Genomic DNA, 56,196 nt, shown 5'->3' with positions numbered 1-56,196 from the left:
AGGGCGTTTTCCAACTGGCTGGCATCGACCAGCGTTGGCCATAGCTCGGGCGCGGCGCGGGTTTCCAGGACGATGCTGGGGCCGACCGTACGCTGGATCAGTTCGGTCATGCCGGTCATCAGCGTGTTGACATCGGTTGGCCGCGGATCAAGGGTCTGGCGTCTGGAGAACGCCAGCAGGCGGTGGGTCAGTGCGGCTGCACGTTTGACCGCGCCCTGGGCAGTGACCATGTACTTGTCAACCTCACTCAGCCGGCCCTGGCTTATGCGTGCGCCCATCAGCTCCAGCGCGCCGGAAATGCCGGCCAGCAGATTGTTGAAGTCATGTGCCAGGCCCCCGGTCAGTTGGCCGACGGCCTCCATTTTCTGCGACTGGCGTAGTTTCTCTTCGGCCTGCATCAACTCTGCGGTGCGCGATGACACGCGCTGCTCCAGCGTATCGTTGAGCGCGCGCAACGCAGCGATGGCGCGGTCGCGCTCCGCTTCGACATTGCGCCGTTCCTCGACATCGATCAGCACGCCGGGAAAGCGCAGCGGCGTTCCATTATCGGCACATTCCACACGGCCGTTGGCCTCGATCCACTGGTATTTGCCGTCACCGCGGCGCACACGGTACTGGTGGGAGTAGGCACCACCACGGCCGATGGCTTCGTTGATCGCGCTGGTCAGTCCGTCCTTGTCGTCGGGGTGCACTGTGGTGATCACTTGCTCGAGGCTCAGCCCTTCGCGGCCCAGCGCCGGGTCGAGGTCAAACACCCGGGCGAACGCTTCGTCCACCGCGAAACGATCGGTAGGCAAGTCCCAGTGCCAGGTGCCGATGATCGCGCCGGCGGCGAGCGCCAGTTGCACACGCTCGACGTTTTCCCGCGCAAGCGCTTCACTGGCACGCAAGCGCTCCTCGGCGTCGCGCCGCTGAGTGACGTCGTTGAACAGGATCGCGATCTGCCGGTCAGCCGGATCGCCGACACGCACCGCGCGCACGTCGAACCAGCGTTCGAAGGTGTTGGCGTAGTTCTCGAAGTTCGCCGGTTCGCCGGTCTTGGCCACATGACCGTAGGTCTCGAACCAGAAGCTTTCCAGATTGGGCGCGAACTCTGTCACCCATTTGCCGCGCAGGTTGACCCCGCACTGGCGTTCGAATGCCGGGTTGGCTTCGACGAAGTAGTAGTCGACGGGTTTATCGTCGGCGTCGAATTTGACTTTGACGATGGCGAACGCCGATTCGATGGTTTCCAGAATGGTGATGAAGCGTGCCTCGCTGCGGGCGAGCGCATCCCGACTGGCTTGCAGTTGCGCCGCCATGTCGCGATCGAGGTCAACGACCTGCGTGTCGACCAGGGTGCTCTGAAGCGCCGCGCGCAATCGCCTTACCTCTGACTCAAGCGCTTCGCGACTAAGGTGTTCAAGGGTATCCATGTGACCTGCTTTGTTGAATTTTCAGGGTCTGGCTTCATAGCGCGCGTAGGCACAACGCGAGCAGTGGACGTTGCGCTCGCAGGCGACTCGAGCGCCGATCATCCGTTGACCGGGCGCGCTGTGCTTAAGTTTCACCACCCGCGCAAGCGAGCGTTCATTTCAAATCGACTCGCCATTATCCAGGCGGGCCAACAGGTTCTGCCCGCGTTGCCACAACGCATCCTGCTTGGCTTGCGGCATACGGTCCAGGTTCTTGTACATCATCGCCATGTGCTGATTGCCGCGCAGCAGATCACCGTGGCGCATCAGGAAATGCCAGTACAACGAATTGAACGGACAGGCATTGTCCGCCGTGCTTTCGCTGACCTTGTAGGCGCAACCTCGGCAGTAGTCGGACATCCGATTGATGTATTGGCCACTGGCGCAATAAGGTTTGGAACCGAGATAACCGCCATCGGCGTGCATGACCATGCCCAGCGTGTTGGGCAGCTCGACCCAGTCGAAGGCGTCCATGTAGATGGCCAGATACCACTCACAGATCTGGCTCGGCGCGATGCCGGCGAGCAGGGCAAAATTGCCGGTGACCATCAGCCGCTGAATGTGATGCGCGTAGGCATGCTGCAGACTCTGGCCGATGGCCTGGCGCATGCAGTTCATCTGCGTAGCACCGGTCCAGTAGAACTCGGGCAATGGCCGGCTGTTGCCGAATGCATTGCCCAGTGCGTAGTCCGGCATTTTCAGCCAGTACACGCCGCGCACATATTCTCGCCAGCCGATCAGTTGGCGAATGAAGCCTTCGGCCGCATTCAGCGCAATCCTTCCTGACCAATAGGCCGATTCGACATCGCTGCACAGCTGTCGCAAATCCAACAGGCCAATGTTGAGTGCGGCGCTGATCCGCGCATGAAACAGGAACGGTTCATCACTGGCCATGGCGTCCTGATAGTCGCCGAATCCTGCCAGACCATAATCCAGAAAGTATGCCCACAGCGCCTGCGCGTCGGCATGGGTGACCGGGTAGTTGAAGTCGTCGAGTGTGCCGTAGTGCTGGCTGAAGCGCGCCTTCACCAACGCAAGCACTTCACGGGTGATGGCGTCGTTGCTGAAGCGGACCGGGTAGGGGGCCTTCACGCCTTTGGGCAGGGCCTTGCGATTTTCCGCATCGAAATTCCACGCGCCGCCCACCGGCGTGCCGTCGCCGTTGAGCAGCAAGCGACTCTTGCGGCGCATCTCGCGATAAAAGAACTCCATGCGCAACTGCTTTTTGCCGGCAGCCCAAGCGGCAAACTCGGCACGACTGCACAGAAAACGCGTGTCGGCGTGCCAATAAACGGGAAGACCACAGTCCTTGATCGACTGCTCCAGTCGCCAGTCCCCGCACTCGGTGATGTGCAGTTCCTCGACCTGCAGCCGCTGTTGCCAACGGTGTAATTCCCCCGGCACTGAACCGCTATTGTGCGGATCATCCAGGGTTACATATTCGACACGAACGCCCTGATCTCGCAGTGCCTGTGCGAAATGACGCATGGCGCTGAAGATCAGGGCAATTTTTTGCGGGTGGTGCGGCACATGGCTGGCTTCTTCCATGACCTCGACCAGCAGCACGGTGTCGCGCTCGCTATCAAGTGCCTGCAATGAAGCCAGGTCGAAGGACAACTGATCGCCCAGCACCAGGCACAACCGACGATTCTGGTTCATTCAGTGCGATCCGGCAGCATTCGTTTCATAACGGTGTGGTCAGCGAAAACGGAATGCGCAGTTCTTCGACGGGCCCGCTATCACGCCCGCACATTTCGTCGTGCACGCATTGCTGCACCAGCACGCAGGGGAATGCCGGCACAGTCTGCAGCAAGTCACGCAGATGGGTGATTGAACGCAAGTGCATCGGTTTCGCCGCGTCGTCGAGCAAGGTGAACTGGCCGTGATCCAGACGGATGCGGGCCAGGTAAAAACCACCTTCAAGCGACAGCAGTTCCAGCTCACGTATTTCGCTGTTGGCCGCACGCTCGGTCAGGGTTTGCAGATTCATGCTTCACTCCTTGCCTATCAATTCAGCACTGTTCATTGGTTTTCCCCCGCGCCCTGGCGACGGAAGAACAAGGTCACCTGGCCGACTTCAACACCGAGCTTGGACATGCTGGTGCGGTTGATCAGCGTGTCCTCGTCCATCTGGTACATCCAGTCGTCCATGCTCATTTCATAGGTCGAGCCATCGACCGGCAGATTCAGGTGATAACGCCAGTGCAACGCATTGCCGGCGACCTGGCCTGTGGCGACACCCACCACGTCACCCGCACGACCGCTCCAGCGTCCCTGGCCCTCCGGCGTCAGGGTCCAGACGCGACGTTGGCGCGTGCCGTCGCTGTACAGGAAGTGCTCATCGAGAATCAGGTTGTCGCCTTTACGATGGCTGACGATGTTGACCTCGAACCGCTTGACCACTTCTCCGGAGCGCTTCTGAAACATCCCCCAGGCTTTCACGGGTTTGCTGAAAAAGCGCTGCAGATCCAGCGCCGGTTGCTGATCCGCATAGCGGGCGACATCCACGCTGCCGCAGCTTGCAACGCCGAGTAACAGAGCCAGTAAGAGCACAAGTCGGGCCATTGCCGTTCTCCCTGAGTGCACAGGTATGGAGGGTGAAGTTGGGAATATCGTGCTTGTACAGTGGGTTTGCCGTGTACAGGTTTATCGCACCTGTCGAAGGTCGGAAATCAACTTCGCCGCCCGATCAATTGCAGGAACTCCTGACGCGTCGTGGAGCTGTCACGGAAGGCGCCGAGCATCACCGAGGACGTCATGATCGAGTTCTGCTTTTCCACGCCGCGCATCATCATGCACATGTGTCTTGCTTCAATGACCACGGCCACCCCGGCGGCATCGGTGATCTGCTGGATCGCCTCGGCGATTTGCCGGGTGAGGTTTTCCTGGATCTGCAGGCGACGGGCGAACATGTCCACCACGCGCGCTACCTTCGACAGACCCAGCACTCTGCCGGTGGGGATGTACGCCACGTGCGCCTTGCCGATGAAGGGCAGCATGTGGTGCTCACACAGGGAATAGAGCTCGATGTCACTGACGATGACCATCTCATCGTTCTGCGACTCGAACAGCGCACCGTTGGTGACGTCTTCAAGGCTCATCGTGTAGCCATTGCACAGATACTGCATCGCTTTGGCCGCACGTTTGGGCGTATCCAGCAGGCCTTCACGCTCGGGGTCTTCGCCGACGCCGATGAGGATTTCACGGTAATGGCTGGCAAGTAGAGGATTCATTCAGGGTTCTCGCGGCGGTGCTGTGCGTGAGGGCCAATCCATAGCGGAAGAGTTGTACGCAATGAAGTGCTTTGTATAGGTTTTATTCAAGATAGGCTGAAAAAATCCACCTGACAATGAATCGGAGATCTTTTTTGTGCAGATGCGAGAACCTCACATCGCAGCGCGTGAGGGTGGCGGGTGTAGCGGGGAGGAGAGGATGCGCTCCCGGGAAAATGGGAGCGCGGTGCGAATTGGCTGAATTATTCGCTGTAGGTCGGGTAATCCACATAGCCTTCGGCATTGCCGCCGTAGACCGTGGCGTGATTCAACGGATTGAGCGGCCAGTCATTGGCGATGCGCGCCTGCAGGTCCGGGTTGGCCATGAACGGACGACCGAAAGCCACCAGATCGGCCAGTCCCGACTCAAGCAATTGTGCGCCGGACTCAGCGTTGTAGCGCCCGGCATAGATGATCGCGCCACTGAAGGTGTCGCGCACTGCACGGCGGAAGGTCTGCGGCATCACGGGCGCGTCGTCCCAGTCAGCTTCAGCGATTGACAGGTAGGCAATGCCCACATCCTCAAGCACCTTGATCGCTTCGATATAAGTGGTGTGCGGGTCTTCTTCCACCATGCCCAGATAGGTTCGCGCTTCATCGGTGGTGGTGAACAATGGCGCGAACCGCACGCCGACTTTCTCCTTGCCGATGCACTCGGCGACACCCGATACCACTTCGCGCAGAAAACGCAGGCGGTTGTGCAGCGAGCCACCGTACTGATCGGTGCGCACATTGCTGTGGGCAGAAATGAACTGGTTCACCAGATAGCCGTTGGCACAGTGCAGTTCGATCCCGTCGAAGCCGGCGTCCATCGCATTGCGCGCCGCCTGAATATAAAGCTGAACCAGTTCCTGGACTTCATCGGTGCTCAGCGCTCGCGGCGCGGAGGGTGTAACCAGCTCGCCAGCACCCGGCGCGGTTTCGATGAACACACTGACACGCTCGGTGGCGATGGCAGACGCTGAAACGGGTGCCGCGCCATCGGGCTGCAACGCGGTGTGGGACACACGTCCGACGTGCCAAAGCTGCGCGAATATCACGCCGTCCTTTGCATGCACCGCTTCGGTGACTTTGCGCCATCCGACAATTTGTTCAGGGGTATGAATGCCAGGGGTCCAGGCGTAGCCCTGACCGCGAGGCTCGATCTGCGTACCTTCGGTGACCAGCAGACCGGCGCCGGCACGTTGCTGGTAATACTCGGCCATCAACGCGTTGGCGACATTGCCCGGTTGTGTGCTGCGCTGGCGGGTGAGGGGAGGCAGGACGATGCGGTTTTTCAAGGTATGCAGGCCCAGGGTGACGGGGGTGAAGTAAGGGCTGTTTTTCATGTAATTCCTGTTTTGATCTTATTAGACCAGTCGACTAGTAATGCGGTAAAAAAAACACCGTGCGGGATGCGCACGGTGTCGGGGGCGCTGGAGGGCTCAGGCCAACAGTTTCAGCAGTTTTTCAGCGACGGCTGCCGAGCTGGCAGGGTTTTGACCCGTCACCAGTTGACCATCGGTCACCACGTGAACCTGCCAGTCAGCCACTTTGGAGTAACGCCCACCGAGACGCTGAAATTCGTCCTCGATCAGGAACGGCACGACATCCGTCAGGCCCACAGCGGCTTCTTCAGCATTGGTGAAACCGGTGACGTTCCGGCCTTGAATCAACGGTTTGCCATCGGCAGCAACAACGTGACGCAGAACGCCCGGTGCATGGCAGACAAAACCGTGAGGTTTGTTGCTGCGGTCGAAGGCTTCGATCAAGGCGATCGAGTGTTGGTCTTCGGCCAGATCCCACAGCGGGCCATGGCCACCGGGATAAAACACGGCATCGAAATCGCCAGCATTGACATCCGCCAGGCGCCCGGTATTGGCCAGCGCCTGTTGGGCAGCAGGGTCTTTGCGGAAGCGGTCGGTTTCAGCGGTCTGTGCATCGGGTTCATCGCTTTTCGGATCGAGCGGTGGCTGGCCGCCGGCCGGCGATACCAGGGTGATCTGCGCACCGGCATCCTTGAAGGCGTAATAGGGAGCTGCGAACTCTTCGAGCCAGAAGCCGGTTTTCTTGCCGGTGGTGCCAAGCTGATCGTGGGAAGTCAGAACCATCAAGATTTTCATAGAGCGCCCTGTGTTGGTCTGGTGTCCTCGACGGGTTCGTCTGCGACACCTCGGAAGGAGTGACGGGCACAGAATAGATTTATATTAGACCGGTCGTCTAGTAAATTTTTGCGACCGTGTCCTCGAGTGGTCACTGTGGCAAACTGCTGCTCATCAGAAATATACGACTGGTCTAATGTTTGGTATTTTGCGCCCCATGAAACCGACCTACGACGATACTCGCCAACACTTGCTCGACACTGGCCACCGCATGATGGCCGAAAAGGGCTTCACCAGCGTTGGCCTGAGCGAGATCCTGCAGACCGCCGGTGTGCCCAAGGGCTCGTTCTATCACTATTTCAAATCCAAAGAGCTCTACGGGCAGGCGCTGCTCGAGGATTACTTTGTCGGCTACCTCGCAGACATGGAACGACGCCTGACTCTGCCTGGGCTAAGCGCTTACGAGCGGCTGATGGATTACTGGCAGGGCTGGCAGAATCGTTGCACCCTGGAAGGCCATGGCGATGAGTGCCTGGTGGTGAAGTTGAGTGCGGAAGTCGCCGACCTGTCCGAGTCAATGCGACTCACGCTGCGTGACGGCGCCGAGCGCATCGTTGCGCGTATCACGACGTGCCTGGAAGAAGGGCAGCTGGATAAAAGTCTGCCGGATACCGACGCTCGCCAACTGGCAGAAACCCTTTATCAACTCTGGTTGGGCGCCAGTTTGTTGAACAAGCTGCAGCGAACGGGACAATCGTTGCAGACGTCGATGTTGATGACGAAGCGGCTTCTGGACAACAAAGGCTTATAGCGATTTAGCCACGCGCACGCCTGCATCGTTACGAGCAGGCCGAGTGGTCGGCTTCGCCATGATCTCTGTCCTCAGTTGCAATACGCTGACGACCGTCTGAACCGTTGTGAATGGAATTCAAGTACCGATAAAGCGTCTGCCGGCTGATATCAAAGTCACGCGCCAATTTGGATTTACTTTCTCCGGCGCGGGCTCGGTGAATTAAGCTGACAACCTGATTGTCAGACAGTTTTTTCTTGCGACCTCTGTAGGATCCGCGAATCTTTGCGGTGGCAATTCCTGCTGCCTGCTTTTCCCTCGTCGCATTGCGCTCAAACTCTGCGAGCCGCTCCATTACCGTAATGATGGGTTCCACAACTTCAAGGCAGTCGTGCCGGAAAATCAGGTTTTCTTGAAGAAACTCCAGCGTTACCTGCTTTTCAATCAACCGGCGAATGATGGTGCACAGTTGCTCGGTACTGGTAGTGAGCGATGCCATGCTGTCCACTACCACAGTGTCCCCGCATTGTATGTAGCGAATCAGCCTTTCAAGGCCTGCGCGATTCACGCCATTGTCTGCTGCGTTATCGCAAAACGCTGCGTCAAATACATCTTGGCTCGTTAGTTTCTCTAACGTGTCCTTGGAATTTGCTAGAGAAAGCCGGAAATATCTGATGCGGTGCAGTCTCATGGTGCCTCCTTGGCAATACTTGTACGCAGTCCTTCTGAACTTGTACAAGCTGTAACTAAATTATTAATTCCTTACACAAATAACTGTAACGCTGAACCCGCCCAAAATACACAGTTGCAAAGACCTGAACTTACCTTATTATTTTGAAGCCTGGAATGATTCTAGCAATTTTTTTGAAAACAGTCGGCTTCGCATCTCTTGAATGAAGTGCGCGAACTCGCGCACCTAACTTGAATGCCTGGTTTTTAGCGTTCAAACCACTGATTTGTCCGGCTTGACGAGGCTGGCAATACCCCGACGCAAGCAGAGGATGAATTGATGAATGTCTTGAAGAAAGCCATCGAAATTGATCGCCTGAATACCGATCAGGAAAAAATTGATGAAGTAACCCGGCGAATTACCGAACACGGAAATTACCTGCGCAAGCGCTATCCGCTCCTGCAGTATCAGAATGCTCTGGGGGCGAGTGTCATGGCGTTTTCCCTGGTGGGGATGGCCGTTACGGGAGGCCTTTACCTGAAGGGTTTCATCCCAGGATGGACGTGTATTTTAATCAACGCGCTGCTGACTTCGTTCATTCATGAAATCGAACATGATTTGATCCATCGGCTTTATTTCAGAAAACAACCGCTGGCTCATAATGCCATGATGTTTTTGTGCTGGCTGGCCCGGCCGGGAATGCCCAGCCCCTGGTTAAGACGCGATCTGCATTTTCATCATCATAAGGAGTCCGGAACTGCTTCGGATGTCGAGGCGTGGATCACGACCAGCGGCAACCCTTGGGGAATACTGCGGTTATTGAAACTGATCGATGGATTTCTGTTTGGTTTTCTAAATGCGATTTTAGCGCCGGGATGGCGGCAAAAGGTAAGATTGTTAGGCAAGATTGTTCGACTCAATACACCGTTCGGTCTGTTGTATTGGGGATGCTGGCATGTATTCCTCGGCTACCATTTGTATATCGGACTTGGGTCAATCATGGGGGCGGAAGTTTACAGTTCTGCCGCGACGCTGGAATTAATGAATATCGTCAATAGTGCAGTGGTCATCCTTATTGCGCCAAATATGATACGGCAGTTCTGCCTGTTCTTTATTAGTTCAAATATGCACTATTATGGTGACGTTGCTCCGCGCAATGCGTTACAGCAAACACAGGTAATGAACCCTTGGTGGTTGTGGCCGTTTCAGATGTTCTGCTTCAACTTCGGCAGCACTCACAGCATTCACCATTTCGTTGTGCGAGACCCGTTCTATCTGCGTCAGATGACGGCACCTTATGCGCATAAGGTCATGGCAGAGGCGGGGGTCAGATTCAATGACTTTGGCACTTACAAACGGGCGAATCGTTTTTCCATGGAGCACTCTCAAACCCGGTCGCGTGGTTGAGTTCCTTCACAAACATCATTTGTTTGAAGCATTTCAAGACGAGGATTCCTGATATGAGAGCGCAAGGGATGTGTGCGAAGCCGTTCGAAGCGGTCAAACAGGCTTTCGAGGACATGTTTGATGATCCGCAGGAGCGTGGTGCCGGACTCTGCGTGCAGGTGGGCGGAGAAATGGTTGTCGACCTCTGGGCCGGCATGGCGGATCTGGAGGGCACGAAGCCTTGGGCCCGCGATACGCTCGCCAATACCTTTTGCGTCATAAAACCCTATGTCGCCGTGGCGGTTCTGATGTTGGTCGAGGAGGGCAAGCTGGAGCTGGATGCGCCCGTGGCCCGTTACTGGCCTGAGTTCGCCCAAAGCGGGAAAGCAAAGGTCACCTTGCGTCAGGTAATGAACCACACCGCAGGCCTGCCGGCGCTGCGAGCACCCGACCATAACGCCAGGATGTATGACTGGGAGCATATGGTGCAGGTCCTGGCGGCCGAGCCGCTTTGGTGGGAACCGGGAACAGACCTGGGATACGGCACCACCACCTTCGGCTGGATTCTCGGTGAGTTGATTCGTCGGGTGGATGGACGAGATCCATGCGTCTTTATCCATGAGGAGATTCTGGATCCCCATGACCTCGACGTTCACCTTGGCGTGGATGAAAAACACTTTCACCGTATCGCGCGATTCGACAGTGCCACAGGGCGAGTCGGGGACCCTTACTCGCAAGCGTTGCGAACAGTGCTGAAAAGCGAGCCATCGCACATCGCGACATTCGCCTTCACCAACCCCGGAATGGTACCTAGACGAACCAGTGACCCGCGCTGGTGGGCCTATCGGCAACCGGCTGTATGCGCACATGGGACGGCTCACGGCCTGGCCGGTTTTTATAGTGCATTACTGGCGGGAAACTTTATCGGTCGCGAACTGCTCAGTGAGTTCACTCGAGAGCACAGTCATGGCATGGATCGGGTATGGATGCGCCCAATGCGTTACGGATTGGGCTGCATGCTGGAGCAGCAACGCGACCCCGCAGCTTCCCACGCAATGGGCCCGGGCACCTTTGGTCATATCGGCCTTGGCGGCCCGATCAGTTTCGCCGATCCCGAAACGCAAGTGAGCTTCGGTTTTGTCACCACGACGTCGGGCAGTCATTCGATGATTGATCCGCGCCCTGGCCGGTTGTCATCCCTCGTCTATGCGGCGCTCTGAGCGAGAAAGCAGACGCCCCACAATGATCGCTGATCAGCAACTGGCCCCTCTCAAGGAATAAAGCGATAACCCACCCCTGTTTCCGTCACCAGATGCCGTGGCTGGGACGGATCCACCTCGACTTTTTTGCGCAAACCGCCCATGAATACACGCAAGTAAGGGGTGTCGGTGGTATGCGAGGGGCCCCATACCGCCTTCAGTAATTGCAGGTGGGTCAGAACCCGATCAGGGTGCGAGCACAGATGCACCAGCAAGCGGTATTCCAGCGGGGTCAGATGCAATGGCGCGCCGTTGCGTTCGACGACACGTCGTTCAACATCGATGCGCACTTCGCCGAAGCTGAACACCGAGTTGTTTTCGGCATCCTTGGCTTGTCTGCGCAGCAACGCCCGGACGCGGGCCAGAAGCTCTCCGGTGCCAAACGGCTTGACCAGATAATCGTCGGCACCGGTGTCCAGGGCCAGGATCTTGTCGGACTCCGCTCCGCGCGCCGACAGCACGATGATGGGCACCGGTGACCAGTTGCGCACATCGCGAATCAGATCGATACCGTCACCGTCGGGCAAGCCAAGGTCGAGCACGATCAGATCGGGACGGCGCGTTCCCGCGTCGACGAGACCTCGGTGAAAGGTGTCGGCCTCATGCACTTCCAGACCTTCGGCTTGCAGGGCCATACGCACGAATCGGCGTATTTCCTTCTCGTCTTCAATGATCAGAACACGGGGCAATGATTCGCTCATGGCTGCTCCTCGTCACTGCGTTGCGCAAGGGTTTCGATATCCGGCGGCGTTTCAAGGGGCAGGCGCAAGGTAAAACAGGCTCCGCCTTCAGGCCGCGTCACGCCTTCGATCGTCCCGCCATGGGCGTGCGCAACGGCCCTGCAGATGGCCAGGCCCAAACCGACACCGGGGATCGCACTTTCTTTTTTGCCGCGCATGAATTTGTTGAAAATGTCCTCTTCGTGGCCGTAGGGCAAGCCCGGCCCCTTGTCGGCCACCCAAAGCTCGAAGTGATCTGACGTGGCCCTGGCCCCCAGATCGATTGGGGTGTTGCTCGGAGTGTATTTGATGGCGTTCTCGATCAGGTTGATCAGGATGCGCTCGATCAGCACCGCATCGATGAATACGGGGGGCAGATCGTCGTCCAGTGCGACGTGCACCGACCGTTCGCCAAGCGTCGGCGCAATGGCTCGCAGCGCGCTACCGACCACGTCTTCAATCAGCTGCCACTGGCGATTCAACTGGACCTTGCCAGACTCGAGGCGGGCCATGTCCAGCAGGTTGTTGACCAGCGTATTCATGCGCAGCGCCGATTCGCCCACGGCGCTGGCGATCTCGGCCGCTTCGGCGGGCAGGGGCGGATGAGTCAGCTTGAGCGCTTCGGCCAACCCGACCATCACCGAAAGCGGGGTTCGCAGATCGTGAGAGATGGCTGACAGCAACGAATTGCGCAGCCGTTCGGACTCCATTTGCACCGTGGTGTCCTGGGCGACGTGAATGTAGTGAATGCGCTCCAGCGAAATCGCCAGCAGGGAGGCGCAGGTGTCGAGCAGTCGTCGCTGCTCCGGTACCACCAGTCGCGTGGTATCGCGCGGTTGCACCGCCAGCACCCCGCGTACGCGCATGGGCGCCGAGAGTGGCAGGTACAGGGTCGGGCTGGAGGGCAGGGTGTCGGTGCCGTACCCGGCAGGTTCGGATTTGTCGAATGACCACTGGGCGATCGCAACGTCCACCAGTGGCGCCTCCCCGGTGATCAGCGGTGCCGCCAGCTTGTCGTGGTCATCGGCGACCAGCAGTGCCGAGCGGGCGCCGAATTCGGCGGAGAGAAATCGCGCGCCGATCTCGGCAACTTGTTCGGTCATCAGTGCTGCCGACAACAAGCGCGACATGTCATACAGCGCACGCATCCGGTCTTCGCGTCGCTGCGCAACCCGCGCCTGATACGTCAGGCCCGCAGTCATCTGGCCGATGACCAGGGCTACGACGAGCATGACGCTGAAGGTCACCAGATATTGAGCGTCAGCGAAGGCGAACGAAAAGCGCGGCGCGACAAAGAAAAAGTCGAACGAAGCCACCGAAACAAACGCCGCCAGAATCGCCGGGCCGCGCCCCAGGCGAACCGCCACCGCGACCACCGCGAGCAGGAAGACCATGACGATATTGGCTTGCTCGAACACATGCAGCATGGGCAACGCAATCACAGTCGTCGCCGCGCAGATCAGCACGCTCCAGGCATAGTCGCGCCAGACGACAGGGCCGCTGCCGGTCTGGGTGCGAGTCTCGGTTGGCGCGTGTCGGTTGGCCGGAAGCGAGATTTGAATCACATCAAAGTCAGCGCCCAGCTCACCGATGCGCTCGGCCAGCGCTTTGCGCCAGAGTCGCCGCTGAGGATGTTCGTCGCGGCCCACCACGACTTTCGAGAGGTTGTACTGCCGGGCATATTTGACCAGTGTTTCGGCGATGTCCTGACCGGCCAGCGTGGCGATCTGCGCGCCCATCTCCTGTGCCAGCTTCAGCGTTGCCAGCATCCGCCGCCGCTTGGTCTCGGGCAGGCGCTGCAAGACAGGCGTTTCGACGGTCACGGCGTGCCACGGCACACTCAGCTGAGCCGCCAGACGGGCCGTTGAACGAATGATTTTCTCGGCCTGTTCATGCGGGCTCACGCAGGCGAGCAATGAGTCGCGCGTGCCCCAGACCGGTTTCACCGAACTGCTTTGGCGGTACTGCAGCATGTCGCTGTCGACGCGGTCAGCCGTGCGACGCAAAGCCAGTTCACGCAGGGCAATCAGGTTGCCTTTGCGAAAAAAGTTCTGCACCGCGCGCTCGGCCTGTTGCGGCAGGTACACCTTGCCTTCTTTCAAGCGCTGCAACAGATCATCGGGCGGCAAGTCGACGATGACCACTTCGTCGGCGTTGTCGAAGACATGGTCGGGCACGGTCTCCCAGACACGAATGCCAGTGATGCCGCCAACAATGTCGTTGAGGCTTTCCAGGTGCTGGACGTTCATGGTTGACCAGACATCGATCCCGGCGCTCAGCAACTCCTCAACGTCCTGCCAGCGTTTTGGATGACGGGAACCGACCACGTTGGAGTGAGCCAGTTCGTCAATCAGGATCAACCGGGGATGACGCTCAAGTGCAGCATCCAGGTCGAACTCGGTGACGGTACGCTGCTTATCGACAACCTGTTTGAGCGGCAGCCGATCAAGCCCTTCGGTCAGTGCCTCAGTGTCGGCGCGACCGTGGGTTTCGATCACGCCAATCAGCACTTTGCTGTCCTGCAGTTTGACCGCATGCGCAGCAGCGAGCATGGCGTAAGTCTTGCCCACCCCGGCGCTGGCACCGAAGAAGATCTTCAAGCGGCCACGTTCGGCTTGCGCGGCTTCTTCGCGAATCCGCGCCAGCAGCAGGTCGGGGTCAGGGCGTTGGTCGGCCATCAGGCTCACCGTGTGTCAGCGTTCAATGAGCGGCGTCGAGTGCCAGGTTCAGAGCGAGGACATTGACCCGTGGTTCGCCGAGAAATCCGAGGAGCGGGGTTTCCGACTGTTCAGCGATCAACTGATCAACCCGTGCAATGGGCAGGTTGCGCGCCCGTGCAATCCGGTTCGCCTGATACTTTGCGGCGGCAATGCTGATGTGCGGATCCAGCCCACTGGCGGAACTGTAGACCAGGTCGGCGGGGATCGTCGCGGTATTGCCCGGATCGGCGGCGTGCAGGGCGTCGATCCGGCCTTTCACCGCGTCCATCAATGCCGGATTCAGTGGCCCCAGATTGGAGCCGCCCGAGGCCTGTGCGTTATACGGCATGGGGCTGGTGGCAGACGGTCTGCTCCAGAAGTATTTCGGGTCACTGAAGCCTTGACCGATCAACAGCGAACCCACGGGTTTACCGTCTCTTTCGATCAGGCTGCCAGAGGCTTGCGCTGGAAAAACCAGTTGCGCGATGCCCGTGGTCAGCAGCGGATAAGCCAGGCCGGTGATCAGTGACAGCGCAATCAACAAGGTCAACGCTGGACGCAGTAGAGATGTCATGACAGTAATCCTCGCTTAAACCAGGCCGACGGCGGCCAGCGCCATGTCGATGAACTTGATGCCGATGAAGGGCACGATCACGCCACCCAGCCCATAGATCAGCAGGTTGCGGCGCAACAACAGGGCCGCACCGACCGGGCGGTACTTCACGCCTTTGAGGGCCAGCGGAATCAGGAAAATGATGATCAGCGCGTTGAAGATCACCGCCGACAGCACCGCCGAATTCGGGCTGGTCAGCCCCATGATGTTCAGCGCGGCGAGCTGCGGGTAGGTGGTGACAAACGCGGCGGGGACGATAGCGAAATACTTGGCGATGTCGTTGGCAATCGAGAAGGTCGTCAGCGAACCCCGTGTCATCAGCATCTGCTTGCCGGTTTCCACCACCTCAATCAATTTGGTCGGGTTACTGTCCAGATCGACCATGTTCCCGGCTTCCTTCGCCGCTTGTGTTCCGGAGTTCATCGCCACGGCAACGTCGGCCTGCGCCAGTGCCGGCGCGTCGTTGGTGCCGTCGCCGGTCATGGCCACCAACCGGCCTTCAGCCTGATAGCGGCGGATCAGTTCGAGTTTCTGCTCGGGCGTGGCTTCGGCAAGAAAGTCATCGACCCCGGCTTCGGCGGCAATGGCTGCTGCGGTAACGCGGTTGTCGCCGGTGACCATCACAGTCTTGATGCCCATGCGCCGCAGTTCGACAAAGCGCTCCTTGATGCCGCCCTTGACGATGTCCTTGAGTTCGATCACGCCCATCACTTTCGCGCCGTCGGCCACCACCAAGGGTGTGCTGCCGCGACGGGACACTTCTTCAACGATCGATTGCACCGCTTCGGGAAAGTGTCCCCCCAGGCTCTGCACATGGCGCAGGACTGCTTCGCCAGCGCCTTTGCGCAGTTGCCGCTCGCCGAGGTCGACGCCGCTCATGCAGGTCTGTGCAGAAAAGTGTACGAAGTGCGCGTCGAGGGCGGCGATGTCCCGTTCACGCAGGTTGAAGCGCTGTTTGGCCAGCACCACGATGCTGCGTCCTTCCGGGGTTTCATCGGCCAGCGAAGCCAACTGGGCCACATCGACCAGATCCGCTTCCTTGACGCCCGGCGCCGGCAGGAACGCCGAGGCATGGCGGTTGCCCAGGGTGATGGTGCCAGTTTTATCGAGCATCAATACATCGACATCACCGGCGGCTTCCACGGCGCGCCCGGAGGTGGCAATCACGTTGGCCTCCATCATGCGGCTCATGCCCGCCACGCCCACGGCCGACAGTAGTCCGGCAATGGTGGTGGGAATCAGGCAGACCAGCAGCGAGATCAGCACCGTTATCGACACTGGCACGCCGGACTTCGCCACCGCAACGCTGTACAGCGAGAAGGGCAGCAGCGTTACCGTCACGCCGAGGAACACGATGGTCAGCGCCACCAGCAGGATCGACAGGGCGATTTCATTGGGGGTCTTTTGTCGCTTGGCGTTTTCGACCATGGCGATCATGCGATCAACAAAGGTTTCGCCGGGGTCGGCGGTCACGCGTACGACGATCCAGTCCGAGAGCACCCGGGTGCCGCCGGTGACAGCGGAGAAGTCGCCGCCACATTCGCGGATCACCGGGGCCGACTCACCCGTAATGGCTGACTCATCCACCGAGGCTGCGCCTTCGATCACCTCACCGTCGGCGGGGATCATCGAGTCGGCCAGATCGCCGGCCTCCACCAGCACCATATCGCCTTTGCGCAGATCGCTTGATTGCGCCAATTGCCATTCGGAACCGTAGCGCGGTTCGCGCAGTTTCTTCGCCCAGGTTTCCTTTTTCAGGTTACGCAGGGACGCCGCTTGCGCCTTGCTGCGGCCTTCGGCCAGGGCTTCAGCGAAGTTGGCGAACAATACGGTGAACCACAGCCACAGGGCGATGGCGAGGATGAAACCGCTGCCGGCCTCACCGTGGCCGCGCAGAGCCTGAACCCACAGGGCAGTGGTGATAATCGCGCCGATGTAGACGACGAACATCACCGGGTTGCGCCACTGGATTTTCGGACTGAGTTTACGCAGGGACTCGACCATGGCCGGGGCCAGCAGTGTCGGGTCGAACAAGGAGAACGATTTGCGAGTCATGGCCGTGGTCTCACTTGATCATCATGAAGTGTTCGACGACTGGCCCCAACGCCAGGGCCGGCACGTAGTTCAACAAACCGACCAGCAGCACCGTGCCGATCAGCAGCACCACGAACAGCAGTCCATGCGTGGGCATGGTGCCGCCGGTCACGGCCAGACGTTTCTTCGCCGCCAGGCTGCCGGCCACCGCCAGTACCGGCACGATCACCCCAAAGCGCCCGAACCAGACAGCGATCGCCAGCATCACGTTGTAGAACGGGGTGTTGGCCGACAGGCCGGCGAAGGCGCTGCCGTTGTTGTTGGCCGCCGAAGTGAAGGCGTAGAGGATTTCCGAGAAGCCATGGGCGCCGGGGTTGGCAACGCCGAGTTGCCCGGCCTCGGCCATGACCGCGATCGCGGTGCCGAACAACACCAGCAACGGCGTTGCGAGGATCGCGATGGCGACCATCTTCATTTCGTAGGCTTCGATCTTTTTGCCCAGGTACTCGGGCGTCCGGCCAATCATCAGCCCGGCGATGAACACCGCGAGAATGGCGAACACCAGCATGCCGTAGAGGCCCGATCCGGTACCGCCAAACACCACCTCACCCAGTTGCATCAGGATCAGCGGCACTGCGCCGCCCAGTGGCGTCAACGAGTCGTGCATGGTGACCACGGCGCCACAGGATGCTGCGGTGGTGATCGCAGTGAACAGGCTCGAGGCGCTGATGCCGAAGCGCAGTTCCTTGCCTTCCATGTTGCCCGCCGCCGTGTCGATTCCCAGGCCCGAGAATTGTGGGTTGCCCAGTTGCTCGTAATGCGTGACCGCTACCACCGCGATCACGAAGATGATCGTCATCGTCGCGAGCAACGCCCAGCCTTGCCGGATGTCACCGACGATGTGGCCGAAGACAAAGCACAGCGCCGTCGGGATCAGGAAGATGGCGAGCATCTGAAATAAGTTGCTCAGGGCTGTCGGGTTCTCGAAAGGGTGGGCCGAGTTGGCGTTGAAGAACCCGCCGCCGTTGGTGCCGAGCATCTTGATGGCTTCCTGCGAAGCGACAGGGCCCATTGCAATGGTCTGCTTGTCGGTGCTGGCCGCTGTGGTCAGAGGATTGCCTTTGGCGTCGAGGCTTGGCTGCCCGGCATCATTGAGCACCGGCGCCTGGTATTGCATGACCTCCATCGTCGTGACTTGTTTGTAAGGTTGAAGATTCTGGATCGCGCCCTGGTTGACGAAGAACAGCGCGAAAATCAGCGACAGCGGCAGCAACACCCACAAGGTGACACGGGTCAAGTCGACCCAGGCGTTGCCGATGCTGGCGGCGCTGTGACGGGCGAATCCGCGAATCAGCGCGACCGCCACCACGATGCCGGTGGCCGCCGACAAGAAGTTTTGCACGGTCAAGCCGAGCATTTGCGTCAGGTAACTCAGCGTCGCCTCGCCGCTATAGCCTTGCCAGTCGGTGTTGGTGACGAAACTGGCGGCGGTGTTGAACGAAGAGTCGGGCGTCACCGCGCCAAATCCCTGGGGATTGAACGGCAGCACACCCTGCAGTCGTTGCAGCGCATAAACCGCGAGCATGCCCAGCGCGTTGAAGACGATCAGCGCGAGGGCGTATTGCAGCCAGCTCATTTGTGCTTCAGCACTGACGCCGGCCAGTCGATACAGCGGCGACTCGATGCGTGAGCCGAGGCGAAACCGGCCCTCCATCACTGCGGTCAACCAGCGCCCGAGTGGCCAGGCCAGAACCGCCAGCACCAGCAGAAAGACTCCGAGCAGAGTCCAGGCTTGAGTGGTCATAGGAAGTCCTCCGGGAGCAGAAGCGCGGCAACCAGATACACCAGCAAACCGGCGGCGATGATGCCGCCAAACACATAGAACCCTGTCATGACCGCCTCCTGTTGAGCGCCGCACAACCGCGTGCCAGCCCAATCAAGCTGATGAAAAACACTGCACCGAGTATCAAATAGACGAAGTCCATGGTGTTTCCTCCCGTGTTGAGGAAAGCCTAAGCGCGCGCCTGGAAAGTTGTTAAAAGGATTGGAGGCAGGGGTATAAAGATCTTATAAAAAGCGTTATTCGCCTTGCTCGTTCTCGATTGTTTGCGCTGGCGGCGAGGTGCCACAATTTGTCCTGTCGATTCATCATGTTCAGGCGGACTCAATGGATGATCTTGAGCTAAGAAGTGACCAGGGCTCGGAAATAGCCGAACAGGTTCGAACCGATCGCTTGCAGCAGTTATTTCGGCAATCCGGCGCTGCCGTTTTCGGCAGTTATATGGCGGCAATCCTTCTTTGCTGGCTGTGTTGGGATCGGTTTGATCACGGTGTGGTTATCGGTTGGATAGCGGTATTAACGCTGTCGACGTTGCTGCGTATCTCCATGTTCATTGGCTATTTTCATAGCCACGTCAGTGAACGCACGCCACAGCGCTGGGAACGCAGATACTGGTGCACGCTTATGTTGTCTGCAGGGATATGGGGCGCGGGCGCACTCGCGGTCATACCGGTCGACGACCTGTTGGCTCAGGCGATGGTCATGCTCTTCACTGTCGGCATGTCTGTCAGTGCGGTGTCGTGTTACTCGGCTTACAGGAACATGACGATGGTCTCCATCGGACTGGTTTTGTTGCCGTGCTCAATATGGCTGCTGTTTCAACCGTCAACGTTGCAGGTCGGCATGGCGCTCGCGGTTTTTGTGTTCGCATCGTTTGTAGCCAGCGCCACGCGCAAGATGTCCGATGCGCTGGAAACTGCATTTCGCTTGACCCGAGAGTTGGAGCGGGAAAACCGGCTTTCTGTCAGAGCCGCCAGAACAGATGAGCTGACCGGCCTGAAGAATCGCCGTGCGTTTTTCGATGATGCTGATCAGCTTTACCGTGAATGCAAAAGCAAGGGTTCCGCGCTGTGCGCAGTCATGCTCGATATGGATCACTTCAAGCACATCAATGACTCTTACGGTCACCAGGTTGGGGATCAAGTGCTGCGGCAGGTGGGGGCGGTGATCACTGCATCTATCCGTGAAACCGATGTTCATGGCCGACTAGGAGGCGAGGAGTTCGCTATTTTGCTTCCTGACACCACACTGGACGTCGCCATGAGCATTGCCCAGGAACTGATCCAGGCCATCTCCAGACTCAAGGCTGAGCCAGCTGATCGCATAACCGCCAGCCTTGGCGTAGCGTCATCGGACTTTAACGAAGAAAGTCTTTCTAGCTTGATGAACAATGCAGACAGAGCGCTGTACAAAGCCAAGTCGTATGGACGAAATCAAGTTGCTGTCGCGGATTGATGGGCTGTTGCGACCTTGAGAGGACGCCAATACGTTTCTTTCCAGCACCCACAGCATAAAAAGTGGAACTCCTACTGACAAACACCAGTCAATTTTTTTGTCCAGACAGGGCGCCTATTCCTAACCGGGAGAAAATCATGAGTGGCACATCAGACAAAATCAAAGGTTTGGCCAACGAAGCGATCGGTAATGTGAAGCAAGGTGTTGGCAAGGTCACAGGCAGCGAAAAACTGCAGGTCGAAGGGAAGATCCAGGAAAAGAAAGGCGAGGCCCAACAGGTGGTTGGCAAAGTAAAAGATGCCGTAGACAAAAAGTAACTCCAGGCGGCAATTCCTTTCCCTACGATGGCTGCCATCGCAGTCGGCTTATTCAGAGCTTCCCACTTACACGAAGGTTTATGAATCATGAAGAGTGAACAGGTAGAAGGCGTAGCAGAAAAGTTGGCCGGCAAGGCGCAGAGCGCGGTCGGGAAACTGATTGGTGATTCGAAGATGGAAGCTGAAGGTGCCGGACATCAAGCGGCTGGACAGCTGACTAAATCCTACGGCGATGCGCTGGATAACGTTTCGACTTTCGTCAAAGAAAAACCGATAGCTGCAATCGCGATAGGTGCTGCGGCGCTGATCCTGATCAACCGAATTTTTCGTCGCTGAAGACGTTTCCATGTTAACAACGAGGCGATCGACAATGTGAAGCAAGGTGTTGGCAAGAAGCCGCTACAGGCGGCTTCTTCCTCATCTTTCTTTCGCTATCACATCTGTCTGCCGTTACGCGCTGCAATCGCAACGGTGGTCGGCGAATCAGCAAGTGGAACGAATTGTCGTGTCGCGCCATCAAGTGCATCGATGCATCCCGCCTCGATGTCGTAAACCCAGCCGTGCAGATTCATGCGCCCTTGCTCGAGCGCGAGGGCCACGGATGGATGTGTGCGCAGGTTCGCCAGTTGCGCGATCACGTTTTCGCGCACGAGGCCGTCGAGCTTTGCGCGGGGCGTGTCGAACTCGTGCGCCGCGTTAATCGCTTTCGCGGCGTCCGCGTGACGTAACCAATTAGCAACTGCTGGAAGGTGATCCAGGCACGTGCAGCGTGAAATCGCGCCCATCGCCCCGCAGTCCGAATGGCCGCAGATCACAATATCCTGTACGCCAAGCACGGCGACCGCATATTCGACGGTAGCCGACACACCGCCCGGTTCAGGGCCGTAAGACGGCACAATGTTGCCGGCGTTGCGAATCACGAACAGTTCACCGGGTTCGCGCTGCGTAAGGAGTTCCGGCACAACACGACTGTCCGAGCAGGTGACGAACAACGCCTTTGGATTTTGTTCTGTCGCGAGCTGCTTAAACAGCTCGACGCGTTGCGGATAAACCTCGCGCTGGAAGCGCAGAAAGCCGTCAATAATGTCCTGCATGAAGTCCTCCGAACCTGAATAGCGGATGTGGGCACGAGTACTCGATATGCCTTCGCGCCGCTGTGGTCGGCATTATCGCAGACGTCGCACGTGTTGGCAGTACTCGTACAACGATGTACTACAAGCCAAGTGATGTTGACGCCGAAGCCGCGAGGAGCTGATACCTGATCACCTATAAACTAAGCCAAAACTCGCAGAGGTAAGCAGAAGAGGGTGGTCGGGTCAGGCGGGGTCATGTCATTGGAAATGGGGATTCAGCCATTGGAATGCCCAAAATGCGGTTAGAGTGGTAGTCCATGTCTGTTTTTGTCTGTTTTCGCGCACTTGCACCAAGCGGTTCAAGCGACTGTACAGAGGCAGAAAACCGCGAAACCATCGTTATGTGAACTATGAATCGTCCGCTGTTTGTTTCTCTGGATGGGCCCAAGGGCACCGGCAAAACCACGCTGTTGGAGGCCGTTACGAAGGAACTGAGGGCCAGCAACAAGAAAATCATCCGGCTTTGCGAGAGAAAAAGCGATCCTTTCAGGGGTGAAACCATGGCCCTGATTAACACGCTTGCCAGAAATCCTTCCCAGGATCTGGAATGGGCTGTGTGCCAGCGCCTGGCTGATAGTCGACGCTGGATTTCCCGAAACGTGCTGACGGAGCAGCCGCTGGACAGCATTATCCTGATCGATCGCTGGTATCCGTCTGATGCAGCGTTTCGCCTAACCATCCCGTTTGCCGACATTCTCCAATTGAACCTGGATCGAGACGTGCGAGTGCCGGACCTGCATGTCGGCGTTGTCACCGATCCGGATACTTCATGGACAAGGGCTGCGACACGCGCGCGAGGATTGGGCGGCACTGTGATCCAGAAGCACGCAGAGCATGTGGCATGTACGGAGATGTTCGAGCAAGCGGTTAAGGAGCACGGTTGGGTTCTGTGCCGTAATGAGGGACCAATCGAACACGCTACGATGCAGATTGTTTCTGAGATCCATAGGGTGCTGGGGTGATTGTTGGAGCGGAGACGGGCGTTGGTGCAGGTAGACATTTTCTCCGATCACCGTTCTTCCTCTAACCAATTGAATGCAGGAGACTTCAAATTCCGATGCCAACAATCTCCGGCAAAGTGATGCAACAAAATCGGCGATATTTGACATATTTAGCGCCGTTCGTCGCTGATAACTAAGCTATGTCCTAGCGGTGGTATAACAGGTATATCGAGTCGCTACATCAGGTAGCTACCATGTGCGCAACCAAAGCCCGCCCCTCCAGACCATCCCCAACGCATCCGAACGACGCGCCAGCTGCAGCTGCAAGCCCTGAAGCTTCAAAGGACTCAGTCAAGCCGTTACCCGGCCTATGGGTTGTAGGAGGGTTGGCAAGGTACACCCGTGATTCCGAACTTCATCTGATCCGGGGCGGTCTCGATTCCGAGGCCCGCATCAGGATCCAGCGTTGGAGTGATGGTGCAACTAGAACTGCTTATCGGAAGGATGTGACCGTGCTGTCGCCTAGCGCCGCCGTGGTGGGGTTCTGGGAAACAGTACGTCATGAGAACCGCCGATTTGCCTTACGCAGCGGTTATCCGAATCCGCGTATCAGCAACTTTTTAGATGAGCTCAAGTTGTTCGTATTGAACAGTAATCATCACCATCAGGCATTTTCTCACCGAGAACAATTCATTCGTGAATTCGTAATTTTGGCATCTTGGTGGCACACCCATCAAGAAGCTTACATTGAACGGCACTTCGTCTATACGAATATCCGAATTTACTGCGGCATGATCAATGTTGCGGCTCCAGGTTGGACGCTTGTGAGGAGGCGGTTGTGCCAGTTAGAGAAGTTGAACAACAACCGTAAAGCTAGGAGGTGATGAGATGAGCCAGGATAATGAAAAAAAAGGAGTGAGCCAGAAGAATGCAAAGAATGAGTTCGCCCAGTCGAGTCCAGAGGATGACAGGGCTGAACCTAATTCAAATGGTGAGATATCCCAGCCAAGCTCAAAGAGCCCGCCGCCTGGATTGTGTGATCAGCACAAAAAAGAGCTGGCCATATTCGTGGAAGATCGATTCGAAGTTGATGACTTCGTGCTGTTGAAGGACGATCCGGATCACAGCTACAGAGTTGTCGGCCTTGGGAGCGACGCTGATGAATACGTGGTGGAATCCGATGACCACACGCTCAGTAGCGTCCGCAAGGAAGAACTGTTTGGCTTCACTCCCGATGATATCCGCGCGTTGCACGAGAAGCTCTCCGTGAAAAAGCTGAAGGCTGAGGTTCAACCCTTGCCAGAGAGCGTTGTGTGTGCCGAAACCTATACCTGGGAGCAGCAGAAGGAAGCGCGGCGCCGTGAGGAAATACTGCTGAACTTCGAATCCAAGGTGATTAAGACCAAAGAAGCTGCAATGGAAAAGATGGGGTTGAAATCCACTGCCTTTGGCGATGTGAAACGCGCTTATGCGAAAGATCCGAGGTGGCAATCTCTCGTGCCCAAACAGCCAGGTAGGGACGTGGGCGAGAATGATCGTGATCCAGAGGTCGTTGATCTCTACATGAGGGCGTTTGATCTGACATATAGGAACGATGGCGCAACTGCAGTGGCTATCTACCCTGTATTTGAGGAGCTTTGCCGGGATGCCGGTAAGCAACCCTTCTCCAGATCCACCGCTGTACGGGTTTTCAATGAGATCGATCCAAGGTTGCGCGATCTGAGGAAATGGGGCAGTGACTACGTCTCAAAAAAATATGGCGCTTACCCCAGTGATTTCGAGCTTAACGGGCCGCTCTCACGTGTGCAGATTGATGGCACGACAGCAGGCATCATGCTCATCGACGACGAAACGGGAACGCTATTGGGACGTCCTTACCTGAATGTGGTGATCGATGACTACAGTGGTGCATTTCTGGCTGTTGACATCTCCTTCTGCCCACCGTCCCGAGCGACGACCGCGGCTGCCATGTATCAAGCGCTGATGAATAAACGAAGTTTGCTTTCTGCGCTAGGTATGAACGAAGAAGCATGGCCAATATACGGTTGGCCAAGTGGCGTTTTGGTCGACAAAGGATCTGAATTCGATAACCATCATTTTCGGGCCACCTGTGACAAGTTTGGGATCTTATATGAGTATCGTAATAGGGTTCAGCAAGGAGGCGGAGCAGAAGATGGAGTGAAGCTGCTGGAGACCTTTTTTGTGGAAAGGTTGGACGGAAGCACAGGGGCGCGCCCAAGAGGAGACGCGGACTTCAATCCAGAGGCGAAAGCGGTATACAACCTTAGACGGTTCAGTCAGATGTTGTACGGTGAAGTTATTCGTCTGAACAATACTGTGCGAGAGGTTGATCGACTGACCCCCATCCAGCGATGGGAAAGTGGCTTGAAACGTCTCGGCATAATGCGTCCGCCTGCATTGAGCGCCAAGAAAGCTGAAGCATTTATGATCAACATGCTCCCAGGCGGTCGAGTACAGGTGAGGCCAGAGGGCATTAAATATAAAGGGGTCGTTTATGACCACGGGCCAACACGGGCGCTCATAAATCGACACAAGAGCGTTTCGGTGCGTCGCAGTCCATTGAACCTGCACCAGCTGTATGTATTGTATAACGGACTCTGGCACATCGTTAGAGCCCTCAAGTCCGGTAGGGTACCCCATACCCATATCGAACAGCAGGCAATGCGACGCTCTAGAATGCTGACTGGCAGCATGACTCCTCATGGCGTGGAAGCCCATCAATTAGTCCGGAAGCTAATTGTCACTAGCAAGAAAGAGGGGAAGAAGTGTTTGCGGGCGAAAGCCTCAGTGGAGCAAGCCCAGAGGATGGGGCTTATCCCGGCTGACGTACATGAACCTGCTGCCAAACCGGTAGAGACCAATCAGTTTGCCAACGTTATCCCCTTCAAAGCGGAGGAACGGTCATGATCGAGCTCACGCCTGAAGCTCTCGTGCTCTTGCATCTGCCTGCTGAGGAGCGTGCGTTGGCATGCATGCGCGAGATCTGGATTGATTATCCGGCGGCGACCAGAGCTATGGATCTGGCTATGGAGCTCGTAAACCTTCCACGCCGCACCTACAACCCTGGAATGCTGATCACAGGCGCAATTGGCGCCGGTAAGTCGACGATGGTGCAGCGATGGGCTGACCAGAGCTGGGCACCAAACAGTGCATGGAAACGGAAAATCGTTTATGTCGACATGTCTGAGAATACCAATGAGCTTAACGTGCAGAAACGGGTTATCGAAGAAATAGGTATCCGGTGTGATCGTCCCTATATCCGTACCGCCAGAGAAGCCTGGCGTGCAATCAAAGACTTTAATATCGGCGCGTTGGCCGTCGATGAGTTTGGCGAAACAGAGGAAACAAGTATCGCTCGGATCTGGAAGAAGAACTTACTGTCAGCGCGTGGTTTGGCTGGGCGACGGTGGCTTGTGAACCTTATCCTTGTTGGAACACACGATTTTTCTAACACTGTTATGGGAAATGAACATCTCAGATCGCGTTTCGCCAACCGTAGGCAAACGATGAAATCTTGGTGGTTCAATGCGGATCTCGCGGGCTTCATCGCTGCGTATGAGTCGTGCATGCCCATGAAGCAGTACTCAGCGGTCACCACAGATTCGTTCCTTAGCACGCTGCTTCAGCACAGCCTCGCACCACCTGAAGGTAGTGATGCGGCAGTCGCTTCGTTGCGCCTTATTATCGATTTGTTCGCTGAGGCTCACCGGTATGCGTTGCTGCATGGTCAGGAGTACGTGGACGAAAATACTCTGCGTGACACCCATTCCTATATGAGCAATTCGATGCCAACAGTTGAGTGGGGATCGCTCAAGGTTCTGGTCGATAGCGAGTGAGGCCGAAGATGCATAAGCGCACTGAGTGAGCGGAGCAATGAACCATAACGTACGGGCAAGGTGTCAGCCATGGCTATTATTGATGAATCGCCTTCAGTTGATTTCTCTTGTACACCTGCTTTTCTGCAGGCTGCCCATGAACGTTGGCTCACGAATAGCGGAAATGAACGTGCTGTCACTAAATGCTTGGAGATGTTGTTGTCAGAATGCGAGCCAAGGGTAATCCTGATCGCTGGCGAACATAGCTCGGGATTGAGTTCAGTCGTCTATGAGATTGAGCGTAGATTGAGCCGAAGCAAAGGCCGGGCACTTGCCCTTTATGAAGATGACGACAGTGATCCGCGCTTCGTTTTGCAAAGTGTCGTCGAAGCGCTGCAGATGCCCAACACGATCCGCAAAGACGCCAATCAGAAGATGCCTGCAGTTTTTGAGAGCGTACTAGCCTTACGCGGTTATAGGTATTTCTTGATTCATGATGCTGGTCGATTTCTGATGTTCACCCCCCATATCACTCGGGGTACACGCGCTTCGCTGACATACCTCTTGTCGTTACCTATGCGTGCGAAGCTCGTGATTGCCGCGACACATAACGATGCTAATAAATATCTCCAGCTTTTGGAAGCATTGAACCCTGAATGCCTGAGATTAACTCCAATGACTAATGACAAACGTTACGCTGATTTCGTGCAGAGTCTCGTACAACAAAATATTTCAGCCCGGAGCACCTTTGCCCCTGATGTTAATGCGATTCATCACAAGACCCGAGGGCTAGTAGGCGAGACGGCAGTCGAGGTATTTCAGCAATGCCAAGCGTGCGCTTGAGGTCGTGTAGTTTATCTTGTTAATTATGGTGAATGACATGCCAGTATGCTCGCGACTGATCAGCCCGATCTACGATGAAACGCTCTCGTCTTGGCTAGCACGATTGGTTCTGGGCAGCTTCGTCGACCGAGCCGCTATCCAGGCGCATATCAAAGCTCACCTCCTTGGAATGTCTGGTGACATTGATGCTTTAGTAGAAAACGAGAGTTTTACTCAACAGTTTGATGCATTTTTTAACGTCAGTAGTGCTTCTGTTTTCCGCCTGCCAGAAAGACCGTTACTGATGTTTGATTCAAGTACAGTTTATTGTCCCGAGTGTCTCTGCGACGACGTGGCAACCAATCACGCACCTGCGTGGCGTCGCTCTTGGCGCGTCCAAGGTGCTGCCGTTTGCTTCCTGCATGAATCGCCGGTGTTGCTGAGAAGGGTGCAGGAGACCCGCTTGAATTACGTAAACAAAGCATGGGTTGCATTTGAAGAATATATCGGTAGTCCCGCTATGAGGTTACAGGTCAACTTCGCATTGTCTAGGCTGAGTTCCCATGTCGCTCTCGCAGAAAATCGTTTTCTGCTGCGCTTGATTGCACGGTCGCAGCAATGGCTCAATGTTCAGGTGAGATGCGGGAACATACCTGAACTGAGCTTCAGTTCTGCGAGATTCTTGATGTATCTATGGCTTTGGCGCGATGCCAGCGGGGAGGTGGTTTCCGGATTCGCCAGCCAGTATTTCCGCCCCTTATCCCGACAGAGGTATACGAATTCTCTGAGCCAAGTTCTTGGGATTGATGCTTTGTTCGATGAGGCAGAACCCATTCACCTATGTGTAGCGTACTGGCTACTCGGTATTGCCTATGGGGTGATTTCAAAGCATGAGGCTGAGTTGATACGAGCGATGACTCGCTCGACCACTTGGTTTTTTCCTGTTGATCGTGCGGAAATTGCAGAATGTGGGCGAGTAGCGTTGGGCAACGAAGCCGTCAAGGTCGCGAGAAAGGAGGCTAGTGAGCAGCTCTCCGCGGTTGAGCTTGAACAAATCGCTTGGGCGATCGGAAGCCCTAATTGACCCTAGCACTCATCAGAGTCTCCCCACAGTCTCCTTGCTAAGCTAATCAGGTTTGAGTCAGAGCGCTTGACCTGGCCTCCAGTAGACGTTCGTCAGCAGGAAGGCTGGTTTTTTGTTTCCCAAGATTTATTGAGAAATCTAGTCGAGCGCGTGATGCCTAGTTGTGGAGGTGCGGCTTTCGAAGGTTCAGCCTGCAGTGGTTACCTGAGAAAGCTCTGCACACCTTTACTATGCTAGTGACAAGCTGAAAGTGCGCAGTGTTGGTGTTTAGCAAGCTGGCCAATGTAGACAATGCTGTTGGATTTAAAGCGCACCGACCAAGCCTCCTGGAGGTATGGAGTGGGTGGGTTTAATTTCCTTCTTAAGCCTTCCAATGCCCATAGACCGTAGACCTGGATAGCCCGAGCTTTTCCATAACGTCTTTTCGGCTAAATCCTGCCTCCTTGAGCTCCCTAATAGCCTGAGCATTTTTGGAGCCCTCCGGTTTCCCTCGGGGGCGCTGAACGAGCGTGTCGTCAACAATCTGCGTTGCAAGAAGATCTAAGCCTCCTTCTGATCGGAAACTCTCGAGCTCGATACGGGCTCGTTCCAGGGCCGCTTCGGGGGGCTCGCCATTGCTCATGGAGATGCTGATCGCAAGAAGAGCCACAGGGTCAAGCTTCAGAGGTGTGGATAGCTCGATCAATTTATCAACGGTGATGTTGATCTTCCCACGTTCGAGCGCACTGATGTTCGTGCGTGCGGTGACAGGCGCTAAGTCTTCGTATGCTAGCCCGCGCACCGACCGGACTACCCGGATCGTTGCGGCAATCTCTTTCTTGAGCGACATGATCGTCCCTAAAAAGCGAGGATAGGGCCACATTCGAAGTGTTTAGATAAACGTCGATTAATGTTATTATTCTGGAATAGTAGAGACGAAGGCTCGCGCAAATTGGTCGTTCTACCTGCTTCCAGGTATCTCGCAGAGCTCGACAACACGAATTCGAGACCGCGAGAGCCGTGAACATATTGGATGTATTGACTCGATGGGATCCAGAGAGGGAGGGGATTTTCTACGGCTATGGCGCACGGATTTTCCATAGGCAAGGCCGCGCTAATTTAAGAGGGGTACCGCACATGCGTACTACAGGTGGGTAACGAAAAATGTTTATTTCACACGAATCATGCTTGGTAGGCCTACCTGGCTTCCCTGGGCTAGGGCGATCCGCATGGCGAATGGTGGAGCTTGAAACAATGCATCCTTGGTATCACGTCACAATTCGGTTAACAGAGGGAAACACACGTCGCACCAAAAAATTGATGCCAACAGACGCCACCTTACTTTCCGAATTACTGGCGCTGCATAGCCCAACTTTCTTGGTTGAGGATGTTCAGGTAGTGACTGCACCATCGGTGAACGGAAGTGCTTCAGAGCGCATGGAAGCGCTGGTCAGCTTGGTCATCGGATACGATCAAGCAGGCGAGTGCGTCTTGCTTCACAAGGTTGCCAGCGGTGCTGTTTATAGCAGTGCTCGAGATTGCCAAGACGCAGATTCACTCACCGGCATTCGGACTATCTACGAAGGTTCAAAAGCTGCGTCTCCAGCAGTTTCGGAATTTCCTTAGGACTAAATACGGCAACTCCGATAAAGCTTCAAATCTGTTCAGATTTCCAGTGTGAATTTGCTCGCTTCGATCCCGCTCTGCGCTATGCGGACGTGGTCATCTTCGCCGGCGACATCGATCTGAAATCGCGATGCTTGCAGTGAGTGAACTCGACATGAAGGAGAATTATTAATGGTGACGTTGGAGGAAATCTCGCAGCTCTTCTACGGAGCAGGGGAACAAATTTCTGGTTGGCAAGGCACTCAGGAAGACCTGATCGCTTTGGCAGCAATGACATTCCCTGGCAAGGCTTTCTGCGTAGTACGGCAATGGATTCTGATCGACCTCACTGTGACATGTGATGAGGTCGAAAAACTGAAAAATTTTGGGTTGCTGCCAGCAACTTTGTACGCCCACGAGGTAGTCCTGGACAGTAAAGGGCGCTTCCAGCCCTCGATGTGGGTGAGAAGTAATTTTGGTGTTTCCTCGACTGACTACATGTTTGAAACAAAAAGCACGGTCTACCTATTGCTTGGTGATGGTTCACGGAAGCCAGCAGCACTTAGTACCGTTTTTTCGTTTCGCGCGTAAATGACACAACTTTCACCCACGCCGCCATTCACGCGGTGCGATTGGCTACGCCTTTAAAAATTGCAGGAGCACGTTTTGATTCGATTTGATTGTCGGCAGGTCACTGGAGTGATCGAGAAGCCACGAGTGATTGCTACTGAGCAGGGGACTGTGACCGCGCGTATCGTTATCGATGGGCAGGTATTGCCGAATGTTTTGCTGCCAGGAAAAATTTTTGAAGAGATTGAGGCGGGGGAGCAAGTGACCCTGTACGGCATCTTCACGAAGAAAAAAGACAAGACTGAAAACAAAGCCACCATCTACGCCATGAAGGGCGCGAACGGCAAGCTTGTAGCAGCGAGGCAGTACCAGATCAAGGTGCCGGTGATGTTGATGGTCTACGCAGTGCCCTTGATGATCTTGGCGTTCATTGCAGGGTGCTTCCTTTCTCCCTATCCGATTCACCTACTTTCCGGAAGCGTTGACCCTGATTACCTGGTTCGGACAACCTTTGTTTGGGCGTTCTGGGAGGGGATCTTGGCAGGGCTGGTCATGGTGGGGATTGCGATCAATTGGATCATGAAAAGCAATGACCCGGAGAGCTGGGCAGTGATCGATGCTGTGACGCTTTCCCAGCGCTTCAGTAAGGCGTTTAAGTAAACGCTAGATAGCCTGGCTTTCCCTTTGGTGAAGGCTTTCTAAGCGAAGGAGAGGTGGCTCGTGCAGACCGATGAGCTTGAGCGTGAGCGACGTCGCAAAGCGGTGGCGGAGGTTCTTGGCTGTCAGGCACTCGAAGGTGTGAGGCCTTCCTCTACGCACCTTGCTGAGATGCAGCGATATGCGGATGGCCTGGTGAGTCTTGACGAACTTTTGATGGAGTTGATTGAGTGCATACGGCAGGGCTCTCCAAGGTAGGTAGATAGCTGATAGGAGGGCCGGCTTTGAGAGTACTTAACCATGCTTAATTCGAACTGCCCGACAAGCAGCCGGCTGACGCCGAATGATCGAGTTCTATTTCTCGATTTTGATGGGGTGCTGCACCCGGACGACGTTTACCGTACTCGGAGTGGTTTGGTGTTGCGTGCACCCGGGCAACTCATGATGCATGCCGGAATCCTGGTAGAGATACTGGAGGACTTTCCTCAAGTCAAAATCAGCTTATCGACAAGCTGGGTGCGCATCCTCGGTTACCGCCGTGCACGCGCTGCCTTACCGCTAGAGTTGCAGGCTCTCACCGTGAGCAGTACATGGCACTCAAGAATGCCCAAGGCGCCTCTTGAGGGATATGACATGTACAGCCGCTATCAGCAGATCCGTACTGCAGTAACCAGGGCGGGCCTGACGAATTGGATCGCCCTGGATGATGATCCTTTTGAAAGCTGGCCAGATCACGATCGACGGTTGATTCGCACTGATTCCAACCTGGGCCTTAGCTCAGCGCCGACTCAGGAGGAGCTACGGTTCAAGCTGAGAGCCTCGATGGGGACGTAAAGACATTCCCCGAGACGCTTTGGAATTGCTGCTAAAGCACGAGTTTATTGCTTCAGTAACCGTATTCGTTAAGCAATTTGCGCAGAAATTCACGCCGCCTTTGAGCGATGCACAGAATTAGGTAATCACGCTCGTAGTCCTTGGTCGAGAGGTGTCCGGCATCCAAAAGGCCATGGATGTAGCCTTCTGCTTTGCCTCTCGCTTCGAGCAGTGCCTCTACTGTTGTGCTTTGGTAAATGTCTTCAGCCAGCATTCGCCACCGTTTCTTCTGCTGCTGCCCGATTGGGTCGTCCGAAAATTTTGGTGCGTTGATCAGGGTGTTGAAATCAGCACGTGCGTCGGGTGTGTTCATAGCGGATTCTCAGAGCAGTTATGGCTGTGCCGAGGCTATCATGCGCACATTTAATGGCTTGCTGTTGGCTGGATTTGTAGGCGCTGGCGCGAAGGTACGACTTCAATGATGGCGCAGGTTTTCGATAGCACCTTTGAAGCCTGGAGTTGGATATGGGACACCTCAGCCTTGAGGACATTTACCCCGATGACGTAGAAAAATATGGACATATGCGGGTAGGAATGACCGATCTCTACGTAAAAGACAATCACGCCGTTTATGGCGTGGTTACACGTGGCGATTACCGCGAGCTGACCAGCAGGTTACTGCGTGACGAGGCGGTGCAAATGATCATCAGCGCTAAGCTTGCCGCGTTGGCCGAAGAGTACGATCCGTGGATCAGGCGCATCGAACGCAATCGCGCCTTACGGGCTATGTATGGGAACAAATTCGATCCTTGGAGAGACGACTGACAGCTCCCTGCGTCCAGTCACGAATGCAGCGGCTCGTCATATACCGCGCCTCATCGACCTATCGATACTGTAGTCAGTGGAAACAAACGTTGGGCGCTTAGGCTGGCTGGCGACTACGTCCGCGTTGCCAAATCGCACTGCACTTGATCACCCTTTCTATCTGTTCTGAACTGCCATTTGCATTGGACTTGAACAACGCGCTTAGCATCCATGACCGGGGCGTAGCGATTCATTGCTGCGCATCGACACTGGCAGAGATCGGCCAAAAGCGGACGCTTCTCGCGGTTCTATTCCAAGATATCCTTGGGTATTGAATCAGTCATTCTCAAGTCGAGTCACCATCAGCGTGGCTCCAACGATTTCACTGGGTGAGCGGCCTTGAGCAATCAGCCCGGAAATGGTGCGTAGATAGGGTGCGGTGTGTGCGAAGAATTGGTAGTAGCCCTTGCACAGGTAATTCAATCCAGCCTCGCCATCCTCGGCCTTGATAAACCGATGCTTCGGACAGCCACCCCAACACCCTTTGAGCATTTTGCATTCCCGGCACTGTCTGGGCAGTGAAGTCAATTTGTCCTGGCCGAACTTTAGTTGCTCTGGCGTCTGCAGCATCGTGGCCAATATCTCGTGCTGGATGTTGCCCAGATGATATTCGGGATAAACGTAATGGTCGCAGGCATACACATCGCCATTATGTTCGACGACAATCCCCCTTCCGCAGGTGGGCTGATGGTGGCAAGCCGCTCCCGGTTCCCCCATGTAATTGGCAAGCGCCCACTCGAAATTCATCACGTAAACGCTACCCACATCCTTGGCCAGCCACAGGTCGAAGATCGTGTTGAGAAATTTGCCGTAGTCGTCGGCTAGCACTGACCAGCGCGTGATCTGCTCGGCACGCTGGTGACTCGCGCTCATGATGACTCCGCCACCCGGGCTGTGCAGGGTAAAACCCATGGCTTCATCGGCGGCATCGGGCGCGCGCTCCACAATCGGGATGAACTGGATGTATTCGATGCCGAGTTCGCGAAAGTAGTTGTAAATGCGCAGTGGTTCCTGACTGCTGCGGCGATTGACGCAAGCCAGAATATTGAATCTGACGCCGTGAGCCTTGAATAAATGTAGGGCGCGCAGCACCAGTGCGTGGCTCGGATGGCCGCCAACCGTGACCCGGTATTCGTCATGAATATCCGCTGGCCCATCCAGAGAAAGACCAATCAGAAAGTCATGCTCGACAAAGAATCGGCTCCACTCGTCATCAATCAGCAAGCCGTTCGTTTGAAAGCTGTTGCTGATCTTTCGACCTTCGCCATATCGAGCCTGTAGCTGGACTGCTTCCCTGTAGAAATCCAGCCCCATCAGCGTAGGCTCGCCACCCTGCCAGGTGAATGCCACTTCCGAATGCGCAGGATGCGATTCAATGTAGTTGCGTACATAGGTTTCCAGCACATCCTGACCCATGCGATGGCGACGCTGCTCTCGGTAAAGCGTGGCCTTTTCCAGATAAAAACAATAATCGCAGTCCAGATTGCAGTCGGCGCCGCTAGGCTTGGCCATGGCGTGAAAGGAGAAGGCCGGAACGCGGACTTGAGCTTCGCTTGTAGCAGCCATCTATAAGCCCCTTGCGAACAGATGCACCCTGGGGCACATGGAGTAATGGAAAGACTGTCAACCCAGTGGTGCCCCGTAAGGGCGCCGTACAAGGCTATTTCCTCTCTTCAGCCAACTGCGCTGCTTTCTGCTCGATCAGTTGTTGGGCCTTGGCCATTTCCGGAGATTGCGGCTTGAGATCGATTGTCACGTCGTCGATCTGCCCGGTGAAGGTGAATGGCACGTCATAACTGAGGTTTACCGGAGTGCCGGTGTCTTCGCCAATATCGAAAGTTTCCACGCTCATGGTAAAGCGCACAGCCACCGTGTGTTCGATACGCCCCTGAGCGACCTGTTGATCATCAACGTACAGGGTCGCCGCGCCGCCTTTACCCATACCACCGCCATCATATTTGAAGTCCATCACCACTTTATGTTTCCCGGGGCTGAGAGCCGCCGGGGCGGTGATGCTGGTGTGTCCGATATTGCCGAAGTTGTAATGAAATACTGGCTTGCCCTTGTCCAGATACAGAGCCCAGCCATCAAACAACCCGCCCAGCGTTGCAATCATGCCTTCGGCGCCGTTGGCCGGAATCTCCAGATTGGCGGTCAGACTCCAGGATTTGTTTTTGATGTCTGGCGCTACGCCCTCCGGAATACGCTTGCTGCCTGCGTAATAGGTGAATGAAGTGCGCCCCGGAGACAGGCTCGGCCGGTTGATCGGGTTGAGTCGCATCACCCGATCATTGTCCAGCGGCAATACGTTGTATTTGGCCGCTTCGGCGTAGAACAGTTTCTGCATTTCCTTGAGTTTGTCAGGCATTTCCTTGGCCACGTCATTGGCTTCGCTGAAGTCCTTCTCGACGTGATAAAGCTCCCAGTTATAGCCAGTGATGACATCAACGTTTGGCACGCTGGTTGACCAAGGTGCCGCCACGGGGGTGGTGGCCGCTACCCAGCCGTCGTGGTAAATCGCCCGATTGCCGAACAACTCGAAATATTGCGTCTTGCGTGTGGACGCGGTCTTCGGCTGATCGAAGGTGTAAGCCATGCTCACACCTTCGATCGGACGTTGCTTGATGCCTTCAACCGAAGTGGGAGCCGGCACATGAGCGACATCGAGCACGGTGGGCAGAATGTCGATCACATGGTGCCACTGTGTACGGATACTGCCTTCGTCCTTGATATGCCCGGGCCACGAGATGACCATGCCGTTTCGTGTGCCGCCGTAGTGTGAGGCGATCTGCTTTGTCCACTGGAACGGTGTGTCCATTGCATGTGCCCAGCCCACCGGGTAGTGGTTGTAGGTTTTCCACGTACCCAGGTCGTCGAATTGCGAGAGCATTTGCTCGGTCGTCGGCACCACGCCATTCATCGCGGCTTCCAGGTTGGTCGCGCCACTCAAGCCCGCCTCGGCGCTGGCGCCGTTATCTCCGACGATATAAATGACCAGTGTGTTGTCGCGCAGCCCCATGTCATCGATGGCTTTCTCTACGCGACCGACGTTGTAGTCAGTCTGTTCGAGATAGCCCGCGTAAATTTCCATCATGCGCGCATAGAGTTTTTTCTGATCGGGATTCAGGGAATCCCACGCCGGAATGCTGTCGGGTCTGGCGGTGAGTTGGGTCTCTGGGGGAATGATTCCAAGCTGTTTCTGACGCGCAAAGGTCTGCTCGCGCAACTTGTCCCAGCCCATGTCGAACTGACCTTTGTACTTCTCCACCCATTCCTTGCGCGGATGGTGCGGCGCATGGGTGGCACCCGGCGCGTAATACAGAAAGAACGGTTTGTCCGGCGCTACAGCATGTTGCATATGCAGATATTTGATCGCCTGGTCGGCGAGATCGTAGTCCAGGTTGTAATCAGGCTTGCCGATGTAAGGCTCGATGGGTTGAGTGCCATCAAACACCAAGGCTCGCCATTGGTTCATGTCCCCGCCGATGAACCCATAAAACTTCTCGAAACCCAGTCCGGTTGGCCAGCGGTCGAAGGGGCCAGCCTGACTGGTTTCCCAATCCGGTACGTTGTGATCCTTGCCGATCCAGGCGGTATTCCAGCCGTTGTCGCGCAGGATGGTGCCAATGCCGGTGGTGTCTTTGCCGACCATCGAGTCGTAGCCCGGATATCCCGTGGCCATTTCCATGATTTGGCCGGTATGCACTGAGTGATGGTTACGCCCGGATAATAGCGCTGCACGGGTCGGGGAACACATGGCGGTGGTATGAAACTGGGTATACCGCAAACCTTTGTCAGCCAGTCCTTCAAGGGTAGGCGTATTCACCGGCCCGCCGAACGTGCTCGAGGCAGAAAATCCGACATCGTCCAGCAAAACAATCAATACGTTGGGCGCGTCTTTGGGAGCGATAGGTGAAGCGGAAAAGTGCGGCTTTGCCGAGTCTTTGGTGGTCAATCCGAGCTTGCCGTCAAACGGTACAGGCTGCATCGGCAGAGACTGGTCACCTTGTACTACACCGGCCAACATCAGCAAGGCCGGCGCTGTCATCAAGTAACGGGAGGTGAACGGGGCGTTGGAACTGCGCTTCATGGGGTTCATCCATGACTCTCCATTTCATTCAAATCTGAAAAGAGTAGTCCGTTACCCGAAATGTGCACATGTGAATGTGCAGTTCATTCTCGAAATCACGGGCCGTTTGGGAGTGCCACGGGCTTCCGTGAGCGACCGCTTATGGCCGAAAACGGTCGTGACTGTCTTGGAAAAAAGAGCTGGAATATGATGGTGTCAGCCGTGCCCCGCAGAGGCAGGCCCTTGCCACTGATGGTTCAGATCGCACTCCAGGTCAGCGTGCAGCATAAATCCCCAGACCTTTCCAACTGTCGTAAAGAAAGAAAAGTCCTGCAGTTCTGACCTTCAGGACTTTTCATGTTCATGAGCTGGACAAAAACTCAGGGTTGCGCACGCGTCTCTGAAAGAGCAGGCGGCTATCCATCATTCAACATATGGATAGGGCCATTTCTCTTTTGTTGTCTAGCGTTCTCAGGTCGCCGACACTGGTTTTGATGACTCCTGCGACACTTTTATATTGCCTGGCATTCGGATAGCTTTGCTATTTTTTGTAGCGACGCAAGACGCCGATTCTGTAGGCCAGTTCTTGAGTTCAGTCTTGATCAATTTGACCGGACACAGCAACAACACCTCTCCAAATGAAAAAAGCGGGAATGCTGATACGAGAGGCTGATTACGCAAGGTTTCTACATGGCCCCAGGTTTCTGAGGCGAAATCCTCTGCAGCATAGTTTTCGGTCAGCAAAAATTTGGCTTCCGATTGGTCACGAACCTTCATGAGGGATGCTGACGAGTAAACGATGGTCTGAGTGCCTCCAGGCGATACGCCGATGACAATTACGAGGATCGCTAAGGCCAGAGCAATGCACTGTGAGATCCGTTTGAATAGATCGGCCTTACTGACATAAAAAACCATCGCAGGCATTAGTGTCAGACCGGCGGAAAATATCGATATCAGCATGAGTTTGATTAGCGCTTCAGGGGAGTCCTCACCGGTGTAGGCTCTAAGGATGAGGCTAACAGGGAGCACAGCCGATACAACGGCAGCAACAAGTACAAAGGCCAGCATGGCTAGCAGGAAAATGCGGGATGCTCTGCTATTCGGTTTTCCGGGCGCTGCGGAGGTTGCGCACAAGTCCAAAGCGAGTCTGAATTTTGGACTGAGATGCAACGCTGGAATCGTGATAACGACAAACGCTACCAAGAAGGCCAACCGATCCCAGTCGTTTAAATTTTGGGCTTCGAATATCAAGGCCATTAGTGTGGCTATGCCAAGCAACACCGGCCAGAAAAACACCTTCACAATCTCGGGTTGAAGGTTAGGGCTATCGTTGAACAATGACACCGAGAGGCCAAACAGAATGCCGGTGGTCATGAGTACCACGAAGTAAGCGGTTACCACGAGAGCCACAATAGCTAGCCACGTAACCAGATCTGATTTCGCGGCAAGCGCTGCCGCCATCAGGTCAGGACGACCGATGGCTGTCGTGTAGGTCGATATCGTGTAAATCCCCAGCAGCGTGCCAAGTCCACCCAGAAAGACGGTCAACTGAGGCCAGTGGGAGAGGATGCGTTTTAGATTTTTTTTCAATGCTTGCTTGAAGGTGAGAGGTTTCACTTCAGTCACGTAATCGATTCCGTAAAGGCTGAACAACAATGGATAGCGAGCGATCTCGTTCTTGGGAGTCCTCAAAGGCGTGGTCGCAAGCGTGTCCGCAGCTATATCGCCTTCCTTTTTTCATGCTTGATGAAAATTTATTTTTTTTCGCCCCTTGAAAAATTTTTTGTGCGACGGATCTTTATATTTGAGGACAACAGAAAAGCAGCGATCTTGGCGCCTCTCCGTTCACCGGTCTTCCTGGACAACCTATGTGGTTTTTCGCTGTTGCTGTGCTCTTGCTTCTGGCTTTTCCTTGCGACTTATCTTGGCTGACGCCGGTGTATGGCGGCCTCATGTGTACAGCAAAATCGTCCTTTAGCGGCTGAAAGCCGCTGCTAACCCGTTTGATTTCAAATTCATGGTCTTTTTTTTGAAAAAATTCCCGTGTCGGACAAATTCGTGCGAGTCAGTCCGCAGATCAACTGGAGAGAGCAGATGGACGATGAGATTGAGTTTAAGGTTTGGCGCTCGGCGCAGCAGGCATGTAGCAAGGTGTCGTTTGCGTGACTGCTTGAAGAGGCGGTCGCCAGTTTCAAGAGAATCCCTGGCCTTGATCCTATCGTGCGGCTGCACGCGTCAGTGATCGGCGCTGAGAGCATCAGAGTGCTACGTGATGCTCTGAAACGTCATCATATCGACGCTGGCCCAACTGAAAGTTACGTCGAGCTTCGATCTCGCCTGAGAATGCATTTGCGCGACCATCTGCAATTGCACGTGATGAAGAACGGTTTTGCCTCTGATGAGATGAAAGCTGATCAGCTTGATCGAGATCTGGGGCTGTAGGAGGGGCTTTCAGAACTCATCAGCAGGGCTCAATCAGCCCCCGACAAATGGGATTCCAATAATAAGCGGCAAAGGGCTGTTAGTGCCTCAGTCTAAATGTTCGCGAAAAAAGGGTCGTCAATCGATGTTTGGGTCACCTACCGATATGGCCTGCGCGGCTCATGGTTGAGTGAGTTAGCCTATGAACGGGCTCCCCTTGGCAGCGACTAGACATAGCCTCAACTGGTTGCTTTCGGCTAAAAACGGACGTTCGCAAAAGTCCGCTAACGGCCAAAAGCAGTCGGTCGAAGATGTCTAGGATATTAGGGGCGACTCACTGCCAGAGCGGAGTTGCATCACCAAGAAGTGCTGTCTTAACATCCTTACGGTTTATGGGGGGCGCGGTTCAACTGATACCAGACAACTGGTGCGGCCGGCAATCCATGAGTTAAAATTGCACGTTTCTAAAGGGTGATGTTCGCCAAGCCTCAATCTGGTAATTTCGTCGAGGCCTAATATAAAAATAGGAGGCGTTAGTATTATGAGCTTTAAAGACAAAGGAAAATGTCCTTTCTGTGAAGAAGTTATGACTCCGGAAGTTACTGAAATAAATAGCGTTCGAAGAGATAAGTGCGCATGCAGTAACTGCCGTAAAGACATTTACATTTGTCGCGCTCCAGCATGTAGAGACTATGCAAGAGGAGGCGACATGTACGATGACGAATTCTGTCTTGCGTGCTCGGATAAAATTGCGGAGTTTGGAAAAAAATCAGCAGAGCAATTCGGCACGGCAGTCGTACTGGCCGGAGCGGCCCTAGTGACAACTTGGTTAAAAACGCTAAATAAAAAATAATCTAGATCCGGTTTGCTGTAACGGATAATTCAAACTGACCTGAATCTTCCTGTATTTCTAAGGCATATCGAAAAGTCGCTTTTGGCTTTTTATCTGTCTTGAAAAGGACGGCAACCGGCCAGACGCAGACGCTGGACAGGACAGCTACCCAACCTCGACCAGATGCTAATTCGATCTACTAAATCGCCGTAATGCCGAGGTTTCGTTATCAGTCGCTGGCGGATGCAGATGTTTTGACGGAAAATTCGGTGCTTTAGATATTAGTCGCCAAGGAACGGACATGGCGTTGACCAGCAAGATCACTCCCTACAATCCCACTTGGCCCGCTCGTTTTCTGGCAGACAAATCACTCATCGCTTCGGCCTTTGGCGATGAACTGCTTGCCATCCACCACGTTGGAAGCACCTCTGTTCCAAAACTCGCGGCGAAGCCGGAGATCGATGTGCTCATCGAGGTTCACGATCATCGCAATGCCTCGGCGCGGGACGAGGTGTTGATGGGTTTGGGATATGTACGAGGAAGTGATCTATCGCAAGGGCATCATTTCTATCGGCGTAATGTGGATGGGGTTCGCACGCACAAGCTCCACGCTTGTACCCGTGGCCACCTTACGATCACCCAGATGCTTGGGTTCAGAGATTTGCTTAGGCGCGATGCCTCGATCCGCCAGCAGTATGAAGCGCTGAAGTTTCAGTTGGAGTCGAGCAACACTGGTGGGATGGCTGAGTATCTGGAGAAAAAGTCTCCGTTTATTATCGCGGCGCTACTTCATGCCGGTATATCCATTTCTGAATGACCGATGGATCGCTGAGCGACCCCGGAATCAAGTGTCCGCTTTTGGCCAATACCAGCCATTCGTGAACGATTGCTTCGACTCGTTGCGGACACGTAGTGACTACCTCGGTACCTTCAGCTTTGCTTCGTCCCTCATCGCTATACGCAGTACCTAATTCAAGGATGTTATTGCTGCAATCTATGCATTAATGTTCTGCAATCAGCCCATCTTGTTCATTAGAGGATCAGTTCTCACACTAGCGGCATCTGTTTGGAAACAGCTTCTGACTCTGGAGGAAACGACCATGGTATCCGCTATCCGCTTTAACCAGTTCGGCGCGCCTGAGGTGTTGAACCTGGAACCGCTGAGTGAACAATTGCCAGGGCCAGGCGAGGTTTGGATTGAACAGGAGGCCGTTGGGGTCAACTTCCTCGACGTGACTCAACGCAAGGGCCTAGTGCCTGTTGCGCTGCCATCCGGACTCGGATTGGAGGGAGCCGGACGGGTCGTCATCATTGGTGAAGGTGTCAGCAACGTGCACGTTGGCGATCGTGTCGCTTATGCCACCGGCCCAATTGGCTCATATGCGTCGGCCCGACTTTATCCGGCCGAACGGCTGGTGAAGATACCAGACGCCTTGTCGTTCGATGATGCCGCCGCTGTCATGTTCAAGGGCATCACAGCGCAGTACCTGTTAAAAACCACCTATCCTGTCGCTCAGGGCACAACTGTCCTGATTTATGGTGTGGCGGGAGGATTGGGGGAGATCATGGTGCCATGGGCCAAGCACCTCGGGGCGACAGTGATCGGTGTGGTTTCAAAACAGGCCAGTGTCGAAAAAGCACAGACATCGGGTTGTGATGAAGTTCTGGTGTTCGACGCCAACAGCCTGGCATCCGAGGTCAGTCGTATTACCCAAGGCAGAAAGGTCGATGTTGTCTACGACCCAATCGGACGTGCTTCTTTCGAGGCGTCTTTGGATAGCCTCCGGCCACGCGGGCTGATGGTCTCGTTCGGGGCTTCGTCAGGTGCGCCCTCGGCTGTGGAGTTGTCAACGCTCAACGCTAAAGGTTCGCTGTTCCTGACACGCCCATCGCTGGCAGCGCACACCGCCAGCGCCTCTGAGTACCAAGAGCGGGCACAGGATGTGGTGGCAGCTGTAGGGGCGGGTATTATCAAGCCCCGGATCTGGGCCAGCTACGCTCTGAAAGATGCATCGCAGGCGCATACAGCGTTGGAGTCGGGGCAGTCATCAGGGGCTATCATTCTAAAACCATGAATCTTGACGTTCTGAATAATCAGCACAGTGACGAAATCGCTGCGTTTCTTGCAGTTGCCTCGCAAGGCTCCTTTGTCGCTGCAGGCCGGCTTCTGCAGCGACATCCTACCATCGTCTCGAAACGACTGGCCGCGATGGAAAAGCGCCTCGGTGTCCGTCTCGTCGAGCGCTCAACCCGGCAGGTTCGAATTACGCAAGTAGGCGCCAAGCTTGAGGAACGTCTGCGCGCGGCCATAGGCCTGATGGATGAAGCGCAGCAGCAGGCGGCGGAAGGTGCCAGCGAAGTTCGAGGTACATTGCGACTCGCACTGCCGGCAGCTATGGGACGGCGTTGGCTTGGCCCGATGTTGCCGGAGTTTCTCAGGGATCATCCGCACGTTTCGATTCTCGCAGACTATAGCGAACGTCTGGTCGACATCATTGACGAAGGATTTGACGTTGCGATCCGAATCGGAGAATTGGAAGACAACCGACTAATAGCCACGCAACTAAGTGAGCATCGCCGGATTCTGTGTGCTTCGCCGGCTTACATCGAAAAGCACGGCATGCCCGAAAACCCACACGATCTAATCGAGCACAATTGCCTTCGCTTCAGTGGTCTTGCGTCTTTTCCGCAGTGGAGACTTTATCGCGGCAGCAAATTTCAGACCGTCTCGCCAAAAGGAAACCTGACGGCCAACGACAGCGAATCATTACTTGCCGCGGCTTGCGCTGATTCAGGAATACTGGGTGCTGGCGAATGGTTGATGCGTCATGACATTGCGGCCGGAAAGTTGCTTCATGTTCTCCCGGACTGGCAGCTGGACACCGCCGGAGGGGTTTACCTGGTTAGGCCGTCAGCTAAGTTTCCCAGCGCCGTAGTAATAGCCTTCAAACAATGGATCGAGTCAAAATTTATCCCCGCGCCCCCATGGGCTATTTGACCGTCTGATTAATTCCCACTTCAAACAAATGGAGGCCCCTTGTTCAAAGGTGTCGCTCTGTCTATTACTTCATCATGCCTTTTTGCCACCCTTTACTACTACGCAACCTTGCTTTCCCCACTCAATGGAGAGGAAATTTTTGGCTGGCGCATGCTGCTGATGCTGCCTTGTATCACCGCTTTTTTAATAATTAGCGGAGAATGGTGCCAAGTAAAGGCCGTTTGGCAACGCCTTAGTCAGAAGCCGCAGTTACTCATCGGACTTTGCTTGAGCAGCGCTCTGCTGGGTACACAGCAATGGCTATTCATGTGGGCACCGCTCAACGGGCATGGCCTTGATGTTTCACTTGGCTATTTCCTACTGCCTCTTGTAATGCTGATGCTCGGCAAGGTTGTCTACGGTGACCAGCTAACATCAATCCAAAAAATTGCCGCCCTTTGCGCTGGACTAGGCGCGCTCAATGAGCTTTATCAAGTGGGGAAAATCTCATGGTCAACGCTGTTGGTTGCCTTCGGTTTTCCTCTGTATTTCATGTTGCGGCGTAAGCTCTCTACGGCGAGTCTCGGCGGCCTCTGGTTTGACATTTTGCTCACGCTACCGGTTGCCGCCTATTTTGCATTGGGGGATAGGTCGACGCCGGGTGTGTTCACTCAGGTACCAAATCTGTATTTGTTGCTTGCACTGTTGGCAGTCATCAGTTCGGCGGCATTCATGTCCTACACCGTTGCAGGGAAGCATCTACCATTCAGCCTGTTCGGCTTACTGGGTTACGTTGAGCCGATACTGATGGTCGCAGTGGCATTGATCCTGGGCGAGCAGATCAAGGCTGAGCAGTGGCTGACATATATGCCAATCTGGACTGCGGTTGGATTGCTTGTTTTAGACGGAGGGCGCTATCTGCGGGCAACACGGCTTTTAGCACGCGAACAGAATTCGGCAAAGGTCAAAGTGGATTTGTGTGATTTCGTTTGAGAAGCGCACACGTCCTCAATGGCCGAACTCTTTAGTTGCTCACCGGCAGCTAAGGGGCGATTTCAGTCGGATCCGACAGGCAGCTATTGGCCGGTTTCTGCCTGTCGTGAAGGGCTTGAGTCGACCCATTGCTGCCCTTCATTGGAGAACCTGAATAAGTACGAAAGGGACGTCTGCGTCCCTTGGTTTTAAAAAGGGAAACCTTTACTCAATAACCGGAGCAGCCTCGACCGAACCCTCATTGGCGGTGTATGAGCCGGGCCAGGCTTCGACAGCAGGAAGAATCTCAGCGGGCTTGGGCAGCTCAATTCATTCAACGCGACCAATTGTCCGTTGAATACATCAAGAGAGTGAATCGCCGGATTCCAAAGTGCGATGCCCAATCCTGAACGGGCGGCTTCGATTGCCTGGGCGTAGTCTCCCATCACCCTGTCGATGGGCTTCGAAGTCAGGCGTTTGCCATGATGGCTCATCCACGCTCGCCACAGTGTCGTGTCGCCGGTGTGTAGCAGCGCAGCATCCTGTATTAAAGACAACGTTTGTTCGTTCATGGCGAGAACTTCGGGTGACACCACGGGGCAAAGCGACTCCTCGAATAGTGGCTCCTCATCTCCGTCATTCCATTGTCCGCGCCCGTATCTGATGGCCAGATCGACCTCCCCTGAGGAAAGGCTGGCATTCAAAGCAGAGGTGAGCAGCTCTAGACGTAAATCCTGAGTCGTACCTTCGAGTTCGGTCAGGCGCGGGATCAACCAGAAACGCGCGAAGGACGGCGTAGTGGCCAATCTGACGATGGGCAAAGTATGGCCGACGGGCCGGGGCTGTCGCGATTGTTTGAGTTGGTCAAAGGCATGAGCGACTTTGGCCAGCGCTATTTGCCCGGTGGCCGTCACGGCGACACCGCGCGCATGGCGGTCGAACAGGGGGCATTGAAACCATTTTTCAGCCATTTCCACACGTCGGCTGATGGTCGCATGTGTAACTTCCAGTTCCGCTGCTGCAGCAGTGAAGGAACCTGTGCTCGCGGCGGCAAGGGCAGCTTGCAGGGCTTCGAAGGGAGGTAAAATATCGTCTGAGCTGTACGTCATATGCACAGCTTATGGATGAGCAGTGCTATAGGTCAACAGCCCGGAAGTTTTTATGCTGCGCTGCCTTATTCATTGAGATAGCAGCATGTCGTTTTTGAAAGCGCTCATTTCGCCATTGGTGTTCAGCGCTCAAGTCGCAGGGCTTGGGGCGGGCAATAATTGTTATGCCGCCTCGTGCCTGGAAAGTCCAATCGTACGAGGTTATGAAGGGAATGGAGGCGTCACCGTTGAACTGGTCATGTCTGGGTCACCTGGAAAAGAATGGGCATTGCTCAGGATTCGAGGAGCGGAAGCGGGGGCCGTGGTACATCAGGCAAACGTTCAGCGCTCACCGGTTTCGACATCCTTTGTAGAAAGTATTAACGGGGTTTCACGGACAATTTTTGAGGTACGAATGCATCAGGGGTTTCTTCCGCGCAAAGACCAGGAGCCTTATGTGTTGGGCGAAAGCGCCCGCTTGGAGAGACTGAGTAATATCGGCATGGAGCTACAGAGGTTTGGAACTGAGGAATTTGCCGCTCATCAAGCTGGGGAACAGACCGCCTTGTGCGAAGATTTGACCGGAAACCGTCGTTGATTGACCGGTTGAATCCGCAGCCATTAGCAGCCGGTCAAGATATCCTGCTTATGGAGAGGGCTGGCCTGCTACCTGGCCTTCACCGTCCACAGTTGATCTAGCTTGGTCGTGTAACTTTGGCTCATCAAATCTCGACGCATCGCCCATCTAGGCGCTGCAGGCACGCTAGCCAACCGGACGACTCCCTTTCCCCAACGGCCATTGATTTCATCCAGAACGCTCATCACCTTGTTGGCCATCACGGGCTGTGAATGTGCGAATAAATCGTCGGTGAACTCGCCAGGTTGTCGGAGATCCATCAACAGAACCTCCGCTTTGCTGTACTTGAAGCCCGGTCGATACAGACGATTGACGGCTTCGGTCGCAGCCTTGGTCATGAGTCGAACGTCGTTTGTCGGGTAGGGTAGTTCGACGAGTGCGCCGTTCGCGTACTTCGCTTCTTCGGGATTGAACATCCCTGTCCTGATACTCACGCGGATCTTCTTGCACAGTGAGTTTTGCGCTCTGAGTTTTTCCGCCGCGCGTTGGGTGTAGGTGGCGACGGCCTCCTTGATCGGTTCGATCTGCGCGAGCCGGGTGCCGAACATTCTGCTACAGCAAATCTCTTGTTTGGGTGGGTCAGCCTCGCCCAATTCCAGACATGAGGTGCCGGCCAGCTCGCGAGCAGTCTTCTCGATCACCACACTGAATTTCTGGCGGAGCAACCACGGATCGGCTTTTGCCAAGTCCATTGCGGTCTTGATGCCCATGACTTCGAGGTGAGTCTTCATGCGTTTGCCAATGCCCCAGACTTCGCCGACATCGGTATTGCGCAGTGTCCAGTCACGTTTGAACGGATCGCAGAGATCGACCACGCCGCCGGTAATGTCCAGCAGACGTTTGGCGGTGTGGTTGGCAAGTTTGGCCAGTGTCTTAGTGCGTGCAATACCCACCCCGACAGGGATGCCCGTACGTTTGAGAAGGGTAGAGCGCATTTGCCGACCAAACGCAGAAAGATCTCCAGGGAGACCAGTGAGATCGGCGAACGCCTCATCGATGCTGTAGACCTCTAGCGCTGGCACCAACGATTCAATGATCGTCATGACACGTTCGCTCATGTCGCCGTATAAAGCGTAATTACTGCTGAATGCCACAACCCCATGCCGGCGTAGATGGTCTTTGATCTGGAAGTACGGCTGGCCCATTTTCACGAAAGGCTTGGCGTCGTAGCTGCGCGCAATCACACAGCCGTCGTTGTTGGACAAAACCACAATGGGCGTCTTTGCCAAGTCGGGTCTGAACACTCGCTCGCAGCTCGCGTAGAAGCTGTTGCAGTCAATCAGGGCAAAGACGGGCTCACGTATTGTCATGATCGCGCACGCTGTATTTCACCACACCCCAGATCACCAGCTCATCGCCTTCCATGACATGCCTTGCCGGATATCTTGGGTTCTCCGATACAAGCATCACGGCGTTCTCACGCAGAAGCAGGCGCTTGCAGAATGGCTCCGAGTTCAGCGCTGCGATGACTATGTCGCCGCTGACCGCATCGATGCTCCGATCAACCACCACCAGATCCCCCGAATAAATTCCGGCGCCCTGCATGCTGTCCCCATCGATTCTCACCAGGTACACATGCGGCGCGCGGATATCGAACAGCTCATCTAAGGAAATGTGTTTTTCGATGTGATCAGCCGCAGGGGAGGGGAAGCCTGCCGGCACCCTGGATGAATAGAGAGGCAGCTTCCTACCGCCAGAAGCTAGAGGGCCGAGGATGGTGATGCTCATGATGCAAGCCTTAGGAAGTTGACTGTATATACATACAGTTAACGATTTGGTTCGCTTGCGGTCAATCTCATAGGTACGCCAATTCGACGGGTGACACCATGTGCGGACGCTACTCGATCTACGAATCGATGGATCACTACCCGAAGGAGCTTGCGCCAAATCAGCTGGTGATCAATGGCTATGACCTTTGGCCTGTCGAGCGGTACAACGTTGCGCCGTCCACGCGAGTGGAAATCTTCCGGCCAGTAGGAGAGGGCTTGAGTGTCGATAAGGTTAAATGGGGATGGGCGCCGTTCTGGGCGAAGGGAAAACGCCCTGACCCGATAAACGCGAGAGTCGAGACCGTCATGACCGGGAAATTTTTCAATCAGCTCTGGCCAAATGGTCGCGTAATCGCGCCGGCGAACGGGTGGTTCGAGTGGGTCAAGGACGAAGATGATCCAAAGAAAAAACAGCCCTATTTCATAACACTGAAAAAGCAGATTCCGATGTTCTTTGCCGGTTTGGCTGAGGTGCACGAAGGTTTGGAACCAGATGATCGCGACGGTTTCGTCATCATCACCGCTGCGAGTGACCAAGGTATGGTCGATATCCATGACCGCAAACCTCTGGTTCTTGCACCTGAGCACGCCCGCGAATGGATTGATCCTGAGACTTCAGTTGAACGAGCGACAGAAATCGCGATGGAACATTGCCGACCAGTTACCGATTTTCATTGGTACAAGGTTCGCAAGGATGTGGGTAACGTTCGTAATCAAGGCCCGCATCTGATTCAGCCCCTCTCACTGGTCGAAGACGTGGATGACTGACTTCAGCCGCAGTCTGAGAGTCGGCGTATCGGCAACTGCACGCCAGCGAACAGAAGTATTGGCATGAGGAGGGAAGTAAGGCTTTTCCATGCGCGGCCATCTGCATGTAAAAGCAGTCGGATTAGTCATGGAATTCCCGTCGTCTATTCGTATTTGCCGGCTTCAATCGTTGATTGTCCGACCTCAATCCGGGAGGTATTTCACCACCATCGGGCTGGGTAAACTGTCAGCAGTTGGAACGACCCCCTGTGGCCGGAAGTCTACCTGTAACTGCTTATTGGTAAGGTACAGAGCAATGGATAAGACCATCACCGTCGATCAACTGGCTACCACCGACCTAAGATCAATCAACGAGATATGGCTCGGCGAAACTCATACCCAGCTATGCCTTTGGCGTGGCGAACAAGTCTTCACCCACGAGATGATGAGCGAGGGCACCCACGATCAGAATGTCCAACGGTTGTGCTTGCAATTGGTCAACCCTGAAGATCAAGCCGCCGTTGCTAGCGTTGAGTTGATCGTGCGCGAACAGCTAAAAAGGATGGAGAAGGAGGGGGAGTTTTATCCGGCTGAGGAGGCGGATACTCATCTATAAGAAAAGTGGTATCGGCCATTCCCAAGGAATCAATCCAAGACCTACTGTCGCTTGGAAGCAGATATTAATATGGGCTGGACGGGTGTAAGGCCTCAGGCGCCACTCCTTGTAAGTGCGCCCCGTGATTTATGGTGTAACCTCTAGCTATTACTCACATCGAGAATTTCCATGTCCAAACTTGCCGAATTCCGCCAGCTTGAAAAACACCTCGCCGAACAGCTCCAGGCTCTCGAAGCCCTCAAGGGCGATGCTGGCCTCAAGAAAGAAATCGAGTTCGAAACGAAGCTGCGCGATTTGCTCGCAAAATACGGCTATAGCCTCAAGGACGTGATCAACCTGTTAGATCCACAAGGCGGTCGTCGCGCTCCAGCTGTCGAGTCCAAAGCAGGCAGCCGCAAGCCTCGCCAGTTGAAGGTTTATAAAAATCCTCATACCGGCGAGGTCGTAGAAACCAAGGGTGGTAATCACAAGACGTTGAAAGATTGGAAAGCTGAACACGGCTCCGCGACCGTTGAGTCTTGGCTGACCAAGTGATTTGGTTTGAATAAAAAAAGGGCCTAGTAGGGCCCTTTTTTCTTATCGTTTTTTTTATCTTCAGGGGCATTTCATCGCTCTATTCACGTTATAGGAACGGCGTTTTCTTCCCGACAGTCAGCCAAGATATGTGAACTTTAGACACACGCAAATTTCCATTGTTTCATAGCAAAGCCAACCAGCTACTAGCCGGGAATGTGCTATTGAACCCCCAAGCCAGGAAGTTGAACGTGAAGACCTCACCCCGGAAGAACTCGCTGCGCCGCGCCGTTACCGGCCCGATGCTTTTTCTGTTTATTCTCGGCGATGTTCTCGGGGCGGGCGTTTATGCGCTCGCCGGGACAATTGCGGGGGAGGTAGGTGGCGCAATATGGGTGCCCCTGCTCATCGCTCTGTTTTTTGCGATGCTTACTGCAGGTTCCTACGCAGAGTTGGTGACAAAATATCCTCATGCGGGCGCGGCTTCGGTTTTCGCAGAGAAGGCGTTCCGGTCTCCGCTCATTTCTTTTCTTGTTGGCTTTTGCATGCTATCGGCAGCTGTCACGAGCGCGGCGGGTTTATCTCTAGCGTTTGCCGGTGATTACCTAGCGGCGTTCATTCATGTCCCGCCTCACATCGCAGCATTACTTTTCCTTCTCGTTATCGCGCTACTCAATGCGAGGGGAATTAAAGAGTCTTTGGGAGCCAACCTTGTGATGACAGTCATTGAGCTGTCAGGTCTTCTTTTGGTCGTCGTAGCCGCTGCTTGGTATCTCCGTACAGGCGAAGCTGACTTGGGTCGCAGCCTTGAGTTCAAACCGGGGATCAGCCCGATGTTAGCCGTTTTGAGCGCGGCATTAATCGCCTTCTATTCTTTTGTAGGATTCGAAACATCCGCCAATCTCGCGGAAGAAATCCGAGATGTTCGAAAAGTTTACCCGCGCGCATTATTTGCCGCATTGCTAACCGCCGGAGTCGTCTATATGGCTGTCGGCGTCGCGGCATCTTCCGTACTGCCCATGGAAAAACTTGTGGCCACCTCGGCTTCTCTTCTTGAGGTGGTTCGGGCGTCAGGGTTAAACATTCCGCCTCGCGTCTTTGCCTTCATTGCACTGATCGCAGTAGCCAACGGTGCGCTGTTAACCATGATAATGGCGAGTCGCCTTGCTTATGGCATGGCCTGTATAGGACTGTTGCCGGCCGACTTGAGTAAAGTGCTGCCTCGGCGACGCACCCCTTGATCGCGGTCATCGCTACCACTTTGGTAGCAATCGCACTCACGCTGACGGGAACCCTAGCTACATTGGCCGAAACCGTCGTCCTGCTCTTACTGTTTGTATTTCTCAGCACTAATTTGTCCGTGTTAATCCTGCGCCGTGACGTGGTTGCGGAAAATCACTTTCGGGTGCCGACGTGGGTTCCGGTACTTGCTATCGTCTCGTGCCTGGTACTGCTCAGTCAGCAAAGTTTGGAAACATGCAAGAGTGGCACTGCCGGCGCCAGTGGAGCCGAGCTGACCTTGTAAGCGCTTCGCCTGTCTATCGCAGCTTAAAACTTGTCGAAATTATACGAGAGCCTTGTGGGGCGCGCAGTTTTATGGGGTGCGTCCAATGCCTCGGATCGTCGATTCTGAGGAGCACTGGAACATCACCCGATCAATCGTTTGGCACGGCTGGATGCGTGAACGACGCCGCGAGCGGGGAGCACACCAACTCAATCCGCGTGCCTACAAATGGTTCACGGACGGGAAGCAACCTCGTCCAAGTGCCGCAGCAGTGCCAGAGGATCCTCATAGACGCGGAGTGCACCAGCTCGTTCAAGCTCTCCTGTGTCGTAACCACCTGAAAGCAGCCCTATACCGGTTGCCTTACAGCGGTGTGCGGCAAGCATGTCCCAGATGGCATCGCCGATCACCAGGCAATCTTCGATGGGTACATTGAGTTTGCTTGCAGCGGCGAGGAAAAGGTCGGGATCGGGCTTGCCATACTTGACGTCATCACGGGTGATGAGATTGACCTCCGCGATATCCAAGCCCAAAGCCTTCAGATTTATCGCCGCAGTGTCCATGCCACCGCTGGTCGCAATACACCACTTGAGCTGATCACGGTTGAGAGTATCGAGAAGCTCTACAGCGCCAGGGAGAGCGGTTATCTGGCCTTGCAGATCCTTGTAGGCTTTATCATGTTTATTGCTGAGTCTTTTAGCCTGGTCTGGTTTGATTTCCAAGCCGGTCTCACGGGCTAACATCTTGAGCATCAGCCCGCCGCTCATACCGATTTTTCTGTGAATTCGCCACATGGCCAACGGTATGTCTTCAGAATCGAGCGCGGTTTTCCACGCGAAAACATTCTGGTAAACGCTATCAGTCAACGTGCCATCCAGATCAAATATGAATGAGGTTTGCTGGCGCATACGTGACACCTCCATTAAGCAAATTTCAAGTAGTAGACGTCGCGTATTGAAAATATTGGTCGCATCGAAAACGAAGTGGAGCTGGCTTTAATCCTTAAGTCTTTCCAAGTCTGCTGGGCCAGGTTCTACACGTGGTTCGTCGCCAAGGAACCCATCTTCCCTAACAACTCGTTCGTCATCTGTTAACCCTGTTTCAGACACGTCTGAGACAAGAACAGAATCCTCCAGTGCTTTGCTTTTTTTTAATGAAGTGGAGCTTTTTTCAGTCATGAGATTTCTCCTCGACCCTCGAAATTTGAAGCGCTCAATTTTTCGAAAGCACATGGTCTGAGTCGTTCCGTCTTTTCCAGATATCGAAGCGGATAAACCGCAGCGCATGAGTGCCACTGCGGTTTCCATCGCATTAATTCCGCTTTTTCATCGAGGTTGTTCAACACGTACAGGTTGTGGTTTAAGTGCAAAAAGGGCCCTTGAAGGTCTTTTTTATTAGCCGGCAAGGCATATTGAATATGCACCTTGAGCCAAGGGTTAATCAGACTCATAAAGCGAGCTGAACCATTCGGCATACGGGGAATTGATGACTAGCCGCCGGTTGAAGTCCGGGCTTCCATCTGTCCACCAAACAGGGCCCCGCTCACCAAGCGCTACTTTGGCCACTTGTACCTTTTCCCGAGCGCGCTTTAGCTGCGATGCGTCTTCCGAATCTTTTGCTTTCTTCACCTCGCGTCGCGCTGCCATGAGGGCATCGACAAGACGCTGGCGCACGTCTTCTTCTAATGATGGGTTTGAACAGCGCCACAGCTGCCCTTTGACAACGAAGTAACGACCGTCAGGGGTCACTGGATGCATTTCTCACTCCGATCTTTCAAAGGGCGCTTCTCCAGAATTCACGAAGGACGACTACCTCAGCTTTCGGATAGGAAGGCGTTTAGCTTGTTTGACCCCAAACAGTATTCCCAGTAATAGCGCTGCGCCCGCCGCAAGGAGTATGGGATAGGGATGTTTACCTGACATCCATACGCCCTCTACTCCGTGCTTATCGCTTGGTGAAGTAGGGCGATGCCCCGATGTCGATGGATTACGACTGATCGGAATGTCAGAGGGATCGATCTCTGCTTCGTAGGGCATTTCGTTTAAAGGTAAACGCGCACCGTCTGCAAGAATGAGGGTTAGGTCTTCTACAGTGCCGGCGAGTCGATTGGGGAATACTGGCTCACCAATGGGGTCAAGCTCATCGTAATAAAACTGCTGACCTTCCAACCAACCTATGGCCGTCATCAATTCGGGGCCAAGGTAATATTTCCCGTCGAGGAAGAATCCTGGGAAATGTCGTGTGCGTTCCAGACTTTCTACGATGTAACGCTCACCCGCCTTCATACCGGTTGCTGGGTCAATCATGATGATGTCCTCAGATTTGCTCGTCTTTCGATAGAGGACGGGGTCTGGAGCAACGTTCCATCGAGATGACTGAAAGGGTGAATGGAAGGATGGCGACGGTCGGTAAGCCAATTAATCGAACACTCGAAGAGCGAACCCTCTCCAAGCTACATGCCCTCACCATTGAGGGTACTGAGAGGTGTGTATGAATCACGATACCAAGCTTCAAGGCGGTATGGGTGAGGACGACCCAATGCCCACATCACCCGATCCGTTGAGTCCAGGTCGCACCGACGTCGATCCAATGAAAGAGGAAGGGATTGACGAATTGCCAGATAACGAAGGTGAGCGTCCGCTTGATGAGGACGACGGCGGGTTAGACCCTGAGCGTGTGCGGGAGGAGACGGATAATGCGGTGATGGACAATCAGCAGGATCCGCGTTAACCCTCGGACACCTTCCGCAATCATCAAGTGGGTTGGTCAGAGCGAGAAGGGTGAAGGCTGATGAGCGGAAACTCCGATAGGGTAGCTCTAAGGAGCTGCGAACGTATTTTTGCCTAGGGCGACTGACTCGCATGATTCGATATATGTTGTCGAGATTACTTGAACACCCCTGGATGCATTGGGCCTAAGCATTATCAACCTGAGGAGTGCTAGCCATGTCGGAAGCTACCAGCTATTTCGCAATTGCTGTCGCGGTGATTGTTCTGCTCGTTGATCTGTGGGCCATCGTAAGCGTGTTTCGCAGCGACAAGACGGTGGGAGTCAAAGCCGGTTGGGCTATTGGGCTCATCATTTTCCCAGTCATTGGTTTAATCGTTTGGGGTGTTGCAGGGCCGCGCGGAATCAAAGAAGGCCCATCGTCGCCTGAACACAGCAAAGGGTAATTCAGCATCCGTTGGTCGCTAGTGCAGAAGGTTTTTGAAATTAACCCAGACGCATTTGCTTCAGATGAATGTGGGTTGGCATTCGGTCTTTTGCCGAGTGAACTGCAGCCCTGATTCGCCTGAGGAGAATGTCATGTTCCTACATAACAAACGACTTCAATACACCGTGCGAGTTGCCCAGCCAAATCCTGGGTTAGCAAATTTATTACTGGAACAGTTTGGGGGAGCTCAGGGCGAGCTTGCAGCGGCCTCCCGCTACTTCACCCAAGCGTTGGCAGAAGATGATCCAGGCAGAAAGGATCTGCTGATGGACATCGCCACCGAAGAACTCAGTCACCTTGAGATCGTCGGGTCGATCATCGTGATGTTAAACAAGGGTGCCAAAGGACGAATGGCCGAAGGTGTCGAAGAGGAAGGCGAGCTTTATCGCGCCATCAACGGCGCCGGCAATGATTCCCACATCACCAGTCTGTTGTATGGCGCCGGTGCTCCGTTGACTAATTCGGCAGGCGTACCTTGGTCAGCGGCTTACGTCGACACCATCGGCGAACCGACAGCAGACATGCGCTCAAATATCGCCGCTGAGGCGAGAGCGAAAATTGTCTATGAACGGTTGATGAATGTTACCGATGATCCGGGTGTGAAAGAGGCCCTAGGATTTCTGATGACGCGTGAAATCGCCCACCAGCTATCTTTCGAAAAAGCGCTGCACGCCATCCAGCCAAATTTCCCTCAGGGCAAACTGCCGGGCATGCCGGAGTTCACCAACGTCTACTTCAACATGTCACAGGGCGAAGGCAGCACTCGCGGCCCTTGGAACGAAGGGGACGATTGGGACTTTGTGGAAGATCCGGCGCCTGCAGTGGATGGTGGGGACGGCACCGCCTCTGTGCAATTGAGCGCTGAGGACGAGGCGCTGCTCATGGATATGAAAGCCAGGACGATGTCCGACCCAGACAGCAATCCGATCACAGGGGCGGACTTAGGGGCGGGGGTACAAGGCGAACCTCAACCTTGAAGAGCAGCCGCACGCCCTCCGGCGTGCGGTCTTTCATCTCATTCAGAGAGGAATCACAGCATGGTTAACAAAAAATCAGCGCGTCGGAATTTAACTGGCCCTGAGATGCTCTTTGCCACCAGTGTCGCTTTTGAACGTGACGCACAGCGCGTATCCCGGCAGTTCCGCCGGTCGCTTTCCGGATTTGCTGAAAAGCACGACTTAAGAAAATAGGAGGTTCCCATGCCCGAGCCGTTGACCTCATCCGGCGCACCACTTCGCTCCTGGTTTGCGCGGTTCTCAGGATCTGGATGGGGCGGACGCGCCTTCTGGTCAATTCTGATTGGCGTGACAGTGTTCTTGCTCATCAGCGGGTACGGCGCCTTCGTCGGTGCCAATAAAGAAAATCTGCACTTCGCATTTCTCGGTGGCATGGCAGGTTTCGCTGCGACGGCCATAGGAGCTGTCGTAGCGATTGCGTTACGAGACATCGCGGCCCGCACACAAGACATCATGCTGGGCTTCGCCGCCGGTATGATGCTGGCCGCCAGTTCGTTCTCGCTCATTCTCCCTGGGATCGAAGCGGCCCAGACCCTTTGCAGAAACCAGTTACTCGCAGCATGTGTAGTTGTTGCGGGATTAGGACTGGGCGTAGCGTTGATGGTTGGCCTTGATCGTTTCGTCCCTCACGAACACGAGAAAAGCGGACGACGAGGGCCGGACGCGCAACGTATCAATCGTGTTTGGTTGTTCGTCCTTGCAATCACTCTGCATAACCTACCGGAAGGCATGGCTATTGGAGTGAGCTTCGCCAATGGAGATATGAAGGTCGGACTGCCGCTGACCACTGCCATCGCCATCCAAGACATACCCGAAGGTTTGGCCGTCGCCCTAGCGTTACGTGTGACAGGCATCTCAGCGCTTCGTGCAGCGCTCATTGCAGGAGGCTCAGGGTTGATGGAACCCATAGGCGCTATCGTCGGCTTGG

General features: G+C 55.1%; 56 protein-coding genes and 2 pseudogenes (2 of these 58 only partly in view). 31 read left to right on the top strand and 27 right to left on the bottom strand.

Features of this window, described 5'->3' with window-relative positions; all coding sequences use genetic code 11:
* The 7 genes from V9L13_RS06810 to V9L13_RS06780 form a co-directional block, all read right to left on the bottom strand.
* A protein-coding gene (locus V9L13_RS06810) for an ATP-binding protein (RefSeq protein ID WP_338801968.1) crosses the window boundary here: on the bottom strand, nt 1-1,415 show its 5' portion. Its footprint begins 775 nt before the window's first position; only the first 1,415 of its 2,190 coding nucleotides appear in the window; its start codon is at nt 1,413-1,415; the stop codon falls past the left edge of the window.
* Nucleotides 1,416-1,574: 159 nt separating this feature from the next.
* Nucleotides 1,575-3,113 carry a cryptochrome/photolyase family protein gene (locus tag V9L13_RS06805; protein WP_338801967.1) on the bottom strand — a complete coding sequence of 513 codons (1,539 nt, stop codon included), beginning with the start codon at nt 3,111-3,113 and terminating at the stop codon, nt 1,575-1,577.
* Between the two features lie 25 nt (nt 3,114-3,138).
* Nucleotides 3,139-3,444: a DUF6482 family protein gene (locus V9L13_RS06800; protein ID WP_047597295.1), complete on the bottom strand. Its 306-nt coding sequence runs from the start codon at nt 3,442-3,444 to the stop codon at nt 3,139-3,141.
* A 32-nt stretch (nt 3,445-3,476) separates the two neighbouring features.
* On the bottom strand, nt 3,477-4,019 hold the full coding sequence (locus V9L13_RS06795; RefSeq protein WP_338801964.1) for a DUF3833 domain-containing protein: 543 nt from the start codon (nt 4,017-4,019) through the stop codon (nt 3,477-3,479).
* Between the two features lie 107 nt (nt 4,020-4,126).
* Complete coding sequence (folE, locus tag V9L13_RS06790; protein WP_226499362.1) at nt 4,127-4,687, bottom strand: GTP cyclohydrolase I FolE; 561 nt, start codon at nt 4,685-4,687, stop codon at nt 4,127-4,129.
* A 242-nt stretch (nt 4,688-4,929) separates the two neighbouring features.
* Entirely contained in the window at nt 4,930-6,054 is a 1,125-nt protein-coding gene (locus V9L13_RS06785) for an alkene reductase (protein WP_338801963.1), read from the bottom strand.
* Between the two features lie 96 nt (nt 6,055-6,150).
* The gene (locus V9L13_RS06780; RefSeq protein WP_338801962.1) at nt 6,151-6,828 is read right to left on the bottom strand and encodes a type 1 glutamine amidotransferase domain-containing protein; all 678 of its coding nucleotides are present in this window, start codon (nt 6,826-6,828) and stop codon (nt 6,151-6,153) included.
* A 196-nt stretch (nt 6,829-7,024) separates the two neighbouring features.
* On the opposite strand from V9L13_RS06780, the gene V9L13_RS06775 reads away from it, so the two are divergent.
* Nucleotides 7,025-7,618 (top strand): TetR/AcrR family transcriptional regulator, encoded by a 594-nt coding sequence (locus V9L13_RS06775; protein ID WP_338801961.1) that lies wholly within the window; start codon nt 7,025-7,027, stop codon nt 7,616-7,618.
* Between the two features lie 28 nt (nt 7,619-7,646).
* Here the strand turns inward: V9L13_RS06775 and V9L13_RS06770 are convergent, their stop codons facing one another.
* Nucleotides 7,647-8,288 (bottom strand): recombinase family protein, encoded by a 642-nt coding sequence (locus tag V9L13_RS06770; RefSeq protein WP_262141863.1) that lies wholly within the window; start codon nt 8,286-8,288, stop codon nt 7,647-7,649.
* A gap of 318 nt (nt 8,289-8,606) precedes the next feature.
* Between V9L13_RS06770 and V9L13_RS06765 the strand changes: the two genes are divergently transcribed.
* Nucleotides 8,607-9,674, top strand: coding sequence for a fatty acid desaturase (locus V9L13_RS06765; protein WP_338801960.1), 1,068 nt, complete (start codon nt 8,607-8,609; stop codon nt 9,672-9,674).
* 53 nt (nt 9,675-9,727) lie between these two features.
* Nucleotides 9,728-10,873 (top strand): serine hydrolase domain-containing protein, encoded by a 1,146-nt coding sequence (locus V9L13_RS06760; protein WP_338802839.1) that lies wholly within the window; start codon nt 9,728-9,730, stop codon nt 10,871-10,873.
* Nucleotides 10,874-10,923: 50 nt separating this feature from the next.
* Here V9L13_RS06760 and V9L13_RS06755 read toward each other — a convergent pair whose 3' ends face one another.
* Genes V9L13_RS06755 through kdpF form a run of 6 tightly spaced genes read right to left on the bottom strand, consistent with a single transcriptional unit; the run spans nt 10,924 to nt 18,870 of the window.
* Nucleotides 10,924-11,613: a response regulator gene (locus V9L13_RS06755; protein ID WP_103519821.1), complete on the bottom strand. Its 690-nt coding sequence runs from the start codon at nt 11,611-11,613 to the stop codon at nt 10,924-10,926.
* Nucleotides 11,610-14,309 (bottom strand): two-component system sensor histidine kinase KdpD, encoded by a 2,700-nt coding sequence (gene kdpD / locus V9L13_RS06750; protein ID WP_338801959.1) that lies wholly within the window; start codon nt 14,307-14,309, stop codon nt 11,610-11,612. Before kdpD ends, V9L13_RS06755 begins: the two co-directional genes overlap by 4 nt.
* A 22-nt stretch (nt 14,310-14,331) precedes the next feature.
* On the bottom strand, nt 14,332-14,904 hold the full coding sequence (kdpC, locus tag V9L13_RS06745; RefSeq protein ID WP_262141867.1) for a potassium-transporting ATPase subunit KdpC: 573 nt from the start codon (nt 14,902-14,904) through the stop codon (nt 14,332-14,334).
* Nucleotides 14,905-14,919: 15 nt separating this feature from the next.
* Nucleotides 14,920-16,998 carry a potassium-transporting ATPase subunit KdpB gene (gene kdpB / locus V9L13_RS06740; RefSeq protein ID WP_338801958.1) on the bottom strand — a complete coding sequence of 693 codons (2,079 nt, stop codon included), beginning with the start codon at nt 16,996-16,998 and terminating at the stop codon, nt 14,920-14,922.
* 10 nt (nt 16,999-17,008) lie between these two features.
* Nucleotides 17,009-18,781 (bottom strand): potassium-transporting ATPase subunit KdpA, encoded by a 1,773-nt coding sequence (gene kdpA, locus V9L13_RS06735; RefSeq protein WP_338801957.1) that lies wholly within the window; start codon nt 18,779-18,781, stop codon nt 17,009-17,011.
* Nucleotides 18,778-18,870: a K(+)-transporting ATPase subunit F gene (kdpF, locus tag V9L13_RS06730; protein WP_003224886.1), complete on the bottom strand. Its 93-nt coding sequence runs from the start codon at nt 18,868-18,870 to the stop codon at nt 18,778-18,780. Before kdpF ends, kdpA begins: the two co-directional genes overlap by 4 nt.
* A gap of 274 nt (nt 18,871-19,144) precedes the next feature.
* Between kdpF and V9L13_RS06725 the strand changes: the two genes are divergently transcribed.
* The 3 genes from V9L13_RS06725 to V9L13_RS06715 all read left to right on the top strand — a co-directional run bounded on the left by V9L13_RS06725 (nt 19,145) and on the right by V9L13_RS06715 (nt 20,925).
* The gene (locus tag V9L13_RS06725; protein WP_338801956.1) at nt 19,145-20,272 is read left to right on the top strand and encodes a diguanylate cyclase; all 1,128 of its coding nucleotides are present in this window, start codon (nt 19,145-19,147) and stop codon (nt 20,270-20,272) included.
* A gap of 137 nt (nt 20,273-20,409) precedes the next feature.
* Nucleotides 20,410-20,589 (top strand): CsbD family protein, encoded by a 180-nt coding sequence (locus V9L13_RS06720; protein ID WP_003224883.1) that lies wholly within the window; start codon nt 20,410-20,412, stop codon nt 20,587-20,589.
* 87 nt (nt 20,590-20,676) lie between these two features.
* The gene (locus V9L13_RS06715) at nt 20,677-20,925 is read left to right on the top strand and encodes a CsbD family protein (RefSeq protein ID WP_103483401.1); all 249 of its coding nucleotides are present in this window, start codon (nt 20,677-20,679) and stop codon (nt 20,923-20,925) included.
* Between the two features lie 98 nt (nt 20,926-21,023).
* Here the strand turns inward: V9L13_RS06715 and V9L13_RS06710 are convergent, their stop codons facing one another.
* On the bottom strand, nt 21,024-21,683 hold the full coding sequence (locus V9L13_RS06710; protein ID WP_338801955.1) for a carbonic anhydrase: 660 nt from the start codon (nt 21,681-21,683) through the stop codon (nt 21,024-21,026).
* A 389-nt stretch (nt 21,684-22,072) separates the two neighbouring features.
* Between V9L13_RS06710 and V9L13_RS06705 the strand changes: the two genes are divergently transcribed.
* From V9L13_RS06705 to V9L13_RS06680, 6 genes are all read left to right on the top strand, one after another.
* On the top strand, nt 22,073-22,684 hold the full coding sequence (locus V9L13_RS06705) for a dTMP kinase (RefSeq protein WP_338801954.1): 612 nt from the start codon (nt 22,073-22,075) through the stop codon (nt 22,682-22,684).
* Between the two features lie 491 nt (nt 22,685-23,175).
* Nucleotides 23,176-23,547, top strand: a complete 372-nt coding sequence (locus tag V9L13_RS06700) for a hypothetical protein (protein ID WP_338801953.1) — start codon at nt 23,176-23,178, stop codon at nt 23,545-23,547.
* Nucleotides 23,548-23,551: 4 nt separating this feature from the next.
* Complete coding sequence (locus tag V9L13_RS06695; RefSeq protein WP_338801952.1) at nt 23,552-25,591, top strand: hypothetical protein; 2,040 nt, start codon at nt 23,552-23,554, stop codon at nt 25,589-25,591.
* A complete protein-coding gene (locus V9L13_RS06690; protein WP_338801951.1) occupies nt 25,588-26,520 on the top strand; it encodes a TniB family NTP-binding protein in 933 nt (310 codons plus the stop codon). The genes V9L13_RS06695 and V9L13_RS06690 overlap by 4 nt, the downstream gene beginning before the upstream one ends.
* Before the next feature lie 69 nt (nt 26,521-26,589).
* Nucleotides 26,590-27,342 carry a hypothetical protein gene (locus V9L13_RS06685; RefSeq protein WP_338801950.1) on the top strand — a complete coding sequence of 251 codons (753 nt, stop codon included), beginning with the start codon at nt 26,590-26,592 and terminating at the stop codon, nt 27,340-27,342.
* Nucleotides 27,343-27,379: 37 nt separating this feature from the next.
* Nucleotides 27,380-28,405, top strand: coding sequence for a TniQ family protein (locus tag V9L13_RS06680; RefSeq protein WP_338801949.1), 1,026 nt, complete (start codon nt 27,380-27,382; stop codon nt 28,403-28,405).
* Nucleotides 28,406-28,766: 361 nt separating this feature from the next.
* On the opposite strand, the gene V9L13_RS06675 is transcribed toward V9L13_RS06680, so the two are convergent.
* Nucleotides 28,767-29,234: a helix-turn-helix domain-containing protein gene (locus V9L13_RS06675; RefSeq protein ID WP_338801948.1), complete on the bottom strand. Its 468-nt coding sequence runs from the start codon at nt 29,232-29,234 to the stop codon at nt 28,767-28,769.
* Nucleotides 29,235-29,638: 404 nt separating this feature from the next.
* Between V9L13_RS06675 and V9L13_RS06670 the strand changes: the two genes are divergently transcribed.
* The 4 genes from V9L13_RS06670 to V9L13_RS06655 all read left to right on the top strand — a co-directional run bounded on the left by V9L13_RS06670 (nt 29,639) and on the right by V9L13_RS06655 (nt 32,050).
* Nucleotides 29,639-30,010, top strand: coding sequence for a hypothetical protein (locus tag V9L13_RS06670; RefSeq protein WP_338801947.1), 372 nt, complete (start codon nt 29,639-29,641; stop codon nt 30,008-30,010).
* Between the two features lie 171 nt (nt 30,011-30,181).
* Nucleotides 30,182-30,580 carry a hypothetical protein gene (locus V9L13_RS06665; protein WP_338801946.1) on the top strand — a complete coding sequence of 133 codons (399 nt, stop codon included), beginning with the start codon at nt 30,182-30,184 and terminating at the stop codon, nt 30,578-30,580.
* Nucleotides 30,581-30,655: 75 nt separating this feature from the next.
* Nucleotides 30,656-31,219 carry a hypothetical protein gene (locus V9L13_RS06660; protein ID WP_338801945.1) on the top strand — a complete coding sequence of 188 codons (564 nt, stop codon included), beginning with the start codon at nt 30,656-30,658 and terminating at the stop codon, nt 31,217-31,219.
* A 297-nt stretch (nt 31,220-31,516) separates the two neighbouring features.
* Nucleotides 31,517-32,050: an HAD domain-containing protein gene (locus V9L13_RS06655; RefSeq protein ID WP_338801944.1), complete on the top strand. Its 534-nt coding sequence runs from the start codon at nt 31,517-31,519 to the stop codon at nt 32,048-32,050.
* Between the two features lie 52 nt (nt 32,051-32,102).
* On the opposite strand, the gene V9L13_RS06650 is transcribed toward V9L13_RS06655, so the two are convergent.
* Entirely contained in the window at nt 32,103-32,402 is a 300-nt protein-coding gene (locus V9L13_RS06650) for a hypothetical protein (protein WP_338801943.1), read from the bottom strand.
* Between the two features lie 152 nt (nt 32,403-32,554).
* On the opposite strand from V9L13_RS06650, the gene V9L13_RS06645 reads away from it, so the two are divergent.
* Nucleotides 32,555-32,854, top strand: a complete 300-nt coding sequence (locus V9L13_RS06645) for a hypothetical protein (RefSeq protein WP_338801942.1) — start codon at nt 32,555-32,557, stop codon at nt 32,852-32,854.
* 315 nt (nt 32,855-33,169) lie between these two features.
* Here the strand turns inward: V9L13_RS06645 and V9L13_RS06640 are convergent, their stop codons facing one another.
* The 3 genes from V9L13_RS06640 to V9L13_RS06630 form a co-directional block, all read right to left on the bottom strand.
* The gene (locus V9L13_RS06640) at nt 33,170-34,459 is read right to left on the bottom strand and encodes an anaerobic sulfatase maturase (protein WP_338801941.1); all 1,290 of its coding nucleotides are present in this window, start codon (nt 34,457-34,459) and stop codon (nt 33,170-33,172) included.
* Nucleotides 34,460-34,553: 94 nt separating this feature from the next.
* The gene (locus V9L13_RS06635) at nt 34,554-36,983 is read right to left on the bottom strand and encodes an arylsulfatase (RefSeq protein WP_338801940.1); all 2,430 of its coding nucleotides are present in this window, start codon (nt 36,981-36,983) and stop codon (nt 34,554-34,556) included.
* 450 nt (nt 36,984-37,433) lie between these two features.
* Nucleotides 37,434-38,588, bottom strand: coding sequence for a hypothetical protein (locus V9L13_RS06630; RefSeq protein ID WP_338801939.1), 1,155 nt, complete (start codon nt 38,586-38,588; stop codon nt 37,434-37,436).
* Nucleotides 38,589-40,092: 1,504 nt separating this feature from the next.
* Here V9L13_RS06630 and V9L13_RS06625 point away from each other — a divergent pair.
* The 5 genes from V9L13_RS06625 to rarD all read left to right on the top strand — a co-directional run bounded on the left by V9L13_RS06625 (nt 40,093) and on the right by rarD (nt 44,185).
* Nucleotides 40,093-40,236 (top strand): hypothetical protein, encoded by a 144-nt coding sequence (locus V9L13_RS06625; protein ID WP_338801938.1) that lies wholly within the window; start codon nt 40,093-40,095, stop codon nt 40,234-40,236.
* Nucleotides 40,237-40,516: 280 nt separating this feature from the next.
* Nucleotides 40,517-41,032, top strand: a complete 516-nt coding sequence (locus V9L13_RS06620) for a GrpB family protein (RefSeq protein ID WP_338801937.1) — start codon at nt 40,517-40,519, stop codon at nt 41,030-41,032.
* A 283-nt stretch (nt 41,033-41,315) separates the two neighbouring features.
* A complete protein-coding gene (locus V9L13_RS06615; protein WP_338801936.1) occupies nt 41,316-42,290 on the top strand; it encodes a quinone oxidoreductase in 975 nt (324 codons plus the stop codon).
* Nucleotides 42,287-43,213, top strand: a complete 927-nt coding sequence (locus V9L13_RS06610) for a LysR family transcriptional regulator (RefSeq protein ID WP_338801935.1) — start codon at nt 42,287-42,289, stop codon at nt 43,211-43,213. Before V9L13_RS06615 ends, V9L13_RS06610 begins: the two co-directional genes overlap by 4 nt.
* A 39-nt stretch (nt 43,214-43,252) precedes the next feature.
* Nucleotides 43,253-44,185: an EamA family transporter RarD gene (gene rarD, locus V9L13_RS06605; protein ID WP_338801934.1), complete on the top strand. Its 933-nt coding sequence runs from the start codon at nt 43,253-43,255 to the stop codon at nt 44,183-44,185.
* 188 nt (nt 44,186-44,373) lie between these two features.
* Here the strand turns inward: rarD and V9L13_RS06600 are convergent, their stop codons facing one another.
* A complete protein-coding gene (locus V9L13_RS06600; RefSeq protein WP_338801933.1) occupies nt 44,374-45,273 on the bottom strand; it encodes a LysR substrate-binding domain-containing protein in 900 nt (299 codons plus the stop codon).
* 85 nt (nt 45,274-45,358) lie between these two features.
* Here V9L13_RS06600 and V9L13_RS06595 point away from each other — a divergent pair, with 85 nt between their 5' ends.
* A complete protein-coding gene (locus V9L13_RS06595; RefSeq protein ID WP_338801932.1) occupies nt 45,359-45,850 on the top strand; it encodes a hypothetical protein in 492 nt (163 codons plus the stop codon).
* A gap of 68 nt (nt 45,851-45,918) precedes the next feature.
* On the opposite strand, the gene umuC is transcribed toward V9L13_RS06595, so the two are convergent.
* Nucleotides 45,919-47,199, bottom strand: a complete 1,281-nt coding sequence (gene umuC / locus V9L13_RS06590; RefSeq protein WP_338801931.1) for a translesion error-prone DNA polymerase V subunit UmuC — start codon at nt 47,197-47,199, stop codon at nt 45,919-45,921.
* Nucleotides 47,186-47,617 (bottom strand): translesion error-prone DNA polymerase V autoproteolytic subunit, encoded by a 432-nt coding sequence (gene umuD, locus V9L13_RS06585; protein ID WP_027613517.1) that lies wholly within the window; start codon nt 47,615-47,617, stop codon nt 47,186-47,188. The genes umuC and umuD overlap by 14 nt, the downstream gene beginning before the upstream one ends.
* Nucleotides 47,618-47,715: 98 nt before the next feature.
* Here umuD and V9L13_RS06580 point away from each other — a divergent pair, with 98 nt between their 5' ends.
* The 4 genes and pseudogenes from V9L13_RS06580 to V9L13_RS06565 all read left to right on the top strand — a co-directional run.
* Entirely contained in the window at nt 47,716-48,426 is a 711-nt protein-coding gene (locus V9L13_RS06580; protein ID WP_338801929.1) for an SOS response-associated peptidase family protein, read from the top strand.
* Between the two features lie 295 nt (nt 48,427-48,721).
* Complete coding sequence (locus V9L13_RS06575) at nt 48,722-49,021, top strand: hypothetical protein (protein WP_338801928.1); 300 nt, start codon at nt 48,722-48,724, stop codon at nt 49,019-49,021.
* A 168-nt stretch (nt 49,022-49,189) separates the two neighbouring features.
* Nucleotides 49,190-49,555 carry a histone-like nucleoid-structuring protein, MvaT/MvaU family gene (locus V9L13_RS06570; RefSeq protein ID WP_248750621.1) on the top strand — a complete coding sequence of 122 codons (366 nt, stop codon included), beginning with the start codon at nt 49,190-49,192 and terminating at the stop codon, nt 49,553-49,555.
* A gap of 281 nt (nt 49,556-49,836) precedes the next feature.
* Nucleotides 49,837-51,011, top strand: a pseudogene (locus V9L13_RS06565) (APC family permease); the annotation flags it as partial.
* Between the two features lie 260 nt (nt 51,012-51,271).
* Here the strand turns inward: V9L13_RS06565 and V9L13_RS06560 are convergent.
* The 4 genes and pseudogenes from V9L13_RS06560 to V9L13_RS06545 all read right to left on the bottom strand — a co-directional run.
* Nucleotides 51,272-51,946, bottom strand: a complete 675-nt coding sequence (locus V9L13_RS06560; protein WP_338801927.1) for an HAD family hydrolase — start codon at nt 51,944-51,946, stop codon at nt 51,272-51,274.
* An 87-nt stretch (nt 51,947-52,033) separates the two neighbouring features.
* Nucleotides 52,034-52,216: a hypothetical protein gene (locus V9L13_RS06555; RefSeq protein WP_338801926.1), complete on the bottom strand. Its 183-nt coding sequence runs from the start codon at nt 52,214-52,216 to the stop codon at nt 52,034-52,036.
* 258 nt (nt 52,217-52,474) lie between these two features.
* Nucleotides 52,475-52,795 (bottom strand): hypothetical protein, encoded by a 321-nt coding sequence (locus V9L13_RS06550; RefSeq protein ID WP_338801925.1) that lies wholly within the window; start codon nt 52,793-52,795, stop codon nt 52,475-52,477.
* A gap of 276 nt (nt 52,796-53,071) precedes the next feature.
* Nucleotides 53,072-53,344: pseudogene (locus tag V9L13_RS06545) on the bottom strand (short chain dehydrogenase); the annotation flags it as partial.
* A 184-nt stretch (nt 53,345-53,528) separates the two neighbouring features.
* On the opposite strand from V9L13_RS06545, the gene V9L13_RS06540 reads away from it, so the two are divergent.
* The 4 genes from V9L13_RS06540 to V9L13_RS06525 form a co-directional block, all read left to right on the top strand.
* Nucleotides 53,529-53,768 (top strand): hypothetical protein, encoded by a 240-nt coding sequence (locus V9L13_RS06540; RefSeq protein WP_338801924.1) that lies wholly within the window; start codon nt 53,529-53,531, stop codon nt 53,766-53,768.
* Nucleotides 53,769-53,983: 215 nt separating this feature from the next.
* Nucleotides 53,984-54,211, top strand: coding sequence for a PLD nuclease N-terminal domain-containing protein (locus tag V9L13_RS06535; protein ID WP_338801923.1), 228 nt, complete (start codon nt 53,984-53,986; stop codon nt 54,209-54,211).
* Nucleotides 54,212-54,344: 133 nt separating this feature from the next.
* Nucleotides 54,345-55,229, top strand: a complete 885-nt coding sequence (locus tag V9L13_RS06530; protein WP_116030808.1) for a manganese catalase family protein — start codon at nt 54,345-54,347, stop codon at nt 55,227-55,229.
* A gap of 222 nt (nt 55,230-55,451) precedes the next feature.
* On the top strand, nt 55,452-56,196 hold the 5' portion of the coding sequence (locus tag V9L13_RS06525; RefSeq protein ID WP_338801920.1) for a ZIP family metal transporter. It continues 185 nt past the right edge of the window; the window shows 745 of its 930 coding nt (coding positions 1-745); it begins with the start codon at nt 55,452-55,454; its stop codon lies off the right edge, out of view.

The sequence above is a fragment of the Pseudomonas sp. RSB 5.4 genome, assembly GCF_037126175.1.
GTDB classification, from domain to species: domain Bacteria; phylum Pseudomonadota; class Gammaproteobacteria; order Pseudomonadales; family Pseudomonadaceae; genus Aquipseudomonas; species Aquipseudomonas fluorescens_H.
The sequence above is the reverse complement of the archived record's forward strand: the minus strand, read 5'-3'. Positions and strand labels throughout refer to the sequence as shown.

Bases quoted from the DNA above. Each gene is read 5' to 3' on its own strand.
- V9L13_RS06805 (WP_338801967.1), bottom strand. From the start codon at position 3,113: ATGAACCAGAATCGTCGGTTGTGCCTGGTGCTGGGCGATCAGTTGTCC.
- V9L13_RS06800 (WP_047597295.1), bottom strand. From the start codon at position 3,444: ATGAATCTGCAAACCCTGACCGAGCGTGCGGCCAACAGCGAAATACGT.
- V9L13_RS06795 (WP_338801964.1), bottom strand. From the start codon at position 4,019: ATGGCCCGACTTGTGCTCTTACTGGCTCTGTTACTCGGCGTTGCAAGC.
- folE (WP_226499362.1), bottom strand. From the start codon at position 4,687: ATGAATCCTCTACTTGCCAGCCATTACCGTGAAATCCTCATCGGCGTC.
- V9L13_RS06785 (WP_338801963.1), bottom strand. From the start codon at position 6,054: ATGAAAAACAGCCCTTACTTCACCCCCGTCACCCTGGGCCTGCATACC.
- V9L13_RS06780 (WP_338801962.1), bottom strand. From the start codon at position 6,828: ATGAAAATCTTGATGGTTCTGACTTCCCACGATCAGCTTGGCACCACC.
- V9L13_RS06775 (WP_338801961.1), top strand. From the start codon at position 7,025: ATGAAACCGACCTACGACGATACTCGCCAACACTTGCTCGACACTGGC.
- V9L13_RS06770 (WP_262141863.1), bottom strand. From the start codon at position 8,288: ATGAGACTGCACCGCATCAGATATTTCCGGCTTTCTCTAGCAAATTCC.
- V9L13_RS06765 (WP_338801960.1), top strand. From the start codon at position 8,607: ATGAATGTCTTGAAGAAAGCCATCGAAATTGATCGCCTGAATACCGAT.
- V9L13_RS06760 (WP_338802839.1), top strand. From the start codon at position 9,728: ATGAGAGCGCAAGGGATGTGTGCGAAGCCGTTCGAAGCGGTCAAACAG.
- V9L13_RS06755 (WP_103519821.1), bottom strand. From the start codon at position 11,613: ATGAGCGAATCATTGCCCCGTGTTCTGATCATTGAAGACGAGAAGGAA.
- kdpD (WP_338801959.1), bottom strand. From the start codon at position 14,309: ATGGCCGACCAACGCCCTGACCCCGACCTGCTGCTGGCGCGGATTCGC.
- kdpC (WP_262141867.1), bottom strand. From the start codon at position 14,904: ATGACATCTCTACTGCGTCCAGCGTTGACCTTGTTGATTGCGCTGTCA.
- kdpB (WP_338801958.1), bottom strand. From the start codon at position 16,998: ATGACTCGCAAATCGTTCTCCTTGTTCGACCCGACACTGCTGGCCCCG.
- kdpA (WP_338801957.1), bottom strand. From the start codon at position 18,781: ATGACCACTCAAGCCTGGACTCTGCTCGGAGTCTTTCTGCTGGTGCTG.
- kdpF (WP_003224886.1), bottom strand. From the start codon at position 18,870: ATGACAGGGTTCTATGTGTTTGGCGGCATCATCGCCGCCGGTTTGCTG.
- V9L13_RS06725 (WP_338801956.1), top strand. From the start codon at position 19,145: ATGGATGATCTTGAGCTAAGAAGTGACCAGGGCTCGGAAATAGCCGAA.
- V9L13_RS06720 (WP_003224883.1), top strand. From the start codon at position 20,410: ATGAGTGGCACATCAGACAAAATCAAAGGTTTGGCCAACGAAGCGATC.
- V9L13_RS06715 (WP_103483401.1), top strand. From the start codon at position 20,677: ATGAAGAGTGAACAGGTAGAAGGCGTAGCAGAAAAGTTGGCCGGCAAG.
- V9L13_RS06710 (WP_338801955.1), bottom strand. From the start codon at position 21,683: ATGCAGGACATTATTGACGGCTTTCTGCGCTTCCAGCGCGAGGTTTAT.
- V9L13_RS06705 (WP_338801954.1), top strand. From the start codon at position 22,073: ATGAATCGTCCGCTGTTTGTTTCTCTGGATGGGCCCAAGGGCACCGGC.
- V9L13_RS06695 (WP_338801952.1), top strand. From the start codon at position 23,552: ATGAGCCAGGATAATGAAAAAAAAGGAGTGAGCCAGAAGAATGCAAAG.
- V9L13_RS06690 (WP_338801951.1), top strand. From the start codon at position 25,588: ATGATCGAGCTCACGCCTGAAGCTCTCGTGCTCTTGCATCTGCCTGCT.
- V9L13_RS06685 (WP_338801950.1), top strand. From the start codon at position 26,590: ATGGCTATTATTGATGAATCGCCTTCAGTTGATTTCTCTTGTACACCT.
- V9L13_RS06680 (WP_338801949.1), top strand. From the start codon at position 27,380: ATGCCAGTATGCTCGCGACTGATCAGCCCGATCTACGATGAAACGCTC.
- V9L13_RS06675 (WP_338801948.1), bottom strand. From the start codon at position 29,234: ATGTCGCTCAAGAAAGAGATTGCCGCAACGATCCGGGTAGTCCGGTCG.
- V9L13_RS06670 (WP_338801947.1), top strand. From the start codon at position 29,639: ATGCATCCTTGGTATCACGTCACAATTCGGTTAACAGAGGGAAACACA.
- V9L13_RS06665 (WP_338801946.1), top strand. From the start codon at position 30,182: ATGGTGACGTTGGAGGAAATCTCGCAGCTCTTCTACGGAGCAGGGGAA.
- V9L13_RS06655 (WP_338801944.1), top strand. From the start codon at position 31,517: ATGCTTAATTCGAACTGCCCGACAAGCAGCCGGCTGACGCCGAATGAT.
- V9L13_RS06650 (WP_338801943.1), bottom strand. From the start codon at position 32,402: ATGAACACACCCGACGCACGTGCTGATTTCAACACCCTGATCAACGCA.
- V9L13_RS06645 (WP_338801942.1), top strand. From the start codon at position 32,555: ATGGGACACCTCAGCCTTGAGGACATTTACCCCGATGACGTAGAAAAA.
- V9L13_RS06640 (WP_338801941.1), bottom strand. From the start codon at position 34,459: ATGGCTGCTACAAGCGAAGCTCAAGTCCGCGTTCCGGCCTTCTCCTTT.
- V9L13_RS06635 (WP_338801940.1), bottom strand. From the start codon at position 36,983: ATGAAGCGCAGTTCCAACGCCCCGTTCACCTCCCGTTACTTGATGACA.
- V9L13_RS06625 (WP_338801938.1), top strand. From the start codon at position 40,093: ATGTACGATGACGAATTCTGTCTTGCGTGCTCGGATAAAATTGCGGAG.
- V9L13_RS06620 (WP_338801937.1), top strand. From the start codon at position 40,517: ATGGCGTTGACCAGCAAGATCACTCCCTACAATCCCACTTGGCCCGCT.
- V9L13_RS06615 (WP_338801936.1), top strand. From the start codon at position 41,316: ATGGTATCCGCTATCCGCTTTAACCAGTTCGGCGCGCCTGAGGTGTTG.
- V9L13_RS06610 (WP_338801935.1), top strand. From the start codon at position 42,287: ATGAATCTTGACGTTCTGAATAATCAGCACAGTGACGAAATCGCTGCG.
- V9L13_RS06600 (WP_338801933.1), bottom strand. From the start codon at position 45,273: ATGACGTACAGCTCAGACGATATTTTACCTCCCTTCGAAGCCCTGCAA.
- V9L13_RS06595 (WP_338801932.1), top strand. From the start codon at position 45,359: ATGTCGTTTTTGAAAGCGCTCATTTCGCCATTGGTGTTCAGCGCTCAA.
- umuC (WP_338801931.1), bottom strand. From the start codon at position 47,199: ATGACAATACGTGAGCCCGTCTTTGCCCTGATTGACTGCAACAGCTTC.
- umuD (WP_027613517.1), bottom strand. From the start codon at position 47,617: ATGAGCATCACCATCCTCGGCCCTCTAGCTTCTGGCGGTAGGAAGCTG.
- V9L13_RS06580 (WP_338801929.1), top strand. From the start codon at position 47,716: ATGTGCGGACGCTACTCGATCTACGAATCGATGGATCACTACCCGAAG.
- V9L13_RS06575 (WP_338801928.1), top strand. From the start codon at position 48,722: ATGGATAAGACCATCACCGTCGATCAACTGGCTACCACCGACCTAAGA.
- V9L13_RS06570 (WP_248750621.1), top strand. From the start codon at position 49,190: ATGTCCAAACTTGCCGAATTCCGCCAGCTTGAAAAACACCTCGCCGAA.
- V9L13_RS06560 (WP_338801927.1), bottom strand. From the start codon at position 51,946: ATGCGCCAGCAAACCTCATTCATATTTGATCTGGATGGCACGTTGACT.
- V9L13_RS06555 (WP_338801926.1), bottom strand. From the start codon at position 52,216: ATGACTGAAAAAAGCTCCACTTCATTAAAAAAAAGCAAAGCACTGGAG.
- V9L13_RS06550 (WP_338801925.1), bottom strand. From the start codon at position 52,795: ATGCATCCAGTGACCCCTGACGGTCGTTACTTCGTTGTCAAAGGGCAG.
- V9L13_RS06540 (WP_338801924.1), top strand. From the start codon at position 53,529: ATGAATCACGATACCAAGCTTCAAGGCGGTATGGGTGAGGACGACCCA.
- V9L13_RS06535 (WP_338801923.1), top strand. From the start codon at position 53,984: ATGTCGGAAGCTACCAGCTATTTCGCAATTGCTGTCGCGGTGATTGTT.
- V9L13_RS06530 (WP_116030808.1), top strand. From the start codon at position 54,345: ATGTTCCTACATAACAAACGACTTCAATACACCGTGCGAGTTGCCCAG.